56 protein-coding genes and 2 pseudogenes are annotated in these 55,328 nt (G+C 66.5%); 36 read left to right on the top strand and 22 right to left on the bottom strand.

Annotated elements, in window-relative coordinates; translation table 11 throughout:
- The 6 genes from ACIA1L_RS31910 to ACIA1L_RS31885 all read left to right on the top strand — a co-directional run.
- Positions 1-252, top strand: a 252-nt coding sequence (locus ACIA1L_RS31910) for an ATP-binding protein (protein WP_396076773.1), incomplete at its 5' end; no start/stop codon positions are given.
- Between the two features lie 384 nt (positions 253-636).
- Positions 637-1,920, top strand: a complete 1,284-nt coding sequence (locus ACIA1L_RS31905) for a sensor histidine kinase (RefSeq protein ID WP_396076772.1) — start codon at positions 637-639, stop codon at positions 1,918-1,920.
- Complete coding sequence (locus ACIA1L_RS31900) at positions 1,917-2,582, top strand: response regulator (RefSeq protein WP_396076771.1); 666 nt, start codon at positions 1,917-1,919, stop codon at positions 2,580-2,582. The genes ACIA1L_RS31905 and ACIA1L_RS31900 overlap by 4 nt, the downstream gene beginning before the upstream one ends.
- Positions 2,583-2,769: 187 nt before the next feature.
- Positions 2,770-3,615: an alpha/beta fold hydrolase gene (locus ACIA1L_RS31895; protein WP_396076770.1), complete on the top strand. Its 846-nt coding sequence runs from the start codon at positions 2,770-2,772 to the stop codon at positions 3,613-3,615.
- 222 nt (positions 3,616-3,837) lie between these two features.
- Entirely contained in the window at positions 3,838-4,710 is an 873-nt protein-coding gene (locus tag ACIA1L_RS31890) for an alpha/beta fold hydrolase (protein ID WP_396076769.1), read from the top strand.
- A 126-nt stretch (positions 4,711-4,836) separates the two neighbouring features.
- On the top strand, positions 4,837-7,905 hold the full coding sequence (locus ACIA1L_RS31885) for a fibronectin type III domain-containing protein (protein ID WP_396076768.1): 3,069 nt from the start codon (positions 4,837-4,839) through the stop codon (positions 7,903-7,905).
- Positions 7,906-7,968: 63 nt separating this feature from the next.
- Here ACIA1L_RS31885 and ACIA1L_RS31880 read toward each other — a convergent pair whose 3' ends face one another.
- Positions 7,969-8,547, bottom strand: a complete 579-nt coding sequence (locus ACIA1L_RS31880) for a TetR/AcrR family transcriptional regulator (RefSeq protein WP_396076767.1) — start codon at positions 8,545-8,547, stop codon at positions 7,969-7,971.
- A gap of 97 nt (positions 8,548-8,644) precedes the next feature.
- Between ACIA1L_RS31880 and ACIA1L_RS31875 the strand changes: the two genes are divergently transcribed.
- Both ACIA1L_RS31875 and ACIA1L_RS31870 read left to right on the top strand, forming a co-directional pair.
- Positions 8,645-9,556: an alpha/beta hydrolase family protein gene (locus ACIA1L_RS31875; RefSeq protein WP_396076766.1), complete on the top strand. Its 912-nt coding sequence runs from the start codon at positions 8,645-8,647 to the stop codon at positions 9,554-9,556.
- Positions 9,557-9,867: 311 nt separating this feature from the next.
- A complete protein-coding gene (locus tag ACIA1L_RS31870) occupies positions 9,868-10,266 on the top strand; it encodes a hypothetical protein (RefSeq protein ID WP_396076765.1) in 399 nt (132 codons plus the stop codon).
- 687 nt (positions 10,267-10,953) lie between these two features.
- Here the strand turns inward: ACIA1L_RS31870 and ACIA1L_RS31865 are convergent.
- Positions 10,954-11,895, bottom strand: a complete 942-nt coding sequence (locus ACIA1L_RS31865) for a hypothetical protein (RefSeq protein ID WP_396076764.1) — start codon at positions 11,893-11,895, stop codon at positions 10,954-10,956.
- Positions 11,896-12,191: 296 nt separating this feature from the next.
- On the opposite strand from ACIA1L_RS31865, the gene ACIA1L_RS31860 reads away from it, so the two are divergent.
- From ACIA1L_RS31860 to ACIA1L_RS31840, 5 genes are all read left to right on the top strand, one after another.
- On the top strand, positions 12,192-13,079 hold the full coding sequence (locus ACIA1L_RS31860) for a hypothetical protein (RefSeq protein WP_396076763.1): 888 nt from the start codon (positions 12,192-12,194) through the stop codon (positions 13,077-13,079).
- A gap of 95 nt (positions 13,080-13,174) precedes the next feature.
- Positions 13,175-13,387, top strand: a complete 213-nt coding sequence (locus ACIA1L_RS31855) for a hypothetical protein (RefSeq protein ID WP_396076762.1) — start codon at positions 13,175-13,177, stop codon at positions 13,385-13,387.
- Between the two features lie 62 nt (positions 13,388-13,449).
- Complete coding sequence (locus tag ACIA1L_RS31850; protein ID WP_396076761.1) at positions 13,450-13,593, top strand: hypothetical protein; 144 nt, start codon at positions 13,450-13,452, stop codon at positions 13,591-13,593.
- Positions 13,594-13,595: 2 nt separating this feature from the next.
- Complete coding sequence (locus tag ACIA1L_RS31845; protein WP_396076760.1) at positions 13,596-13,916, top strand: hypothetical protein; 321 nt, start codon at positions 13,596-13,598, stop codon at positions 13,914-13,916.
- A gap of 111 nt (positions 13,917-14,027) precedes the next feature.
- Positions 14,028-14,207 carry a YegP family protein gene (locus ACIA1L_RS31840; RefSeq protein WP_396076759.1) on the top strand — a complete coding sequence of 60 codons (180 nt, stop codon included), beginning with the start codon at positions 14,028-14,030 and terminating at the stop codon, positions 14,205-14,207.
- 281 nt (positions 14,208-14,488) lie between these two features.
- Here ACIA1L_RS31840 and ACIA1L_RS31835 read toward each other — a convergent pair whose 3' ends face one another.
- Positions 14,489-14,830 carry an Lsr2 family protein gene (locus ACIA1L_RS31835; protein WP_396076758.1) on the bottom strand — a complete coding sequence of 114 codons (342 nt, stop codon included), beginning with the start codon at positions 14,828-14,830 and terminating at the stop codon, positions 14,489-14,491.
- Between the two features lie 667 nt (positions 14,831-15,497).
- A complete protein-coding gene (locus tag ACIA1L_RS31830) occupies positions 15,498-15,833 on the bottom strand; it encodes an STAS domain-containing protein (protein ID WP_396076756.1) in 336 nt (111 codons plus the stop codon).
- A 380-nt stretch (positions 15,834-16,213) separates the two neighbouring features.
- On the opposite strand from ACIA1L_RS31830, the gene ACIA1L_RS31825 reads away from it, so the two are divergent.
- The 3 genes and pseudogenes from ACIA1L_RS31825 (at position 16,214) to ACIA1L_RS31815 (ending at position 17,364) form a co-directional block, all read left to right on the top strand.
- Positions 16,214-16,702 carry an ATP-binding protein gene (locus ACIA1L_RS31825; protein ID WP_396076754.1) on the top strand — a complete coding sequence of 163 codons (489 nt, stop codon included), beginning with the start codon at positions 16,214-16,216 and terminating at the stop codon, positions 16,700-16,702.
- 246 nt (positions 16,703-16,948) lie between these two features.
- Positions 16,949-17,056 (top strand): annotated as a pseudogene (locus ACIA1L_RS31820) (CBS domain-containing protein); the annotation flags it as partial.
- 161 nt (positions 17,057-17,217) lie between these two features.
- Positions 17,218-17,364, top strand: a complete 147-nt coding sequence (locus ACIA1L_RS31815; RefSeq protein WP_396076753.1) for a CBS domain-containing protein — start codon at positions 17,218-17,220, stop codon at positions 17,362-17,364.
- 2,190 nt (positions 17,365-19,554) lie between these two features.
- Here the strand turns inward: ACIA1L_RS31815 and ACIA1L_RS31810 are convergent.
- Complete coding sequence (locus ACIA1L_RS31810) at positions 19,555-19,764, bottom strand: response regulator (protein ID WP_396076752.1); 210 nt, start codon at positions 19,762-19,764, stop codon at positions 19,555-19,557.
- A 1,504-nt stretch (positions 19,765-21,268) separates the two neighbouring features.
- Here ACIA1L_RS31810 and ACIA1L_RS31805 point away from each other — a divergent pair.
- Positions 21,269-22,696 carry a methyl-accepting chemotaxis protein gene (locus ACIA1L_RS31805; protein WP_396076751.1) on the top strand — a complete coding sequence of 476 codons (1,428 nt, stop codon included), beginning with the start codon at positions 21,269-21,271 and terminating at the stop codon, positions 22,694-22,696.
- 446 nt (positions 22,697-23,142) lie between these two features.
- On the opposite strand, the gene ACIA1L_RS31800 is transcribed toward ACIA1L_RS31805, so the two are convergent.
- On the bottom strand, positions 23,143-23,451 hold the full coding sequence (locus tag ACIA1L_RS31800) for a hypothetical protein (RefSeq protein WP_396076749.1): 309 nt from the start codon (positions 23,449-23,451) through the stop codon (positions 23,143-23,145).
- 455 nt (positions 23,452-23,906) lie between these two features.
- On the bottom strand, positions 23,907-24,665 hold the full coding sequence (locus ACIA1L_RS31795; protein ID WP_396076775.1) for a hypothetical protein: 759 nt from the start codon (positions 24,663-24,665) through the stop codon (positions 23,907-23,909).
- A 528-nt stretch (positions 24,666-25,193) separates the two neighbouring features.
- On the opposite strand from ACIA1L_RS31795, the gene ACIA1L_RS31790 reads away from it, so the two are divergent.
- Complete coding sequence (locus ACIA1L_RS31790) at positions 25,194-25,550, top strand: hypothetical protein (protein ID WP_396076748.1); 357 nt, start codon at positions 25,194-25,196, stop codon at positions 25,548-25,550.
- A 569-nt stretch (positions 25,551-26,119) separates the two neighbouring features.
- Here ACIA1L_RS31790 and ACIA1L_RS31785 read toward each other — a convergent pair.
- Positions 26,120-27,763, bottom strand: coding sequence for an ATP-binding protein (locus ACIA1L_RS31785; protein ID WP_396076747.1), 1,644 nt, complete (start codon positions 27,761-27,763; stop codon positions 26,120-26,122).
- A gap of 384 nt (positions 27,764-28,147) precedes the next feature.
- Here ACIA1L_RS31785 and ACIA1L_RS31780 point away from each other — a divergent pair, with 384 nt between their 5' ends.
- The 3 genes from ACIA1L_RS31780 to ACIA1L_RS31770 all read left to right on the top strand — a co-directional run bounded on the left by ACIA1L_RS31780 (position 28,148) and on the right by ACIA1L_RS31770 (position 31,498).
- Complete coding sequence (locus ACIA1L_RS31780) at positions 28,148-28,504, top strand: STAS domain-containing protein (protein ID WP_396076746.1); 357 nt, start codon at positions 28,148-28,150, stop codon at positions 28,502-28,504.
- A 488-nt stretch (positions 28,505-28,992) separates the two neighbouring features.
- Positions 28,993-30,762, top strand: a complete 1,770-nt coding sequence (locus tag ACIA1L_RS31775) for a GAF domain-containing SpoIIE family protein phosphatase (RefSeq protein ID WP_396076745.1) — start codon at positions 28,993-28,995, stop codon at positions 30,760-30,762.
- Between the two features lie 283 nt (positions 30,763-31,045).
- Positions 31,046-31,498: a MarR family winged helix-turn-helix transcriptional regulator gene (locus ACIA1L_RS31770; protein ID WP_396076744.1), complete on the top strand. Its 453-nt coding sequence runs from the start codon at positions 31,046-31,048 to the stop codon at positions 31,496-31,498.
- 457 nt (positions 31,499-31,955) lie between these two features.
- Here the strand turns inward: ACIA1L_RS31770 and ACIA1L_RS31765 are convergent, their stop codons facing one another.
- Positions 31,956-32,219, bottom strand: a complete 264-nt coding sequence (locus tag ACIA1L_RS31765) for a GlsB/YeaQ/YmgE family stress response membrane protein (RefSeq protein WP_396076743.1) — start codon at positions 32,217-32,219, stop codon at positions 31,956-31,958.
- A 614-nt stretch (positions 32,220-32,833) separates the two neighbouring features.
- Between ACIA1L_RS31765 and ACIA1L_RS31760 the strand changes: the two genes are divergently transcribed.
- Entirely contained in the window at positions 32,834-33,226 is a 393-nt protein-coding gene (locus ACIA1L_RS31760) for a response regulator (protein WP_396076742.1), read from the top strand.
- Positions 33,227-33,611: 385 nt separating this feature from the next.
- Here the strand turns inward: ACIA1L_RS31760 and ACIA1L_RS31755 are convergent, their stop codons facing one another.
- Positions 33,612-34,472 (bottom strand): isocitrate lyase/phosphoenolpyruvate mutase family protein, encoded by an 861-nt coding sequence (locus ACIA1L_RS31755; RefSeq protein WP_396076741.1) that lies wholly within the window; start codon positions 34,470-34,472, stop codon positions 33,612-33,614.
- Between the two features lie 326 nt (positions 34,473-34,798).
- Between ACIA1L_RS31755 and ACIA1L_RS31750 the strand changes: the two genes are divergently transcribed.
- Together ACIA1L_RS31750 and aqpZ are read left to right on the top strand one after the other, a co-directional pair.
- A complete protein-coding gene (locus ACIA1L_RS31750) occupies positions 34,799-36,367 on the top strand; it encodes an ATP-binding protein (protein ID WP_396076740.1) in 1,569 nt (522 codons plus the stop codon).
- Positions 36,368-37,079: 712 nt separating this feature from the next.
- The gene (aqpZ, locus tag ACIA1L_RS31745; protein WP_396076739.1) at positions 37,080-37,940 is read left to right on the top strand and encodes an aquaporin Z; all 861 of its coding nucleotides are present in this window, start codon (positions 37,080-37,082) and stop codon (positions 37,938-37,940) included.
- Between the two features lie 221 nt (positions 37,941-38,161).
- Here aqpZ and ACIA1L_RS31740 read toward each other — a convergent pair whose 3' ends face one another.
- From ACIA1L_RS31740 to ACIA1L_RS31715, 6 genes are all read right to left on the bottom strand, one after another.
- Positions 38,162-38,623 carry an SRPBCC family protein gene (locus ACIA1L_RS31740; RefSeq protein WP_396076738.1) on the bottom strand — a complete coding sequence of 154 codons (462 nt, stop codon included), beginning with the start codon at positions 38,621-38,623 and terminating at the stop codon, positions 38,162-38,164.
- Between the two features lie 185 nt (positions 38,624-38,808).
- Positions 38,809-38,988: an antitoxin gene (locus tag ACIA1L_RS31735; protein WP_396076737.1), complete on the bottom strand. Its 180-nt coding sequence runs from the start codon at positions 38,986-38,988 to the stop codon at positions 38,809-38,811.
- Positions 38,989-39,050: 62 nt separating this feature from the next.
- The gene (locus tag ACIA1L_RS31730; RefSeq protein ID WP_396076736.1) at positions 39,051-40,115 is read right to left on the bottom strand and encodes a YihY/virulence factor BrkB family protein; all 1,065 of its coding nucleotides are present in this window, start codon (positions 40,113-40,115) and stop codon (positions 39,051-39,053) included.
- Between the two features lie 103 nt (positions 40,116-40,218).
- On the bottom strand, positions 40,219-40,833 hold the full coding sequence (locus ACIA1L_RS31725; protein ID WP_396076735.1) for a DUF3618 domain-containing protein: 615 nt from the start codon (positions 40,831-40,833) through the stop codon (positions 40,219-40,221).
- Positions 40,809-41,225 (bottom strand): phage holin family protein, encoded by a 417-nt coding sequence (locus tag ACIA1L_RS31720; RefSeq protein WP_396076734.1) that lies wholly within the window; start codon positions 41,223-41,225, stop codon positions 40,809-40,811. The genes ACIA1L_RS31725 and ACIA1L_RS31720 overlap by 25 nt, the downstream gene beginning before the upstream one ends.
- Positions 41,222-41,959: a hypothetical protein gene (locus ACIA1L_RS31715; protein WP_396076733.1), complete on the bottom strand. Its 738-nt coding sequence runs from the start codon at positions 41,957-41,959 to the stop codon at positions 41,222-41,224. The genes ACIA1L_RS31720 and ACIA1L_RS31715 overlap by 4 nt, the downstream gene beginning before the upstream one ends.
- 310 nt (positions 41,960-42,269) lie before the next feature.
- Between ACIA1L_RS31715 and ACIA1L_RS31710 the strand changes: the two genes are divergently transcribed.
- The 8 genes from ACIA1L_RS31710 to ACIA1L_RS31675 all read left to right on the top strand — a co-directional run bounded on the left by ACIA1L_RS31710 (position 42,270) and on the right by ACIA1L_RS31675 (position 46,514).
- A complete protein-coding gene (locus tag ACIA1L_RS31710) occupies positions 42,270-43,037 on the top strand; it encodes a TetR/AcrR family transcriptional regulator (RefSeq protein ID WP_396076732.1) in 768 nt (255 codons plus the stop codon).
- A 187-nt stretch (positions 43,038-43,224) separates the two neighbouring features.
- Positions 43,225-43,620 (top strand): PRC-barrel domain-containing protein, encoded by a 396-nt coding sequence (locus ACIA1L_RS31705; protein WP_396076730.1) that lies wholly within the window; start codon positions 43,225-43,227, stop codon positions 43,618-43,620.
- A 13-nt stretch (positions 43,621-43,633) separates the two neighbouring features.
- Positions 43,634-43,999, top strand: coding sequence for a YsnF/AvaK domain-containing protein (locus ACIA1L_RS31700; RefSeq protein WP_396076729.1), 366 nt, complete (start codon positions 43,634-43,636; stop codon positions 43,997-43,999).
- A gap of 94 nt (positions 44,000-44,093) precedes the next feature.
- Positions 44,094-44,591 (top strand): YsnF/AvaK domain-containing protein, encoded by a 498-nt coding sequence (locus tag ACIA1L_RS31695; RefSeq protein WP_396076728.1) that lies wholly within the window; start codon positions 44,094-44,096, stop codon positions 44,589-44,591.
- Between the two features lie 158 nt (positions 44,592-44,749).
- Positions 44,750-45,142 carry a DUF3618 domain-containing protein gene (locus ACIA1L_RS31690; RefSeq protein WP_396076727.1) on the top strand — a complete coding sequence of 131 codons (393 nt, stop codon included), beginning with the start codon at positions 44,750-44,752 and terminating at the stop codon, positions 45,140-45,142.
- Positions 45,143-45,477: 335 nt separating this feature from the next.
- Positions 45,478-45,888: a phage holin family protein gene (locus ACIA1L_RS31685; protein WP_396076725.1), complete on the top strand. Its 411-nt coding sequence runs from the start codon at positions 45,478-45,480 to the stop codon at positions 45,886-45,888.
- Positions 45,888-46,232, top strand: coding sequence for a DUF3618 domain-containing protein (locus tag ACIA1L_RS31680; RefSeq protein WP_396076724.1), 345 nt, complete (start codon positions 45,888-45,890; stop codon positions 46,230-46,232). The genes ACIA1L_RS31685 and ACIA1L_RS31680 overlap by 1 nt, the downstream gene beginning before the upstream one ends.
- A gap of 9 nt (positions 46,233-46,241) precedes the next feature.
- Entirely contained in the window at positions 46,242-46,514 is a 273-nt protein-coding gene (locus ACIA1L_RS31675; protein WP_396076723.1) for a DUF4235 domain-containing protein, read from the top strand.
- Positions 46,515-47,198: 684 nt separating this feature from the next.
- Here the strand turns inward: ACIA1L_RS31675 and ACIA1L_RS31670 are convergent.
- A pseudogene (locus ACIA1L_RS31670) lies at positions 47,199-48,402 on the bottom strand (IS110 family transposase).
- Between the two features lie 356 nt (positions 48,403-48,758).
- Between ACIA1L_RS31670 and ACIA1L_RS31665 the strand changes: the two are divergent.
- Positions 48,759-49,787 carry an IS110 family transposase gene (locus tag ACIA1L_RS31665; RefSeq protein ID WP_396076722.1) on the top strand — a complete coding sequence of 343 codons (1,029 nt, stop codon included), beginning with the start codon at positions 48,759-48,761 and terminating at the stop codon, positions 49,785-49,787.
- A 163-nt stretch (positions 49,788-49,950) separates the two neighbouring features.
- On the opposite strand, the gene ACIA1L_RS31660 is transcribed toward ACIA1L_RS31665, so the two are convergent.
- Complete coding sequence (locus tag ACIA1L_RS31660; protein ID WP_396076721.1) at positions 49,951-50,280, bottom strand: STAS domain-containing protein; 330 nt, start codon at positions 50,278-50,280, stop codon at positions 49,951-49,953.
- A 305-nt stretch (positions 50,281-50,585) separates the two neighbouring features.
- On the opposite strand from ACIA1L_RS31660, the gene ACIA1L_RS31655 reads away from it, so the two are divergent.
- The gene (locus tag ACIA1L_RS31655) at positions 50,586-50,789 is read left to right on the top strand and encodes a cold-shock protein (protein WP_396076720.1); all 204 of its coding nucleotides are present in this window, start codon (positions 50,586-50,588) and stop codon (positions 50,787-50,789) included.
- Positions 50,790-51,155: 366 nt separating this feature from the next.
- A complete protein-coding gene (locus tag ACIA1L_RS31650; RefSeq protein ID WP_396076719.1) occupies positions 51,156-51,590 on the top strand; it encodes an ATP-binding protein in 435 nt (144 codons plus the stop codon).
- Between the two features lie 503 nt (positions 51,591-52,093).
- Here ACIA1L_RS31650 and ACIA1L_RS31645 read toward each other — a convergent pair.
- The 3 genes from ACIA1L_RS31645 to ACIA1L_RS31635 all read right to left on the bottom strand — a co-directional run bounded on the left by ACIA1L_RS31645 (position 52,094) and on the right by ACIA1L_RS31635 (position 54,102).
- Entirely contained in the window at positions 52,094-52,597 is a 504-nt protein-coding gene (locus ACIA1L_RS31645) for a hypothetical protein (RefSeq protein ID WP_396076717.1), read from the bottom strand.
- A gap of 567 nt (positions 52,598-53,164) precedes the next feature.
- Positions 53,165-53,494, bottom strand: a complete 330-nt coding sequence (locus ACIA1L_RS31640; RefSeq protein WP_396076774.1) for an STAS domain-containing protein — start codon at positions 53,492-53,494, stop codon at positions 53,165-53,167.
- A gap of 272 nt (positions 53,495-53,766) precedes the next feature.
- A complete protein-coding gene (locus tag ACIA1L_RS31635) occupies positions 53,767-54,102 on the bottom strand; it encodes an STAS domain-containing protein (protein WP_396076716.1) in 336 nt (111 codons plus the stop codon).
- A gap of 365 nt (positions 54,103-54,467) precedes the next feature.
- On the opposite strand from ACIA1L_RS31635, the gene ACIA1L_RS31630 reads away from it, so the two are divergent.
- A complete protein-coding gene (locus ACIA1L_RS31630; protein ID WP_396076715.1) occupies positions 54,468-54,962 on the top strand; it encodes an ATP-binding protein in 495 nt (164 codons plus the stop codon).
- Positions 54,963-55,070: 108 nt separating this feature from the next.
- Here ACIA1L_RS31630 and ACIA1L_RS31625 read toward each other — a convergent pair.
- Positions 55,071-55,328 (bottom strand): STAS domain-containing protein (locus ACIA1L_RS31625; RefSeq protein WP_396076714.1); only part of this gene is annotated, 258 nt, incomplete at its 5' end.

The raw sequence follows: 55,328 nt of genomic DNA, 5'->3' as shown, positions 1-55,328 counted from the left end.
GCCACCGAACTGGCGACCAACGCCATCCGGCACGGCCTGGCACCCACAGAGATTCGCCTATCGAAAACCGGTGACCTCTTCCTCCTCGACGTCACAGACCACGCCCCCGACACCATCCCGATCCCCACCACCGCGCAGCAGACCGACATCGGCGGTCGCGGCCTCACCCTCACCCGCTCATTTTCCGCAGACATGGGCTGGTACATCACCCCACCCACCAAACACATATGGGCCACCTTCACGCGCCAATAAGGCCGCAACCAGCTTCGAACTCCATCAAGTCAAACACCGATCTTGAAGGTCAATCAGAGCCATTCCGCCGGGGAGCGGGTCGCCCTGGGAATAAATCCGCGTCGCTCAGCTCAGCTCAGGTTGTCATGCCTGCGACGCCGCGCCGAGATTGAACCGCACCCGTGCATGGGCACGTAGCAGGTTCGCCGTGGCGGCTACCGCCCGGTGTGCAAGTTCGGCCATATTCCCTGCTCAGTCTTGGTGGGTCGCCGGGGACTCGAACCCCGAACCTAAGGATTAAAAGATTCGGCTGCAGCGGGGTAACCGAAGCCGTGCATCCCCACGAAGGGCTCGCAAAGACTGCCTCAAGTTGGGGATGGGCCATCGTTTGCGCCGCACTGTAGATTGCCACCCGACATCAGGGCGAGGGTTAGCGGGCCGGTGGCGCGGAGATGTCGGGCTTCAGCCGAACACGGGCTTTCCCGACTCTGCATGGAGGGCATCGGCCGGCACCTCGGCGCCATCCCGGGAGTGCTGACAGTGCGAATGACAAGGGCGTTGACGTCCGGTATGTGGACGCCTCCGTGGAGGATTGCGAAGCCGCCGATCGCCGATGTGCTGCTGGCCAGCGGGCTGTCCGTCCTGACCCTTGCCACCGTGGTCGGCAACAGCGATGGTCACGTGCGGCTCGGGGTGAGTGTGGCGGCCGTGCTGACCGTCGCGCCTCTGGCGTGCCGGCAGCAGTTTCCGTTGTCGACGATGAGCGTCATCGTCGCGAGTTTGTCGGTCTACGGCCTGTTCGGCTTCGGCGACTACCCGAATGGGGGTGTCGGGATGCTCATCGCGATGTTCACCGTGGCCACCTTGCGGACGCGGGAAGTTGCCGCCGTCATGTTCGTGACGACGCTGATCCCGGTGGTCGTCGCCTCGTCGTCGACACCCGGACTGCTGTGGTCGCAGTCCGCCCAGGCGATTCTCGTGGTTCTGGGTGCGTGGATGCTCGGTAACAGCACCCGCCGGTGGGGCCAGCGCGAGCAGCGTATCGGGGCGCGCGCCGAACGTGCGGTAGCCGACGAGCGGGTGCGTATCGCCCGTGAACTGCACGATGTCGTCGCGCATCACATGACCGTGATCTCCCTGCAGGCCGGCGTGGCCGAGTACGTGCTGGACGACGACACCCGGACCGCCAAGGCTGCAATCAGCACAGTCGCCGACGCAAGCCGCGATGCGCTGGCCGAGATGCGCCGCCTGCTCGACGTGCTGCGCCTCAACCAGCCCGGTGATCCCACCTACCGGCCCCAACCTGGTCTGCACGAGGTGGAATCACTGATCCGGCGGATGCGGGCGGCCGGGCTGACCGTGACCTTCGAGGTGAGCGGCCCCGTCAGCGGCCTCGCGCCCGGCGCCGACCTATGCGTCTATCGGGTAGTGCAGGAATCACTCACCAACGTACTCAAGCACGCGGGAAAGGCCTCGGTGACTGTCGACATCGTCTTCGGCGAACACGCGGTGACGGTCAAGATCTCTGACGACGGCCGCCCCGAGCACCGGGCAGCGACCGCGACGTCACACGGCATCCGCGGCATGCGGGAACGCGCCGAACTGTACGGCGGAGTGCTGACCGCCGGCCCGACGCCACAAGGAGGCTTCACCGTGCTGCTGCGCCTGCCCCTGAACGAGCTGCGATGACGAGCCGCGTACTGATCGTCGACGATCAGCCCTTGATCCGGGGCGGTCTTACCGCGTTGTGCCGGGCAGCCCCCGGTCTCGAGGTAGCCGGTGAAGCCGCCGACGGCGCCGAAGCGGTCCGTCTGTCGGAGAGCACCGTGCCGGACGTCATCCTCATGGACATCCGGATGCCCGAGCTGGACGGCATCCAAGCGACCCGCCAGATCCTTGCAGCGGGCCGAGAACCGGCACCCCGGATCTTGATCCTCACCACCTTCGACCTCGACGAGTACGTGTACACCGCGATCGGGGAAGGCGCTTCCGGCTTCCTCCTCAAGGACACCCCACCCGAACGGATCGTCGCCGCCATCCACACCGTCGCCGCGGGAGAGATGCTGATCTCCGCCCGGATCACGCACCGGCTGGTGGAGACCTTCTCCCGGCATCACCGCACCACCCTGGCGCGACACCGCCGGCTCGACGTGTTGACGCCGCGGGAGACCGAGGTGCTGCGGCTGGTCGGCAACGGGCTGAGTAATCAGCAGATCGCCGAACGGCTGGTGCTCAGCGAGGCCACGGTCAAGACGCACGTCAAGCGTCTGATGGCGAAACTGGATCTGTCCAGTCGTGCGCAAGCCGTTGTGGTGGCGTACGAAAGCGGCTTGATCGTGGCGAACACCTGACCCACAGGTCCGGTCTACCCCCAGGGGGGTAGAGCGGATACCGCTGCGGGATGAAGACGATCATCCGTATCGAGACGTAGCGTTTCCTGAGGAGATGCCAGGTGCGGCTGAATGGCGCTCGGGGTTTGTCGTTCGCCTGCCCGCCAACTCCGTTGTCGAATGTCTCTAGAGCGGAAGGGTCATCATCGTGGGACACGTCTCTGTTGACCGCCAGAATTCCACCGACGTCGTCCTGCATTACGAGGACCAGGGCTCCGGGGACCCGGTCGTGCTCATCCACGGCTACCCCCTCGACGGTGACAGCTGGGAGAAGCAGCGGCGGGCTCTGCTCGACGCCGGATTCCGGGTCGTCACCTACGACCGGCGGGGCTTCGGCCAATCGTCGAAGGTCGCGGGCGGCTACGACTACGATACGTTCGCCTCCGACCTCGACGAACTACTGGATCACCTCGACCTGCGCGACGTCGTGCTGGTCGGCTTCTCGATGGGCACCGGTGAACTCGCCCGCTATGTGCGCCGATACGGCGCGGACCGCGTGGCCAAGCTGGCGTTTCTCGCTTCCTTGGAACCCTTCCTGTTGCGCGCCGACGACAACCCGGAAGGCGTACCGCAGGACGTTTTCGACGGCATCACCGCACAGGCGACAGACGATCGTTACGCCTGGTTCTCGACGTTCTTCCGCGACTTCTACAACCTCGACGAGACGCTCGGCAAGCGCATCTCGGAGGAAGCCGTGCAGGCGAACTGGAACACGGCGACGCGCAGCGCCCCGGCCGCGGCGTACGCGGTCGTGCCGGCCTGGCTCGAGGACTTCCGCGACGACGTCGAAGCGGTCCGGGCAGCCGGCCTGCCCACGCTGATTCTGCACGGCAGCGGCGACCGGATCCTGCCGATCGACGTCACCGGACGGCGCTTCGCCGCGCTCGTTCCGGACGCCAGGTACGTCGAGATCGACGGCGCACCGCACGGCCTGCTCTGGACCCACGCCGAAGAGGTCAACGCGGCTCTGCTCACCTTCCTCACCGAACCCTGATTGTCCGTGGGCAACGCCGCGGGGTGCCGACAGAACAAGCGCGCCGACCGTGCGGAGGTCATCCGCCGCCGGGTCCGCCCGTGTTCTCCCACTGCCGTCCACTCCAGATCCCACCATCCTCGCGGGCACCGGTACCGGCACCGGTGCTCGCCATGCTCCGCTGCGCCTCTGACCGGGGCAACGGCAGACCGCTCAGCTTTCATCACAGCACGGAGACCTCGCATGCCCGATACGCACCATCGATACGCCGTCGTCGACGGCCGGCGCCTGTTCTACCGAGAAGCCGGAGACCCCGGCCGGCCGACACTGGTACTGCTGCACGGCTATCCGACCAGCTCACACATGTTCCGTGACCTGATTCCGCTGCTTGCCGCTGACTACCACGTGATCGCACCGGACCACCTCGGTTTCGGACTGTCCGACGCCCCACCCGCCGGCGAATTCACCTACACCTTCGACGCACTCACCGACTTGACCGAGAGACTGCTCGCCCAGCTCAACGTCGACCGCTACGCGATCTACGTGCAGGATTACGGCGCCCCGATCGGCTGGCGGCTGGCCTTACGACGTCCCGACGCGATCACCGCGATCATCACCCAGAACGGCAACGCCTACGACGCCGGGTTCGTCCCCGAATTCTGGCAACCGATCTGGGACCTGCACGCGGACCGCAACCCCCACACCGAGGCAGGGGTACGCGCGGCTCTCACCCTGGACGCGATCCGGTGGCAATACGTCACCGGAGCACCCGACGAAACCCTGATCGACCCCACCGTCTGGTGGCATGACTACCAGCTCGTGTCGCGGCCGGGCAACGACGCCGTGCAGCTCCAGCTGTTCGCGGATTACGCCACCAACCCACCGCTCTACCCCCGCGTCCACGACTACTTCCGGGCAACACAGGTGCCACTCCTGGCGGTCTGGGGTCGCGGCGACCGCATCTTCGCGCCAGCAGGCGCCCAGGCCTTCACCGTGGACCTGCATTACGCGCAGGTCCACCTTGTCGATGGCGGCCATTTCCTTCTGGAAACCGCACTCGTCGACGTCGCCGACCTCATGTTGCGTTTCCTGGGCCAGCACCTGCCCTCGAGTTGACCGTCGCGATCAGCTCCTCGTCACCAAGAATTTCCGTCGAATCCAGAGGGCAATGTGCGTGCATCACGATCTTCCGTTCTCCTCACACTCCCGCCAGAGACCTCCCGTAGCGCGCAGAGTTCCCCGGTGACTGCCCGCAGCACAGACCGCTTCCGAAAGCCCGCAGCCGGCATGCTCAGCCTTTGTCTGACGATCGCGCTGGGGTTCACCGTGTCCACGCCTTCTCCGGCGTCGGCGTCGGAGCCGACTGATCGGGTGACTGCTTCCTGGAACATGCAGGGCCAGCGCGACGGGACTGGCGGTATTCCCGAGTCGCGCTGGGAAACCGGCATTCAGCAGCTGCTCGACGAAGGTGTCCAGGTGGCGTCTTTGCAGGAGGCCGGCAGCGCACCGCCACCTAACTCTCACTGGTCAGACCGGGTTTTCCCGACCCCCGGCGTCACGGAACATATATGGAGTATCAGGACCAATTCCCGCCCGAGAATCGTGAACATCTACTGGGCCGACACAGGACAGCAGCGCAACGGCTTGGCGATCATCTCGGAGGAGACCGCCCGCAACGCGGTGCAGCTCACCGTCGGCGGCAGGTTCAACTCCCGGCCCATGATGGGCGTGCAATTCGGGCAGGACTGGTACTTCAACGCCCATGCGCGCGCTAACGGCGAAAACAGCGCCAACGACGCCGCCGACATCATCGAAACGGCGCGACAGTTCATCGCAGCCAACGACCCTGGCGCGAACTGGATGGTCCTTGCCGACTTCAACCAGAATCCCGGACGCATGCCAGCGAACCTGCAGAACCACATCGTCGCCGCCGACGCACCCACCCACCAAGGCGGCGCAGAACTCGATTTCAGCTACACCAACACCGGTGACAACAACACCGTGCTGGCGCGACGTCGAGGACTCAACTCGGATCACTTCTACGTGCGGTATGCCCTGAACCCCGACTGCCGACCCGCAGCCCGCCGCGCCGCCGCCGGCTGCTACACCCAGCCGGTTCCCGGCGAGGAGTACCGCTTCTTTTCGTACGAGTTGTCCACCGGTGTGCTGGCGAACGAATACGCCTCCCACGGTGCGGTGCCGGGTCCGCCGTCGCTGCAGAAGGCAGAGCGCAAGGAGACCGAGGTCGTCAGGGTGCTCTTCAGCACCGCACCCGGCCGGTACATCATCGCCATGGACGACGACTGGTGTGTCACCCGGTACCGGCCAGGAGCAAGCAAGAACGTGACCGAAACGCCCTGCCGGCCGGACATCGACACCGCCCAGTGGGAATTCGCCGACGGCCAGATCAAGATTCCCGGCAGCAACGAAAGCCTTCGGCCCGCCGAACGGCAAATCGGCGCCGGTCTGATCACTAGCCCCGACCCCTATCTGTGGCACTTCGAGCGGTGGGTCGACAACGGATCCTCACACCCCGACACCGGTACCCCCGGAAACCAAGCCCTGAAGGTAATGGTCGTCGGCGACTCGATGTCCCAGGGATACGAAGGCGACTACACCTGGCGGTACCGCCTGTCGCAGTGGTTCCGCGCCAACAACATCACCGTCGACTTCGTCGGCCCGCACCATGGCACCCGACCCCCCGACGCCCCCGCACCGCCCGAGCCACCGGCGCTGACGACCTCACCAGACACCGGCGCTCCCTCGGCCGCGAACCCGCCCACCGCGGGAGCGTATGCCCCCGGGATCACCTTCGACAGCGACCACTTCGCCGTGTGGGGCAGACAGGCCGCGCAGGTCAAGACACAGATCCGACAGGCGGTGTCCACCTATCAACCCGACCTGCTCCTGGTCGGGCTGGGCTTCAACGACATGGGATGGTTCGTCAGCGGGGCACAAGGCACCCTGGACAGCATCAAGACACTCGTCGACGAGGCACGCGCCGCCAAGCCCGACGTCGACCTCGCGCTGGCGAACGTTCCCCAGCGCACCAGAATCGACAATCGGCAAGACCTCATCGACAACACCAACTCGTACAACGACATGCTCGTCCGAGCGATTCCGTCCTGGAGCACTACTGCTTCCCGGATCGAACTCGTCGACTGGCGCAAGGCCTACGACTGCGGACCCGATGCCTGCCCGGGCGGCTACGACGGCCTGCACCCGAACGCTCTGGGCGAACATCAGATCGCCGGCGCCTTCGGGAAAACGCTCCACGAGAAGTGGAGGCTGGGTGCGCAGGCACCTTCCGTCCCCAACTCGGTTCCCGGACGGCCCACCCCGGTGCCCGCCAACGTCAAGGCCGCCTCCAGCCCGCTCGGTGTCACCGTCACCTGGGACGCGGTCTTCGGCGCCTACGGCTACGACATACGCTCCCGCGTCTCCGGCGGAAGCTGGAACGAGTGGCGCGTCGGCGCCAACCGCTACGACACCACGTGGACCGTGGACGGGCTGACCTGGGAATACCAGGTCCGCACCAACAACGGCGAAGGAGTACGTTCGGCCTGGTCACCGCTGGTCAGCGCGATCTCCCGGCCCGAAACCGCTCTCGGACCGACCGACATCGTCACCCGCGCCACAGCAACCGGCGTCGACATCTCCTGGAAACCCGCCACCGGCCCGCACACCCAGACGATCGACCGGTATCAGGCAATGGTCTACGACAAGGACACGCCAGGGGCCTTCCTCAACAGCGTCGGAGTCCGCGGCCTGTCCACCCACATCGACGGCTTGATACCCGGCCACCACTACATCGTCGCAGTCGCCACCTGGAACGGCGTCGGCGGCGGCCTGCCCCGGGTGGCCCGCCCGGTCCTCATCGGCGCCGGCACCCCCGGCACACCCGCCAACCTCGCCGTGGTCAGCACCGACCCCACCACCGTGCAGATGAGCTGGACCGGAGCGAGCCAGGCAGCGGGTTACCACGTGTGGGTTCGTAACGTCAACGGCGGCAGCAGCGACAACCCCGCGCCGACCTCCTCAGAGATCATTGTGGACGGGACCACCCACAGCATCGCGTTCCTCTATCCCGGCACCTGGAACTACGAATTCTGCGTCAGCGCGGTCAACGGCGTCGCCGAATCCGAGAAGTCCCCCTGCGTGACTCCGCAACGACCATCCGGCGCTAAGGCGATGAGCGGTGCTCTCGGCAGCGCCCCAAAGCCACCGAAGGCCACCACCGCAATGGGTGACCCGTCGGCCATTGCCGAACTCGCGAAAGCCCGCACGCTGAGAGAAGCCAGCATGAGCTGAACAAGTACCAGAACGTTTGTGGCCGCGGCGGTGCGAAGGTTGCCGCGGCCACAAACAGCTGCCTCAAGACCGAGGCGTGGCGCTGCGGCAGCCGGCCAGCAGGCGGGTGACCATTCGCTTGGCGTCGTCCCTGTCGTAGTCCTGCCCCAGGATGCACAGGTTGCCGATGGCTCGCAGCAGCGTGTACGGGGTGAGCTGCCGGTCGATCTCCCCGGCCTGCTGGCTCGCCGTCAGCAGCGTCGCGCAGGCGGGGACGAGTTCGTCCTGGATCAACGCGTGCAGGCTGGTCAGGCTCGGGTCGGCCGAGCCCAGGGCGACGCTCAGGCCATGCTTGGTGACCAGGAAGTCCACAAAGGCCGCGACCCACCGGTCCAGGGCGTCGACGGCCGGAATCCGCTGCTCCCGCAGGTGCGCGGCCAGAGCGGTGCAGTCGTCGACCTGGTGGCGGTAGACGGCGGTGACCAGGTCTGCCCGGGTCGGGAAATGCCGGTAGACCGTGCCGACTCCGACAGCCGCGCGGCCGGCGATGTCACGGACGGGGGCCTGCACGCCCTGCTCGACGAAGGCCGCGGCGGCCGCGGACAGGATCGCTTCGCGGCTGCGGCGGGCGCCTTCCTGGCGTACGCCGAGTGTGTCGGACAACCCATCCTCCTTGTTCGCGGAACACTGTTCCGCTAACTTTGACGGAACAGTGTTCCGTCAAAGTTAGCAAACACCCGACCCTCTCGTGGAGACCCTCATGCCTGCTGACCAGATCGCTCGACAGATCGTCTCGGTCAAGCCGCTCACCGTGCCCACCACCGACCGCCGCGTTCCGCTGCAGGTCAAGGTCACCGCGCCGGCCAACGGCGACCGACTGCCCGTCATCGTCTTCTCCCACGGCAACGCCTGGTCCATGGACGGCTATGCGCCCCTGGTGGAGCGGTGGGCGGCCGCCGGGTTCGTCGTCGTGCAGCCCACCCATCTCGACTCCCGCCGGCACCGCATCGGTTTCGACGACCCCCGCTTCGCCGGCATCTGGCGCGTCCGCATCGCCGACCTGCACGCGATCCTGGACTGCCTGGGCGACATCCTTGACCAGGTCAGCGGACTGCCCGTCCGCGTGGACCAGCACAGCGTCGCGGTCGTCGGACATTCCTGGGGCGCGCAAACCGCCGGCGCTCTGCTCGGCGCCCGCGTCCTCGACGCCGCCGGCACCCCGGGTGAGAGCTTCGCCCACCCCGCGGTCAAGGCCGGCGCGCTCATCGCCGCCACCGGCACCGGCGACAGCCTGACCCCCTTCGCGGTGGAACACCTTCCGTTCATGCGCCCGGACTACACCAGCATGACCACTCCCGCATTAGTGATTGCCGGCGGCAAGGACCAGTCGGCCATGTCCACCCGCGGACCCGACTGGTTCACCGACGCCTTTCACCTCAGCCCCGCCCCGAAAAGGCTGCTCGGCATCGCCGACGGCGAGCACACCCTGGGCGGACTCGCCGGGGAAGCCGTCAAGGAGACCACCGACGAGGACCCCGCCCGCGTCGCCCTCGTCGCGGGCGCCGCCTCGGCCTACCTGCTCGACACCCTGGGGCTGGACACAGCGCCCTGGAATGCATTGACGAAGCAGGCGGCAGACTGCGCTACCACCCTCACCGTCGACACCAAATGATCGTGGCAGCGTCGTTGATCCGTACGCGCTGAGCGGTGATCAACGACGCTGCGCGCAGCCACGGTTTGCGACGTCTCGCCATGTCCATTGAGACCTCGGCGGCAACCACTCGATTCTTCTCTGCAGGAGCGGCAGCACCGGGCTCGCCCGACCGGCGAGTTCGCGGACAAGATCGAGGAGCTGGTTGCCCGCTCCGATGGCCGGGTCCGCGCGCAAGTGGTGCATCTTGTACCGCAGTATCCTCGTCCCGCTTTCGGGTTGACGTCGTCTCCTGATGGAAGGCGAATCGACGTGTGGCTTACGGTTGCGCAGTGGTCGTCGGGTTGGCGGCAAGCTGCAACAATGGCTCAATGATTGCGATGATGCTGGCTGTCGATATGATTGCTTTGTGTGCTGGCACGCTAATGGCACTGTTCATGTGGTTGATCCGCAAGCCAGTTCAGGCTTTTCAGCACACTCTGCGCTCAGCATCAAACAACGACATCATGCAAATGATTGTCACGCCGTTGGCCGCACTATTTGGCGCAGTAACCGCATGTATTCGGGTGAACCTCTTGATCGATGATCACCCACGCCCTTCTCAAGTATTCTTGTACATTGCGCTCGCTGTTGGCATGCTTGTGGTATACGGGAGGGAGGTATTGAAACCCTCCGCCGACCTCACGGTGCCTGGCTCGCCGCCAGGGTATGGCAGAGCCTTTACGAGCTAACAAGGCGCGACTGGCGCACGGTGTCGGCTCGCGAACGTAGCCTCGCTCGGAGGCGACTCGAACGATTGGACCGGGTTTGGGGCCGCCTGGACCAGCAATCTAAGCATCTCGGTTTTCGTCAATGGTTTGGGAAGCGCCATAGGGCGGATCGGTTGTTCTTTCTCGGAAATCTTATTCTCGGACTCGTCTCCATCCCTTACGTTATCCTGATCGCAGTTCTCCAGGGTAATGAAAATCTGCTGAACTTAATTTTGATCGTCGGGGTGCTCAACTTTGCAGGGCCGTTGATGCTGCTGTTCTGGCACCACATTCATCTTTACGAGTTGCGGTTCGCCGGGACGCCATACGGACATCGGTGCAGTCCGCCAGGAGGAGATTGGAACGCTGCGAAGAAGTCGAAGCCCAGACAAAACGTTTCTCGCCACCTGCAGGGCGTGTGCAGCCAGCTCCTTCGAGGGAAGGGCGAAGTGTCCGAAACGCGACCGCTGCCTTACTGGTGGCAGTCGCTGACCGGATCGCCAGGCCTCCAGGGAGCCAATGCGGGCCAGAGGGCGCCCAGACGCAGTCAAACCCTTCCCGGTCGGGCTGAGGCCGGCTCTGTACCGCCTACCTGGCATGTTAGACCCGTCCGAAAGCCGACGAACGAATGCAGGAAACGGCGTCATCCAGAGCGCCTTCTAGGTCCGGCTACCAAGTGATGTCGATGCCGCGCTGGGGCTGTGCTTGTTCGCGCATGGGCGGGTCGCACACCATTTGCCGCCCGGGAACGGTCTCGGCGATGAGCGGCGGCGGGGTTGCGGGGCTGGTGGGTTCGGGTATCGGCGCTGCATGCAAGTGGCCGCGCTGGATGAGTTCGGTGTGCAGGGCGGTGGCATACATGGGTGCGGTGATGAGGGTGTCGGCGTCGCCGTGGTGGGGGCCGAGCCAGTCGGCGCCGAGCCGCTGGGCGACGGCGTCGGTGATGGTGTCGCGTCGGCTGTCGGGCAGGGCGAGGTACAGGTCGGCGGCCAACCGGGCAGTGGTCGAATCCAGGCCGGGAGTGTGCGGGTGGCGGGCGGCCAGGACCGCGTTCGCGGCGGTGAGGTAGGCGCGGTGTCCGGCGTGCTCGGCGGGGATATAGGCGCCGAGTGGGCGTGCCGGGTCGTCGATGGTGATCTGGTGCTGGTCGCGGAAGGCGGCGACGACCGCGACGTGCTGCCGCCACGCGGTGTACTGCTTCGCGTCGGTGACGGGCGCGGTGCCGAGGCCGGCCAGCCACGCCGGGCGTTCGGCGAACGCGGTGGTGGTGAGGTCGAGCTGGCGTTGCTGGACGAGCGTCTCGGTGGTGTCGAGGTGGCGGGCGTAGTCGGCGGGCACGGCGGTCGGGTTCGCGGGTAGCCACGGCAGGACTCCCGCTGCCGCGACGGGTTGCAGGTAGCGGTGCAGGTGGGCGCGTACGGTGGCGATGTCGCTGCGTGCGGGGAGCGCGGCGAGCAGGGTTTCGGCGGGGCGGCCTGCGTTTTCGGCGGCTTTCAACGTCCACGCCAAAGCCCGCCACGCGTCGTGGCTGCCCCCGTCGGCGGGTGCGGGACACACGGCCGCGACGGACCAGGGAACCACCCGCTCGTGACGCAAGCCCCACTGGCGCATGTCGGTCGGCCACCCGGAGCCGCGACGTCCGTCGAGTGCCCTGCGCGGTCCCGCTCGTGGGGGCGGTCCGCGCGCAAACCGCCGCGCCCCGGGTGCGAGGCGGCGGGCAGGATCGACGACAAGCCGCTCGCCGTCGCCCTACGGCCGTGGCGGCGATGCCCGCTCAACCATCCCATGCGGTGATCCCCGGCCTCGATGCTGTCGGCTCGCTGGCCACTCGCCGAATGGGCAGGTCGAATGGACGTCCGCCGGTCTTACGCCGACGAGCGCGCATGAAAGAGCCGTATTGTCGAGGCGTGTCACCTTTCAGCTTTGGCCGCAAACGGCGGCTCATCTCGCCTTATCCCGCGGCTACTGCGGAGTCTGCGAAGCGGTTGCGGCGCCGGGTGCAGGACTGCGTCGGTGCTGAGGACGCGACCGCAGTCTTGGAGCCCGCCGCATTGGCGGAAGCCAGCGCAGTGTTGGACGACCAACTCGGCACCGGCCGGCAGCTACCCGGCACTGTTGACCCGTACGTGCTGAACACAGTGGCGGTGCTGCACCGGATCCGGGCGGGTGCGCTGGGCAGCCCGGTGGAGGAGCGGCACGCGGTCGGCGCGTTGCAGATCCTCGTGCACGTCATCGAACCAGAGCTGGTTCCGCCGATAGTCCGCGACGAAGTCGCCGAAGCGGTCAGCGACGGCGCGGAGCTTGACTTCCCGACCGCGGTGTTGCGCGCGGTGCAGGGCCACGCCTCCGCGGTCCGCGCCGAGTGGAAACGTCAACACGACCCGCGCCTGGCCGACACCTACGTGCGGGCGTTCGCGCGCATCATCGAGAAAGCCGGTCCCGATCGGCCGAACCTGTCGACTCGGCTGCTCGACTACGCCGCCGCCCTCGGCGCCCGCTTCGACAGCCGACGACCGGCCGCGGATCCCGCAGACCTCCGTGAGGCGTTGCGGCTGACCGGCGCAGCCCTCGCCGTGTCCGGCGGCGACCGGCCCATCGTGCGACGCGCGCATCAGTTGCGCGGCCCGATGATGATCGACTTGGACGAACTCGACCCTCACTGCGACGCGCTGCAATCGGCTGCCGAGTCGTTCCACACCCTCGCCGATCTGTGCGACCCGGGAGATCCAGCAGCCGAGGAATACCGGTCGCGTGTCCGTGCCGTCGAGCGGCTGACGAAAATGCGTCACCGATAGCCGAGCGTTCGAGTCAGCGCATCGAAGCTGTCCACCTAGTCTTCGGCGCGCCGGGCCGGGCGCAACGTCGGCACCGGCCAAGACGTTGATCAGAGATGAGTGATCTCCGAATTGACGACCCGCCGGCAGCAGCTGAACAGGTGCACCGCCTGGTCGGCGGCACAGTAGTGGTGCTATGCGCGGTAGCGGCAGCGTGGGCGGCGACGATCGCGGGCCATACGACGTACGGCGACCGTACCTCGATCGGCTGGGACTATTCCCCAATGACCTGGGGCCTACTGCTGGCATTGTCGGCGCGGGCACGGTGATGGCCGGCGGACAGCGATGCGCTCGCCCCGCGGCCGTGGTCGCCGCCATCGTCGGATTTCAGGTGAGCGTGCGGGCGATCGTTATGGCCCGGAGCTGGTTCCACTGGCATCCCACGACCGCCATCGCCCCCGAACAGCTCGCGCAGGTGATCACCTACGGCGCCGTGGTGGCGGTCGCGGCGACGGCCGCCACCATCACCGCCTAGCCGTGGTGTGGCGCGCACCGCGCGGCTGGGCCAGCCTGATCCCGTCACGTCCCGGCCTGGCAGCGCTCGGTGTGGCGGCGGGACTGTTGCTTCCAGTCGTGTGGAGCGCCGCGCACGACAACCGCATCACGGTGTCCGCCGGAATGATCGTCATGTACGCGCTGCCGTGGGGCGCAGGCGTCGCCGCGATGGGCTGGCTGCGGGGCCGCACCGCGCTCGCCGCCGGCACGGCCGTAGCGGCGTGTCTCGTGTTGTACGCGGTCGTCGTGCTCGGCGACAACGTCCTCGCCTATTTGACGCCGGCGCCGCCGGAGAGCGACTGACCGGCGCCGTGTGCGGGGGCTGCGGACCCCGTCAGCCCGGTCGGCGCCCACCGGCTCAGGCGTTTCGATCATGGCCGGAGTGGGGTACGGATCTGCGTGGAGGTGGTCGATATGAAGTTCGTGGTCAAGAAGGCCAGCAACGGCGAGTTCCGGTTCACGCTCGTAGCGTCGAACGGCCAGGTCGTCGCGACGAGCGAAACGTACAAGGCGAAGGCGTCGGCGTTGAGCACCATCGAGTCGATCCAGAAACACGCTGCCGGCGCGACGATCGACGACCAGAGCGACGCCTGACACCCCCGGTCGGGTGACACCGGGCCGCTGACCTTACCAGTCAGCGGCCCGGCCCTACTGGTGGACTTGTTCTACCGTTTGATAACCAAGCACGACGATGCCGGGAGGCTGGTGTCGCGGACTTCTCATCGACGGGCAGACACGCCGCGTCAATTCCCGGGTGCGTCAGTCCTTATTAGGATCCCGCCCGCAGGATGGCGTCGCCTACCAGCGCGGCGATGAGGGCGATTGCCGGGCGGCGAGCCGCCCGGCAATCGCTCCCCACGGCATTGCGGCGGGGGTCAGTGCTTCGCGTTGTACGCCTCGACCACCGAAGACGGAATGCGACCTCGGTCGGAGACCTCGAAGCCGTTCTTGGCGGCCCATTCCCGCATGTCCTGGTTCAGTTCCTTCTGCGCCCTGGCCGGTGCGGGCTTGCGGGATGCGACGCGGGAGGTGCTGTTCAAGCGGCCGACGCGGGTCGCCGCCGCGAGGTACGGGTCCATGACCTTGCGGAGTTTCGCGGTGTTCTTCTCGGACAGGTCGATGGTGTAGTTGACGCCGTCCAGGCTGAACTCGACGGTGTGGTCGGCTTCGCCGCCGTCCAGGTCGTCGGTCAGCAGGGTGACTATCTGCTTAGCCATGATTCCTCTTTCCTGCGATTATCTCGAATATAACGGAATAGTTGAATAGTCGCCGACTATAGCCGCCTGTTGGGACGTTCCTTTCGCCGGTATCGCATGAGACAGACGGCAGTGCGACACGTCCTACACGGGCGCGGAATCGTGTCTGCGGGCCCGCATCTCGGGACGGATACAGTCCTGAGGCACAATCCACGGGGTGTAGCCCGCACCGCAGGGGCATGTCGGTGCGGGCTATTCATCTTCCTGGCTATCGCCGGATTCTGTGGGTCCTTCGCACGGGTGTACGCGGGGAACGAAGGCCCGCATGCCAGCCGCGGGCGATGGTGCCCTGCGCTTCAGACACCGTCAGCCCCGTACTGGTCGCGGCGTCGCGCAGCCGAGGCCATGCGGCAGCAGCTTGCCGATGACCTCATCGCACCATCCACCCAACGATCGATCAAGATAAGCATCGATCACTCTTCGCGGGACAGAACCATTCGGTTCTGTCCCGCCAAGCGTGAAGCGCAGCGCAGACCGCGCTCCAGGCGTTGGAGCGCGCAAGGCCGGCCCGTGCGAACCCCTCCTTGGACCGGCTGGCCCACACCGGGTCCATCACGCTTGGCGGGGCAGCTCCCGATTCTCGCGGACATGATCAGCTGGGCGACTCGCGTCGAAGGGTTGGCGCCGTTCAGACGCTGAGCGCCTCTAGGTCCCAGCCCAGACCGAGGGTGTCCATGACTCGCCGGACAATATCCGCCGGGCGCACGATGCTCAGCGCTGCAGGGCAGCGCTGGTGCACAGACAGCAACTCCCGCACAGCCGCGCAGGAGAAGAACGTGATCCCGGCGAGGTCCACCGAGATCCGTTCCGGATGCTCGGCGCACACCCTGTCGAGGACGGCCGTCAACTCCGGCGCGGAAGCAAGATCGAGATCCCCGGTCACCTCGACTACCGCGGCCCCTGCGTGCTCCCACCGGACCGCCGCCGTCATGCCGGCAACGCTCTGCTCAAACCAGGAATGCATAGCGCCTCACGGTATCGGTAACGCCAGCTGTGCACACCGATCGTCAGGCCAACGGATTACCTTGACCGGTGGCAATTCCTATCCTACCGGACCCTGGGACCACGCTCGTTCCGCGAGTGATCTCCAGTGACTGGTCATGCCGCCCCGCCCACCGTTGCAGTGCCCGATGCGCTCCCCTCGCGAAAGCCGCCCGCTCGAAGGTGAGCAGGTCCGATTGTGGGCGACGAGACCAGCGGCAACCAGACGCGTACCGATGCCGACCGGACTCGCGCAGCTGAGATCCCCGAGCGCGGCACCTCCAGAACAGCCCGCCCCGTACCGTGTTTGGCCCCACGGGTAGGGGTCATAACGTGCAATGTGACGACTTCCAAGGCCCAGCGATGAACGCTGACGGCCCCGCGCCCTGCGACAGGGGTCAGAACGTGTGGTGGGGTCAGTCGTTCACTGCAGACAACCTCGCCGCCCTACGGCAGGCGCTGCGCCACCACGCCGGGCGGGCGGGGCTGGACGACGACTCACTCGATGACCTGTGCATGGCAGCCCACGAACTGATCACCAATGCCCCGCGCCACGGCGGCGGGCACGGCAAGGTCGAACTACGCCGCGACGCCAACACAATCATCTGCCAGGTCATCGACCAAGGACCCGGCTTCACCACGCCCCCCGATGACGTGCAGCGACCGCCCGCGCACGTCGCCGGGGGCCGCGGACTGTGGCTCGCCCGCCAGCTCACCCATCACTTCACCCTCGAACACCGACCTGACGGTGTCACGGCCTGCGTGGCGATGCACCTTCCCGATGCCGGAGGCGAGCGCGCGGCGTCACTACATGCCCACCCGGCTATGCGCGCCAACGGCATGATCCCTTAGCGGCCGGGTCGGGGTGCGAGCTTCGCAGGGATACATAGGGGCGGAGATCGTTCGCTTTCAGACCGCCACCCACTCACCTGGTCAGGACTGCCGCCCTCCCTGCACCCCCGACTACGGCCCCCCAAATTCGAACAGCCGGTGGGCGGGGCGAGGTTTGGCGCGCCGTGAGAAACGCGGCCCCGCAGAGCTTCAACGCCTGCCTGCCGGGTACGCCCCCATCCATTGAGGACAACGAGCTGACCTGGTATGCCGAACGCCCGAGAAGTCATGACTTCCGACGTGACCTGCGTGACGGAGAAGAAATCCCTTGCGGACGCCGCCGAGAAGATGGCCCGCCTCGACGTCGGTTCCCTGCCGATCTGCGGCGCCGGCAACCGGCTTAAGGGCACGCTCATCGACCGCGACATCGTGGCGAAGCCATCGTCCAAGGCCGCAACCCGTCTGAGGTCACTGCCGGCGAGCTCCTCCAGGGCAAGCCGATCACCATCGGCGCCGACGACGATGCCCGAGGAATCTTGCGGACCATGGGCCGGCACCAAGTACGGTGGCTGCCCGTCATCGACGGGCACGACCTGGTGGGCATGGTCGCGCTCGCCGACGTGGCCCGCGCGCTGCCCGACCGGCCGGTCGGCGATCTCGTGGACGCCATCACGAAGTCCTGAACAGCCTCGAAGGGTCCGCTCGCCGGATCCGTTCTGAGCGTTCATCGGCGGAACGGCCACGGATCCGCCACCCCACCGATCGTGTCGATTTTGCCCAGGACATCGTGCCTGCGTCCGACGCCAGGGCTAAAAGATTCAAGTTAGCGGTTCCGCGAGCCACCCGCAGTGTTGGCGGGCGTGGGGCTGGAGGAGGGTGAAATGCCCGCCTGGCCACGACACTGTGGGGACGGCTGGTCTGACCAGGCGGGCAGGACGACGGGCAGACTGGCGAACATCCCAGCCCCGCCGAAGGGTGTGCCGTCATGAAGCTGGGTGGCGTTCACCAAGTGTCAGCAACGTCTGCCCGTCGTCCTGCCCGTCCGGTGGTCAGAATCCATTCTGGCCGGTTTCGGGCTGCCGTGCGCACGATTCGGCCGACCTCAGAAGCCCCGTTCGCCACACCGACCCCGACTACCTCGCGAACCCTTTCCTGCCGTTGGCAGGGCCGACGGTCGTCGAGCCTTGCAGGGGTGGTCGGCGAGATGAGGGAGCGATCTTCGAGCCGTCGAGTACAGGCAAGTACCCGGCCCTGTGGTGGGCCGGGTGCTGAGGCACGGGGGAGCCCCAGCACCCGGCAAGTGCATTCTACTGCTGAGGATTGATGAGCTCGTTCCCGCCTCCAGGTGACAAGCGCCACGCCGCGCTGCGTGCGTTGTGCACCATCTGCTCACCCCAGCGGTGCGTGCCGGCTGGTCAACATGCACCACCGCGTCCGTAGGGTTCTCACCCTCACCGGGCAACTCGTCTTCCCGCCGATTTCCCGCCGATGGTCCAGTGCGTTTCTCTCCAGGGACCTGTGTGATTCCGCAAATGGGTCGTCAGGCCGTGTCGGTAACATCCGCTATCGTCGGATCAGCACCTTTACGCGCGCTAGCCCTCCTGCAACGTCCGGTAGCATCACGGCAATGGAGGAAAGAATTACCTTCTTCGATCAAGATTGCGGGATTGGTCTGTGCATCAGCGCGGGTAGCGGCCGGAGCCCACGGGAGCAACCCCACGGCGACCCTCGGCATTCACACTGCCGTATCGACATTCCCCGAGACGCCCCTTTTTGCGTCCGTGGAGCCTGATCCACGGCCGACATCTGCGAGCTTCTATGTCACCTGGGGAAGCATGATTCGCTTCGCCGACCGGCTCGCTAAACTCGGCGCCGAAGTTGAGTAGGGTCCGTGTCCCTAGGGGACCTTCCCACCACATTGACCGTTCGTATGCGACACGATGGACGCCTGCAGGCAGAAAGCGAGTTCACGCAGGGACACCATGTCAGCGTGACAGTCCGCTGTCGGACTTCATGGGACTGGCATTTCGGGGTGCGTTCCGACCTGCTTCAGCTCGCTGCCCAGGTCCGCGCCGCCGTACACCGCACTCGGCCGGGGAGGTGACGCCGCAGTTCATCGTGATCACGGTATGCCTCCAGGAGTCGAGCAGGGCGTCGATCATCGGGTCGCATCCCTGTGGCGAAGATCGTTAGCTGCGATGCGGACGTCCCTGAAATCAAGGATGGCTTGGTGTGCCCGGCGAACGAGCGTGACCAGTCCACCGTCGGCCAGGAGCAGGACGTCGTCGAAGACAGGTTCGGGAATTGCGAGTTCTTTGGGGCTATAACAGTCGTGTCAGGCCAGGTCCGTGATGTGCAGCAGGTCGAGCGCGGTCTCCACATGGCTGCTCGGGAATGCAGATTTGATCCACTTCCTGCGCTCCTCATGTCGTTGCGCGTTACCCACAGCCATCCTCTTGCCCCACTACCGCCTGGCGCCGTGAGCACGTTATCGGCAGACGCCTTAGCCGGTTCAATTCGCATCGTCGCTTCCGCATCCAGCTACTCACTGCCTGCGGTGATTCCTTCGCCGTAGCGGCCAGCCGTGACGCTGATCGTGCCTTGCTTCGTATGACACCTGCGCCGGGGGACGCGTTGCCGCAGCGCCGTGACGGGAGGCGTAGCGCCGTAATGCGGGGCCCTCATGATGTCGGTGGTCGGGGTGTGGAGTGCGCAGGGGTGGCGTCAGCCGCGAGTTCGTTGACGGTGGCGATCAGTACCGCCATCTGCACCGGCTTGGAAAGGATGATCGTGACCGGAAGATCGGAGGTCGGCTGCGCATCGGGGTGCAGGGCCGCGGTGAACGCGATTACCGGAAGGTCGATCAGGTGCTCCTAGGCACGGATCTCGCGAATAACCTCGAAGCCGGAGAGCACGGGTAGCGCGAGGTCGAGCACCACCACGTCAGGGCGGCATTCGTCGAGGCTGCGCAATGCTGCCGCGCCTTCTGCCGCAGAGAACACCTCATGCCCTGCTCGGCTGAGTCTCAGCGTGAGGAGTTCACGAAGATCGTCGTCGTCTTCTACAACCAAGATTGCCGCCATCAGGCAGCGTCCGGCGAGCGCCTTGGTGCGCGCATCGATGCCGAAACGTGCAACCTTGATCGGTCTGGTCTACGCACCTCTGCTCCCTGATCCACCCGGCGAGCGATGTTGTCGTTAGTCACCCGAGCCGATTGTCACAGAGACACTAGCCGGAGTCGGCAAGGATGACACACCGATGCCCGTCCAGGTCAGGCAGAAGATTATTAGCGGGGCGCCGCCGGTCTGCAACCTACCGTGTCCGGGCACTGGTTCCGATTTCCAGGTCTCGCAAAGAGAGGACGGCGAAGCCGCAACACAGTCAAAGGGACTGGTCCTGGCTGTAGCGGTGTCCGGCCCGGACCACTTTGCCAGTCAGTCGATGAGTTCATGGGCTGGAAGGACTTTGGCATCATTCCGGTGGCCTGCTAATTCGCGGGTCGGGAGTCGCCCGGTACCAATATGACACTGACGAAATCACAGCAAGGTCAGCCGTCGACGTGTCCCTGTCAGCTCGAGGCACGGGTCCACCCGGACATGATCGGCATGTCGCTTTCACTGACCACTGCTAACGGATGGTGGGCCGACGAGTCGTCACCCCGTCGGGTATGCCATCGAGGAGGCAGTGATCGCCCGAGTGGCGGTGCAGGTCATCTGAATGGCCCGCTCGGCGGCATGTTCGGTTACCGGTCCGGTTCAGGCAGACGTCAGCACTCTCGGTTTTGCGCTGACTCGGTCCGCGACCCTGGGGTGTAAAGACTCGATGCATCGTGGCGAGCTTGCCAGATCGGGAAGTCTTGGCCGACCCCTGGCCGATATTTGGGACAAGCTATGCCGGAGTGGTGGAATATTCACAGTGCGGTGAGGCGGTGTCATGCGCCAGGCGGTCGATGTGTCTGACCATTCATCTTCACTCAGGTGAGCGTGACTTCTACCTCGCCAGGTCCGTACCGGCGCCTCGCAGAAAAACTGCTGCCATGTGTGACGGCTCCCGGGCTCGACATGTGCTTGCGAAGGGTGGCGATGGTGTTTCGGCTGGCCAGCGCGATCGTGGGGCGGTTGGGTTACGCTTACAAAATTCTGCTGGTGACGCTGGTGCTGCTCCTGCCGCTAGGTTTCGTGACCTGGGGTTACGTTGATATCCAGAGCGGGCAGGTCGCGTTCAGCGCCAAGGAGCGTGACGGCGTCGCGTACCTGCGGCCGGTATGGACGCTCACCGTGCGGACGGTGCAGGCACGACAGACCGCGGTGGCGGGACAGCAACCGCAAGCCGCGGCCCTCACTGAGGCGATCAACGCCGTGAAAGCGGTCGACTCCCGCTACGGTGCGGATCTGGGCGTGTCACAGGCCTGGGCCACCGCCGAATCCGCCGTCACCCGGGCCATGAGCGCCGGAGGGGGACAGCAGGCATTCGACACGTACGGACAAGCGTCGGCCGCCCTGCTGATCCTCATCGTCGCGATCTCGGATGCCTCGAACCTCACCCTCGACCCGGATCTCGACTCCTACTATCTGATAGGACGCGCTGGTGTTCCGGCTGCCCGTGTTGCTGGACCTGAACGGCCAGGCGATCGACGAGACCCGGCTGGCCGCGACGGGCCCGCCAGCCGCCGCCGAGACCGCCCGGCTGCATCTGGCCCGGTCAGCGGGTGCCATGGCCAGTACGCAGACCGCGGTCGCCGCCGGGCTGTCCACCGCCTTCGCGAAGACCGGCCGCGACGAGCTGCAGAGGGCGCAGACCCAGGTCCAGGCCGAAGAACAGGCCGTGGGCGAGGTCATTACCCGCCTTGATGAGGCGGTCGCGTCCGGAGATCTGACGGCTGTCACCGCCGAGAACAGTGAGCGCGCCGCGGCGAGCCTGATCCAGCTGGCAGAGACCCTGGTGCCGCAGCTGGACGCGCTGCTCGACACCCGGATCGAGGCTTTCCAGGCCAAAGCCCACGTGGTCGAGGCGGCAGCGCTGATCGTCGTGCTGCTGGTCGGCTACCTGCTGATCGGGTTCTACCGGTCCGCCACCGTGCCGCTGCGGCGCATCGTCGACGCGCTGCGCGCACTCGCCGAGGGCGATCTCACCCGCCGGGTCCCGGTGGACACCCGTGACGAGGTCGGACAGATGGGAGCGGCGCTCAACGACGCGCTCGCCCGCCTGCGGGAAGCGATGCACGCTCTGCGCGGCGACGCCGACGGCCTGGCCGGCGCCTCCACCCGGCTGTCCACCGTCAGCGGCGAGATGCACATCAGTGCGGAGTCGACCGCTGCGCGCGCCGGCCAGGTCAACCTGACCGCCGACGACGTGTCCACACACGTGGAAGCCGTCGCGGCCGGCGCCGAGCAGATGTTCGCCTCCATCCAAGAGATCTCCAGCAGCGCCGGCCAGGCCGCGGGCATGGCGACCGGCGCCGTCGACGCGGTCACAACCATGCAGGAGACCGTCGGGCGGCTCGGTACCCGGTCGACCCAGATCGGCGACGTCGTCAAGGTGATCACCGGGATCGCGGCGCAGACCAACCTGCTCGCCCTCAACGCCACCATCGAGGCGGTCCGGGCCGGCGACGCCGGCAGGGGTTTTGCCGTGGTGGCCGGCGAGGTGAAAAATCTGGCGCAGGAAACCAGCCTGGCCACCCAGAACATCATCGCCCGCATCGACGCGATCCAGACCGATGCCTCGGCTACCGTACGCGCCATCGACGACATCGAAACGACCATCGCCCAGATCACCGACCTGCAGGCCACCATCGCGTCCGCGGTCGAGGAGCAGACCGCGACCACCCGCGAGATGAGCCACGGCATCAGCAGGGTCGCGGAGGGCACACGTGGCATCGCCGCGGGCGTCGGTCACCTTACCGACGAGGCCCGACAGACCACCACGGGTGCCGTGTCCACCGCGCACGCCGCCGGTGAACTTTCCTCCACCGCCGAACGCCTCCGGACGATCACAGCCCAGTTCACCACCTGACAAGCGGGACGTCTGCGTGCACGACGACCAGCAGCCCCAAATCTCCTTCCGAACGAGACACCGGGCGGCGTCCGGGTGCCGCCGTTCCCGCGGCCTATCACGTTGATCAAGATGCTATGAGCGGTCGTCACCTCGAGGACGTCGACTTCCACCAACCACTCGGGGTCGATGAAGCGCGAAACCTCGACGAAGGTCCACGCTGGCCGGCACGGACCTTGAGCGACGTTGTCTTGTACGGCTTGGATTAGGTGATCGAGGTGGTATCACCGGTCGGCTGGGCCTCCTTGATCGGCTGGCTTGCGGTGAGAGCCGAAGGCCAGGACGGTACGGGGACCGTGGGCCGGAAGCTCGGCCTATCCCTATCGGCTTCGCACTGTGTCGGTCGGGCATCGTTGCCCTTCGGTAATGGTCCCGCGATATCGGGACTGGCGCCTGTCGGGGCCTTTTCAGGGAATGCGCCATCCGCGGGCCCAGCCGGGGAATTTGGTGGCGAAGAGGGTGAGGTCGAGGGCAAAGGTGTGCGCCGCGGGGGCGTACATAGCCGTGTAGTCAGGGTCCGGGGAGAACAGGGTCCAATGGCGGCCGCATGCGTCGGTGACGAACAACAAACCCCAGGCGCCCGGCTCCTCACCGGCCATCTCAACCAGCCGGCCGGTGCGGCGAAGGTGGGTGTGGCTGATCCGGCCGTGCCCGGCGACGGTCAGCGGAAACCGGGGCGAGCCGTGGGGCCAGAGCCAGCGGGTACAGCGTGCCATGGTCTCAGCTCGCCATCCGCTCGCGGACCATGAGGACGTGCCGTAGGCGCATATGCCGATGAAAAACACCCGCCACGCCACTGCGAGGCAGGAGTCTCTTAACGCTTTGGCGGAGAGCTCCTCGGGCACCAGTGGCGCCGCTGGCGCTGGGAGAGACGCTGATCATGCCGAGGCGCCAGCAGTGCGGTCCTTTGCCGGGTGAGTAGACACCCGGATGCGCGAGTCGGGTTTCGTCATCGCTAGGCCTCCTGCCATCGACGGTGCACTGGGACGGGCGTGGGTGCACGGTTGGTGCATCCACGATGAGGGCCGTTGCAGGCTGTTGGGTTCAGGCGTTGCAGGCCGTCACGGCGCGTGGAACCGATGCGGGGGTAAAGCCGGCCCGGCTCTGCCCCCGCCGAGAAAAGCCCTCTATGTGACGGCTGGGAGGGTCGTGCTGCGCCGTAGGGCGCGGGTCAGTATTCGCGGTGCAGGGGCTGGGTGGAGTATGTCGCCGGACTCGCCGTTTCGGCGGTGTGCCCAGCGGTATACCCGGCGGGTTGCGCCGGGATGGCCTGGGTTTCGGACTCCGCGCGGCGCAGCCACTGCTCGGTGCGGGCCTGCATCGGCTTGATCATGCCGCCGCCGACTCCGACGATGATCACGCCGGCGATGGTGGCCAGCACCGCTACTAGGACGGGGGTGGTGACGGTGGTGGCGACGCCGATCTGGTTGAGGGCGGCGATGATACCCAGGCCCAGGATGAACACGCTGGCGATATTGGCGAGCGTCCTGCCGTAGGACAGGCCACCCAGGCTGGCGCCAATAAGGTCCTTGGCGCCCTTGGCGATAGCGGAGGCGACGACCACGATGATGATCGCGACGAACGCGCGGGGCAGCCAGGAGATCACGCCGGTGATGAGTGCGGAGATCGGGTTGGGGCCGAAGATGCCGAACGCCAGCTGCAGAGTGAACAGCATGATCGCGTAGTAGGCGATCTTGGCGACGATGTCACTGGCGTCGTACTGCGACCGGGCCAGCGCGGCTCGCACGCCGCCGCGTTCCACGACGCGGTCAAAGCCCACGCGCTCCAGGACCTTGTCGACGACCTTGCGCACGGCTTTGGCGATCAGCCAGCCGATCAGCAGGATCGCCACGAACGCGAGCGCCTTCGGCACGAACAGCAAGACATTGCGCAGCATGTCGCCGAACGCATCGGTAATTTCACGGCCCATCGAGGTACTCCATCCGAAAAGGGGGTCGCAGCGGGGTGCCCGTCCGCGATACCCGCCGGTTTTGCCGGCCACACGCTGAATAACACTCACATTACATGTAGGGCGAATGTCGCGGTGCGGCCCGTGGTTGAGCGAAACCGATTCGATGAGAATGCGTGTTGAATATCCGGCAGCGTGAGGAATGTAATTGTCGGTATGCATGACTAGTTTGGTTTAATGATCTTGGGGCATCCTCGCGTCATGCCAGAGAATCCTCGTAATTCGGGTTCGCGCCCTGCCGCCGTGCCGGCCTCCGGCGCGGGCGCTTCCCTGCCCAAGTGGTTCCTGCCGTTGGTTTTGCTGATCATCGCTGGCATCATCCTTGTGATGTTGCTGTCGCGGTGCGGAAACGATGACAAGCCGGCGGGTAGCGCTCCCGCGTCTGTTGCTTCCTCTACTTCCTCGCCAACGTCGGCGGTGAGCCCACCTGGGGCATCTGCCGGGTCCGGTTCGCCCGATGCCGCGAATGCGTCAGAGGTGTCAGGGACGGTGACCGCTGACGCCGTGAACCTGCTCGGTGCCGCCAACGTGCAGAACCTGTCCGCCAAGGGCGGTAAAGAGGCGCTTGGCCGCCAGGTGCGGGTGCAGTCCGTTCCCGCGGATGAGGGCTTCTGGGTTGGCACAGGCGAGCAGGACCGGCTGTGGGTGCAGCTCACCGACACCGGCGGCGAGTCCGTCTACAGGGTCAAGCCAGGCGACACCATCGACTTCACCGGCACCGTCACCAAGGCGGCGCAAGGATTCGCTGCCAAGGTCGGCGTGACCATCGCCGAGGGCGCTGACCAGCTCACGGAACAAGGCTTCTATCTGTCCGTACCCGCCCAGAACGTGAAACTGTCACCCTGAATCACCCCTCGGCGCCACCCGAGGGTGCAGCGCCATCGATGAAAATCCGGAAATCGGCCCGCTGAATCAGCCGGGTCGCTTTCCGCATCATCAAAATCGGGACCGGCCCGGCAGTCCGGGTCGCCGGGCGCGTCCGCCGGCACACCCCACCGTCCTAGTCCGGTTGATGTCCAAGGCGGGCCGGGCCCGCCGCTGACCGTTACTTCTTGGCGGATTCGCGCTCGCATTTCGGCATGAGGCTTATGCCGCGGGAGACGGAGTCTTTATTGTTCGCGGGTCCGCCGAGGGAACTATCGATACCGTTCGCGCCGACCCCGACCTCCCGCTCGCCTTAGGCCTTGAGGCATTTGATCACTTCCTCCGCGGCGGTCCGCTACCGGACTGACGGCCCGCCGCTGCGTCCGGACACATAATGCGGCGTCCTCGAACAATTCGACCTCGTCAGGCCGTCTCGCACCTTGGTGTCATCGGTAGACGCCGTCACCGTCGTAAGCCTTGATTGCCTCATCATGGCGACGGGGCATGATGACGGATCGCTACCGCCCCCGACTGGGGGACTGTGGTTGCGGTTAGCAAGGGCAGGTGGGTGCCTTGGCGGGCAGGTGGATGACGAAGGTGGTGCCAGGGCCGTCGGTGTCGGCCACGGTGATGGTGCCGTGGTGGCGTTCGATGATGGTGCGGATGATGACCAGGCCCAGGCCGGTGCCGGGGATGCGCCGGTCGAGGGCGGTGGACGCACGGTAGAAGCGGCGGAACAGCCGGGACCGTTCGTCGGGGGGTATACCGATGCCGGTGTCGGCGACGGTCCAGCTGATCTCGTCGCCTTCGGCGGTCGCGGCGACGGTAATCCGGCCTTCTGCCGGGGTGTATTTGACGGCGTTGGACAGCAAATTGTCGGCGACTTGGCGCAGCCGGTCGGGGTCGGCGTCCAGGGTCAGATGGTCGGGGAGGTCGGCAGCGATCGTGAGGCTTTTGTCGTCCGCGCTCCGGCGCAGGGCGGCGATGGCGTCGCGGATGATGCCGCACAGGTCGGTGGCAGCGGGTTGGATGGCCAAGTGCCCGGATTCAAGGCGGGCGAGGTCCAGCAGGTCTTCGGCCATGACCGACAGGCGTTGGGCGCTGCGGGAGATCGTGGCCAGGTATTCGCGTTGGTCGTCCGGTGTCAGGGTGTCGAGTTCTTCCTCGAACAGCGACGTGGTGCTGGTGATCACCGCTAGTGGGTTGCGTAGTTCGTGGGTGACCAGGGCGAGGAATTCGTCTTTGGTCCGGGCCAGTTCCACGGTGAGCTCCTCGGCGCGGCGCCGTTCCAGGTATTGGCCGACCTGGGCGGCGACGCCGGCGAGCAGGGCGATGAGGACGTCTTCGGGGTCTTCGGCGCGGTCGCCGTAGACGCACAGCGCGCCGAGGGTGTGCCCGCCGCTGCAGACGGGCACGCCGACGGCGACGTGCAGGCCGATGCGGGCTGCGGCGCGGCTGCGCACGCTGCGAGTGTCGGCGGCCAGATCCGGGATCCACTGGGGCTGCGCTTGGGCGTAGACCCGTCCGGGAAGCCAGGTGCCGGGTTCGACTTCGTCGACGGCGAATCGGCCCAGCCGGTACCCGCGTGCGGCGTGGCGGGCGGTGCAGGACAGCACCTGTCGTGTCTCGTCGGCCAGCCACAACTCGGTGACCGGCCAGTGCATCTTCATGCCCAGGGCTTGCACGAGCCGCGCGGCGGCGTCGGTGCTGGAGGCGGCTTCGGCCAGGCCGCGGGAGACGGCGGCTTCGACGTCGGTGAAGCGGCTGGCCCGATAACGGGTGGTGATGTCGTGAGCGAAGGCGTGCAAGATCCGGCCGGCGGGTTCGTCGGTCGCGGTCAGCGTCATCTCGATCGGGAACTCGTGGCCGTCCGGGTGCGCGGCGAACAGTTGCAGCCGTGGCCCGAGGATCCGGGCGAACTCACCGGCTGCCAGGCGGACCAGCCCGGCCCGAAACGCGGACTGATACCGCTGCGGAATGATCAGCTCGTCGACGGGCTGCCCGCACGCTTGTTCCCGGGTGTGGCCGAACGTGGTCTCCGCTGCCGGATTCCAACCCACCACCCGCCCAGACGTATCGACCGATATGTACGCCTGCGACGCGGCGGCGAGCACGGCTTGCGGCTCGTGCAGCACACCGTCGTGGCAGCTCACCGTCTGCGGCTTGGCGTGCGTTGTACCTGCTGAAATTGTCATGGTGTCCCCGGAACCGTCTCGTGAAGCTCTCGACGGCGAGGCCCGGGGGTCTGAGGCGACGCTGCTGGTGCCCCGCAGCTTAGCCCTGGATCTCACGGTCGGCCCGAGGGATGGACACAATGATCTGGGAGTCCGGTAGCTGCCCGTTCCGGGCGTCCTGGACGGTATCGGCCGCGCCCGGGGTGCTCTGTCCGTCGTGTGTCTGCGGGTTGACGCTGTGCGGCACGGCGAGCAGAGTCGGTACCGAGATTTCCCAGGCAACCCCTGCTTCAAGGAGATCATTGTGGCGAGGACGTGCTGTGGCACCGGCAACCGGACGCCGGCGGACACCACCAGCAATGCTGATGACGGGGGGTTCCGACATCGAGGTGAAGGCAGACGGCGGTGAAATCGCCTCAGCCGTGGGCCTGCCGGTCTGCGCAGCTACCGCAGGCCGTCGCGGTTACCACTGCTGTCGGCGACACGATCACTGTCTGGGTGGCCGGGCAACTCGACGGGGCCACCCGCGGCGTCATCTTCGACGCCCTGCACGATGCCCTCGACGAGCATGCGGTGTCACAGGTGGTCATCGACCTCACCGGGGTTGACTTCTGCGACAGTGCCGGCTGCCGCGCCCTTGCCTGCGCCTATCGCCTCGCCACCGCCTCCGGGGTGGTCTGCCGCATCCGCAACCCGCGGCCCCATGTCAAAGCGGTCCTGCTGATCGCACAGCCGTCGACCGCGCTGGCCTGCGACGCTTGAAGTGCCGGTTGGGGCGTGGTCGAGAATTCTGTCGTCTGAATGGACTCCGCTATGGCGAGGCAGAGGCGCTTATGCTCGTCGGGAATCATGCGTTGGAAGGCGTCGCGGGTGCCGTGCCTTAGGGGCAGGGCGGGATCGCCGTTGCGGAATGGGCACCGGAAGATCTCCACCCCGTCGTTGTCCTCCCGCATGGATCGTGACTGCCCGACATGGTGCCAGGTAAACCGGCGCAGCGCGCGACCCGGCGTGACGGTAGCGCCCCGCAATCGTGAACCCGCGCATATCGCCGCCGCCCCGGACGGGCTAAAGTGTTTGCCGTAGAGCAACTAATAGCTGGTGTGTGAGGATCCGAGGGTGCAGTTTCACGTTGACCGGCGAAGGTGGGAGCCGGGCCACCGCCCCGCAAGGGTGTTGGTGTCACAGCCCCGGCAGGCGTACTCGTGACCTCAGAGGCCACATGTCCCTCTCCGGGTGATGGCGGTTCCTCGTTGGGTGATGCTGGTCGTCTGTCGGCGCTGAGTGATACCGGGCTGAGCGCTTCGGCCGATCAGGCGCTGGATCGTTTCGCGGCGATGGTCCGTACGGTGCTGCGGGTGCCGGTGGCGCTGGTCAGCCTGGTGCAGGCCGACCGGCAGATCTTCCCCGGCGCGGTGGGGCTTCCCGATCCCTGGCAGCAGCAGCGGCAGACCCCGCTGTCACATTCGTTCTGCCAGCAGGTCGTCGTCAACGCCGAGCCGCTGGTAATCACTGATGCCCGCGCCGACGCGCGTGTCGCCGGGAATCTTGCCATCACGGACCTGCACGTCGTCGGCTACGCCGGCATGCCGTTGACCGACGCCGACGGACAGGTTCTGGGATCGTTGTGCGCGATCGACAGTGCACCGCGGCACTGGACCGATACCGAACTCGCGCTGCTGGCAGACCTGGCAACGGCCTGCTCGGACATCCTGCGGCTTCGGATCGCGACTCGAGACGCCCGCGAGCAAGCGGCCACGACCGTCGCTGAAAGCCGCAAGACGCGTGCTGCGTTCGACCGCAGCCAGCTACTCCTGCGTGCCGCCGTGGCCTTGGCCGACACAGACACCCTCGCCGACGTCGTCGACGCGGTCCGGGAATTAGTGGCCACGAGCCTGGACCCGGCCTACGTCGGCGTGTCCCTGCTCGGGACACACGACGACATCAGTCTGGAATCCGGCCAGTCGCTGCCGGTTCAGGTCGCCACGCGCTGGGACCGCTACCCCCGTAGCGCTCTGACGCCCTCCGCGCTGGCCGTACGCACCTCGGCACCGGTGCTGCTGTCGGACCTGCACGCGGTGACCGCCGGAGCGCCCGACGCCGTCTCGACATTTACCGAGATGGGCTGGCAGTCGTCAGCGAGTATTCCGCTGCCCGGCCCGGACGGCCCGTTCGGCGCACTGACTTTGGTCTGGAAGCAACCCTACCTGCCGGACCCCTCGGAAGAGGCCGTCCTGGTCGCGCTGGCGGGCTATGTGGCACAAGCGTTGCAACGCGCGGACCGCCTTGATGCCCGTGACCGTGTCGCGTCGCTGTTGCAGCAGGCCATGCTCACCGAACTGCCTGATGTCACACCGCTGCAGGTGTCAGCGCGGTATGCACCTGCGGCTCACGACGAGCAGGTCGGCGGCGACTGGTACGACGTCGTGCGCCTCGACGACAACCTTCTGGCGCTGGTCGTGGGTGACGTCACCGGCCACGACATGCGCGCCGCGGCCCGCATGGGCCGCCTGCGCAGCATGCTGCGCGCCTACCTCGTCGACCGCCACGAACCCCCGTCCGCGTTGCTCCGGCGTTTGGACCACGCCAACTTCGTCCTCGGTGACCCCACACTCACCACCGCCGTTCTCGGATTCGTGCAACGCCAACCCGGCGGTGGATACCAGCTGCACTGGTCGAACGCCGGTCACCCGTCCCCGCTGCTGCTGCACGCCGACGGCACGGTCATCGCCCTCGCGGGGCGAGACGTGCTCCTCGGAGCGGTACGCCGCGTCTCGCGTACCAACCACACTCACGATCTGCCACCCGGCTCCACCCTGCTGCTCTACACCGACGGTCTCGTCGAAACCCGCACCGACGACCTCGACCAGCGCAAACAACACCTCCGCGACACCCTCACCTCCCTCGCCGACATTGCACTGCCGAACCTGCTCGACGAAGTTCTGCACCGGCTCGCCGGCAACGGCCACGAAGACGACATCGCCCTGCTCGCGCTCCACGTTCCGGCCTCGGCCGGCACGTAACCCTGAAATCAGTTCGCCGCCGATAGCGAACCACCATCAGCCCCCCGCCGGAAACTGCGGGTGATTCAGCCGGCTTAACGACTATCGGAAACCATCAGTCGATAGCCGCGACCAGCCCATCGATATGAACCCGCCCGCCCGGCGGGAAGGTCCACGGTGGGCGGCCGGCCCCTGCCTCGCCCCGGCATGGTCGGACGCCGATGAATTCTGACGTGGGCCGGATGACGGCGAACTTGGGCGTTGACGGGCGGTGAGATGGCCGTACAGGTAGCCTGTCGGCACCTTGGTCGATCACCATGGGTCTGACGGCCCACTCCACGCCGCGGCAGTCGATGACGCCGCGCCAGCTCTGCTGGCCGTGTGGGACGCGGCCCGCGAGCGAGTCGCTTCCCGATTGTCCTGGCCACAACTGAACACCCTGCTGGCGATAGAGCGCCAAGAGGGCGTGAACCTACGGGGGCTGGCCGACGAACTCGACGCGATGCTCTCCTCCGTCAGCCGACTTTGTGATCGACTGGAGGCTTCCGGAATGATCGAACGGGCACCCGGCCAGGCCGACCGCCGCGAAATCGCACTGTTCCTGACGCCGTCGTCACGGCGACTGCTGAACGATCTCCGCCGGACCCGCCGCGAACTCCTGACCGAAACAATGAACCGGATGGACTCATCGAGCCTTACTGCTCTCATCCGCGGTCTCACCGATTTCAAGACCGCCGCGGCACAAATTCGTCCATAACAGTAGAGCTGACGGTTCCGCCCACCCACCGGGCAGCTACCGGGGACCAACCCTCGCGAAAATTCGCTACGAAGTTTGCATCCGCCGAGCTCTCTGGTCGCTTCGCGTTGTCTCGTCGTGGGTGAGACCCACCTGCAAGGTGCAACAAGGCGACAGCATCGACTTCACCGCCACCGACCCCCCGTTACCGCAAGCTTCACTGCGAAGGTCGGCCTCACCCGGCAGGAGAGGGCGCCGGCCAAATGACCGAGCAGGGCTTCTACCGATCCGTTGCTCCTTCGACGGTCAACCTTTCCCGCTGACCGACTCACATCCTTCGCTTAACGCACCCCACGGTTGGCAACAGCATCGACCCGGGTCACATCAACGATGACGCGGGTCATAGCCGGTGGAGATAGGGGTGAGGGGCAAAGCGGTTCGTTCCGCTCTGCCCCTCACTTGCCGCCGTTTTGGGGTGTTACCGGCGTGTGCGCTTGGCCCACAGGGGAGTGACGACGGCGATCAGGCCGGCAGCGGCTGCGATCTGGACGATGTGGCGGATCCAGTCGATACCGCCGGTGTCCCGGACGCCCAGGGCGGTGGCGATGGCGTTGCCGATGAGGGCGCCGATCACACCCAGCAGGATGGTCAGCCAGATGGGGATGTTCTGCCTGCCGGGCAGGATCGCTCGTGCGATCAGGCCGATGATCAGTCCGGCGATGATGGCCCAGAGGAACGACATGATGTGCCCTTCGGTGAGGTGTCCGGTGTGCTGCGGATGTCCGCGCACGTGCCGGGCGAGCCACGTGCCCGCCAGGGGGAGCCCCCTTCAGCATGGTTTTGCTGAAGGGGTAGCGGTGAGCACGATCAACGGCGGCAGTGTTTCCTCATCGCGTGGTCGGCAAACACGCGCCGAGGTCGTTCGACGCAGCGTGGGACGCTGGCCTCGGCGGCGTGCCGCATGGGCGGGACCATCAAACCTCATCGCAGTGCCAACGGTGCCGCGCCGGGAGTAAGGAGGTTTGGCGGTGGGCCGGCTGTTCTACGCGGCGTCGATCTCTCGCGGGCGCGGCACGAGCGATGCCCATGCCGCTGAGATTGCACTGCTGCCCGCTTCCGGCGTACACAAGCACTTCTTCGTAACTGTCGGGTGAGGAAGGCGCCAGTATTGATCAGTGTTACGGATGTGCCTGCTTGCGCCACCGTTTCCTACCAAGGCTGTAAATGTGTAGGCCGCGGGCTAGCGGGTCTGCTCGAGGAGTTGTGTTCACGGCAGTCGACGATGGGTACCACAGGTGGACCGACGGTAGGAGAGCTGAGATGATGCCAAGGTCTAGCCGGATTCTCGCCATTCTGGTGGTCGACGACGACGACGCGGACGTGCTGATGATCGAGGAAGCGCTGGAGGAAGCAGCGCCCTCGACCCGGCTGACCCGTGCTGCTGATGGCCAGGCCGCGTTGGATCTGCTGGGCGCGACCTCCGCCGCCGATCTGCCGGATTTGATCTTGCTGGACCTGAACATGCCGCGGATGGGTGGCCTGGAAACGCTCACTCGATTGAAGACCCATGATCGGTGGAAATCGATCCCGGTGGTAGTGCTGACGACCTCGGATGCCGGCCCGGACATTGATGCCAGCTATCGGCAGCACGCCAGCGCTTTCGTGACCAAACCGATTGATCTAGAAGCGTTCGAGGCCACGATCCGACGCATCCGCGGATTTTACGGAGACGTGGCCCGCCTGCCGTGACGGCTACTCGCTTCAGCCGCGGTGGATGGAAATCTCGCTAGGAATGTTTCTGCACCTCTTTACGAAACCGCTCAGACCTGCGCCAATACAGCCTTCCCTCATTAACTGATGCCCCTGAGGGCTGCGAAACCGAAACGGCGTCCGGCATCACCCGCGCGGACGCGCCGACGCGTTCGCGGCTGCACGATGTCATGCTGCAGATTGCGCTCATGTCCGCCACCTGCGGGGAGGCCGAGCGACCAAAACGACCTCGTGACGCAGGCCAGGCGGGTCAACTTTGGCGCTTTCGCGAAAGCGTGCTGCGGATTGTGTCAGGGCTACGCGACCGGAAAGCGGAGGATTTGAGGGGTGCAATCTCGTCAGGAGTGTGCCCCGGATGGTCGATCTAGCTCCCATTTCCGGCGGCGGCATCCCTCATGGCATTGAGGTCCGCGTAACTGACTGCATTGTCGAGCGCACGGTAGGTGCCTGACGTCAGTAGTTCGCGGGTGGCTTGCTCGACGAGGCCGTATGCCGCTTGGGCGAGCGCCGTGCCGACGCTGACCCGGCGGACTTCGGCCGTCGCCAGTTCGCCGATGGTGGGGCCTGTCGGTCCTGCCATCGCGTTGACAGGTAGGGGTGACGCCGCGGTGAGCGCGCTGAGTGTGGCGAGATCTGATAGGCCCGGCACGAACAGGCAGTCAGCGCCGGCCTCGGCATATGCCCTCGCGCGGATCAGGACTTCGTCGAAGCGGCGCGCGGGTGCGATGGCGTTCAGCAGATAGACATCTGTCCGAGCGTTGATCATGAGTTGTGGCAGTCCCGCGGCAGTCGCCGCATGCTGGGCAGCTTGCAGCCGGCGTGTTTGTTCGCCCGGAGGCCGCAATGTTCCAAGCCCGGCATGCGAGTCTTCGATGTTGATCCCTACCGCGCCGGCTTCGATAGTGGCCCGGACGGTGGCCGCGACGTCTTCGGGCGTGCTCCCGTATCCGCCTTCTGTGTCTGCGGTGACCGGCACGTCAACGGCCGCGCAGATGCGGTGTACTGCTGCCATCATTTGCTGACGGGTCAGGGTTTCTCCGTCCGGCACGCCCAGTGACCAGGCCATCCCGCCGCTGGTAGTGGCGACAGCCGCAGCGCCGGCGCGGGCGATCAGAGACGCGCTTGCCTCATCCCAGGCGTTCGGCAGCACCAACAGAGGCTGTTCATGCAAGGCGCGAAACACACGTGCACTTCCGATGTTCGATGCGTCAATGACGGCGTCCATCCTCGACTGGGGAGATTGCCGACGACGCTGTGATCGGGAACTAAGCCCTCACCGGCACCTGCAAGCCCGATAAGCGTTGAAGCTCGGCCGGTCACTGTGTCGTCGATCTGCAAAAGCTTCCCCGGCGGCGAAGGGGCTGGCTGGCGGTTCTCGGTCCTCACCGTGCCGCAGGTACTAGCGGCATACCCGCGTCCCCAGATCGAGATCGCCGGGAGGCTTACGGACGGCGTCCTCACTACTACATCCTCAAAGCGCGCTGGTCGTTCTGGCCGAGTGGCGTGCGGTCAGAGCGTAGGGTGGTTTATACGTGACGTGAGGGGGCTGTGGTGGGTAGGCAGACCTTGCAGGCCGTGCTGGACTGTCTGGACACGGCGGTGCTCGGCTGCGACACGGCAGGTAGGCCGGTGTTATTCAACCAGGCCGCTCGAGAACTTTTCGGCCCTCTGCTTGACGGCGTCCCCATCGAATTGTGGCTGCGGGAGCTGCAGGTCACCGACCTGCACGGTCGGCCGCTGCGCACGGATGATCTGTCTCTGTTGCGGGCTCGTGACGGTGAACGTGTCCGCGGTACCGAGGTGATCCTCACCGTTGCCGGCGGCACGCCTCGCTCCTTCCGAGTACATGGAGATCCCGTCGACGACGATGGCACGGTGGCGGCCGTCGTCGCTCTGCACGAGACCACCGACCAACGGCGTACGGAGCGGTTCAAGGACTGCGAGTTGCAACTGTCCGAGCTGTTGTCCAACCCTGAACCCGCCGACACTGTCACCGCGAACGCGGTCGATCTCATCGGCGCCATGCTGGACTGGGCGGCCGTCGAGTTCTGGACCCTCGACCCCGTAGGGCAGGTGCTGCGCCGCGGTTCCTGCTGGGCGAGACAGGGCCACCGGCTGCCCTGCGAGCTACCTGATCAACTCGTGGAAGGTCAGGGTTTGCCTGGTAGGGCGTGGCGCAGTTGCGCACCCGAATGGTCGAAGGACCTGCAGGCCGACGCCGACGGTGCCCGGCAGGCCAGCGACTGGGGATCGCTACGAGGCGCATTGGCCGTGCCGATTCCCAGCGGCGCGGCGACCCTCGGCGTGCTCGTCTGCTTCAGCGACCATCACGAAGTGCCCGACGACACCCGTACCGCCGTGATGACCGGCATCGCCGCGCACCTCGGCGAATTCCTGGAACGCCGCCGCGCTGAGCAGCTCACCGCCGAACTGGACCGCACCCGCGATGAGTACATCGCCCTGGTAGGCCATGAACTACGCACCCCGCTGACCAGCGTCCAGGCTTACACCGAGATGATGCGCTCCGCACCGGACCTGACACCAGGCGAACGTGAACAGATGCTCGACGTGATGCAGCGCAACACCGACCGCCTGCACACCCTGATCGCCAAACTTCTCGACGTCGCCGGCACCCGTTCCGGCCAGATCGCCCTACACACCGACGCCGTCGATCTGGCCGCGCTCGCCCAGCACGCCGCTGATCATGCCGGTGCCGCCGCCTCCGGCATCACCGTGGCTGTCAACAGCCCCTCCGAGGCCGTCATCATCGGCGACCAGCACCGGCTACGCGCCGTCCTCGACGAACTGTTATCTAACGCAGTGACCTGGGCGCCCGCGCACAGCACCGTCGGGGTGAGCATCAACGCCGACGCGCACACCACCGTCCTGGCCGTGACCAACACCGGCCCCCGCATACCCGCCGATGAGCGAGAGCACATCTTCGACCTGTTCAGCCGCACCGACCACGCCCGGGAACACGGCATCCCCGGCGCCGGTCTCGGACTCACCTTCGCCCGCGCCGTCGTCGAACGCCACGGCGGCACTCTCGTCGTCAGCGAGCCCGACGAAGCCGCCACCACCTTCACCATCCGACTCCCCACCCGCCACCCCGCCGCCTGAGACTCGTGCGGCAACCTCCGCCCCAGCTGAGCGGGCGGCATTGTCGCCGCGGTCAAACGGCCGAAAGCGACGCGACAGTCGCCGGGTTCCCGCGACGCGTAGCGCGACCACCAACCGTCGAGGAATCAGCAGGTAGCGGGGTACCCCCGCTACCTGTCACCCGACCCGACAGGTTCGTCTAGCTCGGGCTTGCCGGACGGCCGGGCAAGCTGACCGGCACCGACCACACATGCGTGAGTGCCCCGGGACGCGTCAGTGAACGCACAAAGAAGTGCGTCACGCCCCAAGGTTACCGTTGTGCAGCAGCCGTTCAGCGAGCTCCTGCGGGCGCCGAGCGTCGCGAAAGCGTTCGTATCGTTGCTGAACAGCCTGTTGATTTTATGGTCCGACACCACGGGTCGCCACGGGCCCGATCCGGCGACATAGATGTCGGGATGCGGTTGAACGGACCCAGGGCGGTGCCGGCGCCCAGCACCGTGATGGATGCGGATGACGCTTCCCAGGGTTCGCCGCTGTCGGGCTCCCAGCGCAGGCGCCCCTTGGCTAAAGACAACCTTCCGTACAGTGGCGCATCGAGTTGCCCTTCGCCCGGACGGGCCGGCCGGGAAGTCGCAGGGGCCGGGACGAACCGTCACGACCGTGGCGGGTCATGAACCCCTTGTTCTGTCGCTCAGAAGAGCTAACGCGGGGGAACCGTCCTGTGCAGTGAGGTATGCGTTGTGATCATGATCAGGAGGGGAGGTGCGGTTACGCGGTCTCCCGTGTGCTCGGAGGAAGCCGGATCATGCCCAACGTTTGGCAGCGCATCACCGCGGAGATTGCTGGCACCTTCGGCCTGGTTTTGTTCGGCTGCGGGACTGCGGTCCTGACCGCGGACCACCTCAGTGCTGACGGTCGGCAACTCGGCGTCGGGTTTCTCGGTGTAGCTATGGCGTTTGGCGTCACCGTCATGGTTCTGGTGTATGCGCTTGGTCCCGTCTCGGGAGGTCATTTCAACCCTGCGGTGACCCTCGGGCTCACTCTCGCGGGCCGCTTCCCTCTGCGTCACTTGTCCGTATACGTCGCCGCTCAGGTGGCAGGGGCCGTCGGAGCGGCTGGGGTGCTGTATGTGATCGCTTCCGGAACGGCTGGCTTCGACGCGGTCGGTTCCGGCTTCGCCAGCAACGGTTATGGCGAGCGTTCACCCGGCGGCTATACGATGGGCGCGGCGTTTCTCACCGAAACCATCATGACCATGATCTTCGTGCTGGTGGTTCTCGCGGTAACCGGCCGCGGCGACGCCCCGGCCATCGGCGCACCGGCGATCGGGCTCTGCCTGATGATCATTCACCTGGTCAGCATCCCGGTCACGAACACCTCCGTGAACCCGGCACGTTCCCTCGGCCCCGCACTGTTCGCCGGCACCCCAGCGATGGGCCAGCTCTGGCTGTTCCTACTCGCACCCGCGTTGGGTGCCGCCATCGCCGGCGCCGCTTATCCCCTGCTGTCGCATCATCGGCGCCCTGCACGCTCAGCAGCCCGCGATCAACAGATGGTCCCGTCGCCGGCTTTGTCCGCCGCAACCGCTGAGTAGCAGCGTGGAGCCGCGGTCAGTCAGACGGCGTTGTCGCCGCTCATGTTAGAAGACGTGCAACCCGTGCCGGTCGTGTGACAGCGGACTCTCGCGGTGAGGCACAAGCTTTGTTTTCGGCCGCGGGAACGTCAGCCGCGACATGCAAAAGGGGCTCTGACCTGTACAGGTCAGAGCCCCTTTCCAGAATGCCTCGTGCCGGTGGCCGGCGCGGCGACGGTGGCTTACGGCGTGGGTCGTGGGACCGCGCCGCGCCACGCGCCGGTCTCGTAGCCTTCGTTCTCGATGAACTCCTTGAACCGGTGCAGGTCGCCCTTCACCCGGCGGTCCAGCACGCCGAGCTTGTCGCCGACAGTCTCGAGCACACCGTCGGGGTCGAAATCCATCTGGACCGTGACGCGGGTGAGATTTTCGTCCAGCCGGTGGAAGGTGACTACCCCGGACTGGTCACTACCACTGGTCGACGTCCACGCCACCCGCTCATCGGGCAGCTGCTCGGTGATCTGCGCGTCGAACTCCCGCTCCACACCGCCGATCTTGGTCTTCCAGTGTGTCATCCTGTCGGAGGTCTGCCGGATCTCCAGCACGCCTTCCATGAAGTGCGGGAATTCTTCGAACTGCGTCCACTGGTTGTAGACGGTGCGGATCGGCACCGCGACGTCCACGGACTCGGTGACGTTGCTCATCGCTGACTCCCTGCTGACAGTGGGCTCTGGATGGACTTACCGTGCCCCGCAACCGCTTCACGCAATCCCGACGCATCCATGACTTTGAACACCCTTGCCGCACGCGGTGGCAACCCTGCCGACTCACCATCAACGACAGCGACCGCTCGCCGAAGTTCTCGGCGAGCGGTCGCATGGCGTGACGCTTACTGCTGGGTGTCGCCGTTGCCGGTGCGTTCCTGGGCGGCGTCGACGCCCTTGTCGATCTGGTCGGAGTATTTGTCGCCGGTGCGCTGGTCGATCTGTTCGCCGGCTTTCTGGATGCCTTGGTCGACCTGTTCGTCGTGCTGGTCGGCGAACTCTTTGGCCTTGTCCATGAATCCCATGTCGCGTACTCCTTCGTTCGCAGTTGTCCTTGACCGGCCCAGGGGCGGGCAGGCCACTGTCGTCAGTTGGTGCTGAGGCCTTGCTCGCTGCCCTTCTTGAGCTTGCGGTCGTCGCGGAGTTCGAGGAAGGGTTCGTCGGTGGGGTCGTGGCCGGCGGCGATAGCGCGGCCGCGTTCGAGTTCGGCGTCGAGTTCGGCGCCGAGCAGGATGGCGATGTTGGTGATCCACATCCAGACAAGGAAGGCGATGACACCTGCGAGGGTGCCGTAGGTCTTGTTGTAGCTGGCGAAGTTCGCGAGGTAGAACGCGAATGCCGCGGACGCGAGGACCCAGAGGATCACGGCGAACAGCCCGCCGGGGCTGACCCAGCGGAACCCACCGGTTTTGGCGTTGGGTGAGGCCCAGTACAGGATGGCGAACATCAGGCTGACCAGCACGAGCAGGACCGGCCACTTGGCGATGTTCCAGGTTGTGACGGCTGCGGCGCCTAGGCCGATCTTGTCACCGACTACTTCGGCGAGTTCGCCGGTGAAGATGACGATGGCGGCGGAGGCGACCAGCATGACGCCGACGACGGCGGTGACCCCGACCCGGATCGGCAGGGTCTTCCAGATCGGCCGGCCTTCGGGAACGTCATAGATGGCGTTGGAGGCGCGCATGAACGCCGCGATGTAGCCGGACGCGGACCAGAACGCGGCGACGACACCGAGAACAGCGGCGAACCCGGCGGTGCCGGGGTCCTGGACCTGGGTGAGGACGGTGCCGACCAGTTCCTGCAACTGCTGGTTCGGGGCGAGTTCCTGGACCGCGTCCTGGACGTTCTGCTTGCTGTTGCTGCTCAGCATGCCGAGCAGCGACACCAGGACCAGCACGCCGGGGAAGATCGACAGGACGCCGTAGTAGGTGAGGGCGGCGGCCCAGTCGGAGACGTTGTCCTGCGAGAACTGCTGGAATGTGCGCTTCAGCGCCGCGAACAGCCCTTTGCCCTTGAGCTGGGTGGGGCTGTCCGGCCCGGCGTCGGGTCCGGGTGCGTCCAGGTTGACTGGCTTGTCCTCGCCGGTTTTCGAGGTGGCGGCGGTGTCGAGGTCGTAACCGGCGCCGCGGTCGGGTTTACGGTGCGTGCTCATGACGGGGTCCTCCGGGCGCGGTGACGATGCCTGCGAATCGGTGGGATGGCGACCGACCTTGTGCCGGCCCCGCAGAGGGGGGGCCGGCACATGTGCGGGTCGTTCAGGAGGTGTGCTGCGCGGCCTGCTTGGTCTGGTCCTTGACGTCCTGCGCCGAGGACTGCGCCTGGTCTTTCGTGGTCTGCGCGGCGTCCTGCGCGGTCTGCTTGACCTCGCTGACGGCGTGCTGCACGGTGCCGGACAGGTCGTCCTTCATCTCGGCGGCCATGTCCTTGACCGCGTCGGTGAACTCGCCGGTGTTGTCCTTGAGCTGCTGCCCGGCCCGGCGTTCCACGTCGGTGACCGGAATCAGGGTGGCGGCGAGCATCCCGACGCCGAACGCGATGATCCCCGCGGCCAGGGGGTTGCCCTGGGTTTGCGCGGCGACGGCCTGTGGGGCGTTGCGGACGGCGTCGGCGGCGTCGTGTGCCTTTTCGCTCGCGACGTCGCCGAACTGCGATGCCTTGTCCTGCACGGTGCTGACCGCCGACGACGTGGTGTCGGCCGCTGCGTGTCGGGCGTGGTCGGTGCTGCCCATGACCTTCTCCTTCATCGCAGTCCAGCGCCGCTGCGCGACCCGGGCCGGGCTGGTCTTCTCGGCCAGCAGGTCGACGTCGCGGGTCAGCGCGGCGCGGGTGTTTTCGATGTCGCGCTTCAGCCGGTCGGGTTCTTGAGCCATTGCGCGTCCTCCTTGAGCGTGGTGACGGTGCGGTGCGGCACCGGGTCGATGGTCTTGAGCTTCTTGCGGCCGGATACGAACAGCACCGCGCCGATCACGGCCCAGACGATGGCGACGATGAGTGCGGCCCAGCCGGCGTCGATGACATTGGCGAGGCCGAACACGGCGGCGAAGCTGAGCAGCACTACGGCGAGGTAGCCGGCGAATCCGGCGACGCCGAGCATCCCGGCGGCCTTGCCGGCCTTGGCCGCTTCCTGCTTCATCTCGGCCTTGGCCAGCTCGACTTCCTGGCGGAACAGCTGCGACAGGTCGTTGCTGATGTTGCCGATCAGGTCCCCGATGGACGTCTCGGCGACCTGATCGGACCGGTCGTTCTGGTACGGGGCGGTCACGGGCGGGGCCCCGCGTTCTGGTAGCCGTACGGGTCGTTGACCACAGCGGGCGTGCCGGTGCCGGTGGCCGCGTACTCGGTGCCGTGCTCGCTGGGGTGACCCGTCGTGGTCGAGGCAGGGGCGGGCGTGCCGGTGCCGGTGCTCAGCGGTGCGGCGACGGGAGCCGAAGTCGGGGGTGGCGTGACCGACGGCTGCGGCCGTGGGGAGGGAGCAGATCCGGTCCCGGCGTCGGGGTCAGCCTTGGCGACACCCTTACCGAGGCGGCCGACAACGAACCCGGCGGCCAGCGCGGTAGCCAAGAACGCTCCCGGACGGCGCCGGGCGAAGTCCTGCACCTCCCGCAACACTCCCTCCGGGCCGTTGCGGTCGAGGTAATCGGCGAGCTGCCGGCCCCCGTCGGCCACCCGCGACACGACAGCCGCGGCGGGGGAGTCCTGCCGGTCGCCGCGCATCTCGTCGAGGTGGTCGGCGGTCTGCCGGATCTGACCGACCAGCTTGTCGTTCTGCGTGCGGGCCTGCTCGGTAACCTTGTCACGCACGTCAGCCGCCACAGACTTGGCCTGAGCCTTGGCCTCCGCGCCGACGCGCTGGGCCTGCTCCACCGCCGTGTCCTTCACCTCGACGGCGGCCTGGGTCGCGGCTTCCTTGCTCTGCCCGGCCACCTGCGCGGCCTTCGAGGGTTCGTCCGAAGTGGTTGATCCCGGCGCGTATGCGCCGGTCGGGAACTCACTCACTATGCCTCCTACGGGAACAGGGGTCGAGCGCGGTTTTCCCCACCCCCGCGTTTACTTAACCCTTTTCCGAAGAACTTGCTTGCCATGCGGCAAAGAAGTCACGCCCCGGCGAGATCATTTATCGGGGCGGCAGGATGCATCCGTCCTGTTTATGTTCTAAACCCACTGCCGGGGCTCCCGCTCGCGCCGCACCACGTCCGCCTGCGACAGGCGCTGCCCGCCTCCTGCTGTTTGATCCTCCCGATCACCGGACGGGCATCTATGGCAGGCTTGCCCGATAGTGACCGTTCGCCCGGCTGGAGGAGGCGCGATGTCCGATCCTGACACTCCGCAGGCCCGCGGCAGCGCCGCGGCGCCGAACACTTCCGGTGAGGCGGGCAGCGCGCGGCGCGGCGGGCTGGACCAGCGGCGCATCCTGGACGCCGCGGTGCGATACATCGACGCACACGGCCTGCGGATGCTGACCATGCAACGCCTCGGCGCCTACCTCGGCGTTGACGGTATGGCCCTCTACCGGCATATACCCGGCCGGGAGGCTCTGCTCGACGGGGTGGTCGACACCGTCGTCGACGAACTGTTCGGCGACCCCGACGTCCACCTCGAAGCACACGCCGGGTGGGTCGACTACCTGCAACGCCTCGCCCACGGCCTGCGCCGCATCGCCCTCGCCCACCCCGAAGTGTTCCCGCTCGTGGCGACCCGCCCACCGGCCGCACCCTGGGTGCGGCCGCCGCTGCGCAGCCTGCGCTGGATCGAGTCACTGCTGGAAGTGATGACCCAGTCCGGGTTCTCCGACGAGAACGCCGCCGCCGTCTACCGGGCGTTCAGCAGCTTCCTGCTCGGCCACCTGCTGCTCGAGGTCTCCGCCCACGGCGTCGAGACCGGCCCCGTCGAGGAACCCGATGTGTCCCCGATCGAAGACTTGAGCAGCTACCCGATCCTGGAACGCCTGGAGCCGCACCTGTCGATCGACGTCGCCGCCCAAGACTTCGAAGAGGCCCTGGAAGTGCTCCTTGATCGGGTCGCGCTGCTATTGCCCCGCCGTCGTCGACCGCCACGGCTGACCACGCAGGAGTGACGTCCTCCACCCGCAGAGTGACCTGAATTCCGCGGTCGGGAGATCACCCGGGCCGATTCTGTTTATGTCCTAAACCGTGGGGCACCTTCCGCAGCAGCACAGATACCAGCGCATTGCCGTCCCCGCAGCAATGCGCTCGTATCCGAACGTCTTACGGCTGCGAATCCCCCATCGGAAGGACCCTGCCATGATTACTCGCGAGAACATCGACCGCATCGACGGCCTCGACGTGTACGGCGTCGACGGCTCCAAGATCGGCTCGGCGGGACAGGTGTACCTCGACGCGCAGACCGGCGACCCCGAGTGGGTGACCGTCAAGACCGGACTGTTCGGCATGAAGGAAACCTTCGTCCCGTTGCAGCGAGCCACCCTCGAGCAGGACCGGGTCACCCTGGCCGTCGACGAGGACACCATCAAGGACGCCCCCAAGATCGATCCCGACGGTGCGTTGAGCCACGAGGAAGAGAACGAGCTCTACAACCTACTACGCGACGTACACCACCGGCCAGCACGCCGCCGACTCGGCGTACGGCGACCACGCCACCGGTACTCACGGAACCAGCGAGACCACCTCGAGGCGTGACAGCGGCGACGCGATGACGCGTTCGGAGGAGCGCCTGGTCACGGACACCCGGACCGAGCATGCCGGGACGGCGCGGCTGCGCAAGTACGTGGTCACCGAGCAGCAGCAGGTCACCGTGCCGGTCAGCCGCGAGGAAGTACGGGTGGAGCGCGAGCCGATCACCGACGCCAACCGCGACGCCGCGCTGGCCGGGCCGGAGATCAGCGAGGCCGAGCACGAGGTAACCCTGCGCGCGGAACGCCCGGTGTTGGACACCGAGACAGTTCCGGTCGAGCGCGTCTGCCTGAGCAAGGAGACCGTACGCGACGAGGAAACCGTCCACGGTGAGGTCCGCAAGGAGCAGATCGAGTTCGACGGACCCGACGACCGCCGCCGCTGAGCCGCATCTGACGCTGAGGCACCTCGTCGGACACGAGGTGCCTCAGCGCGGAACATCGTGCAGAACTGGCGCCCACTACCGCTCAGGAGCGATCATGGACACCGAACGCACCCAGCCCCTGCCGCCACCGATACCCGCGGCCAGTGACGAATGGGGGGATCGGGGCGAGGGCTCGCCGGACGATGCGATGACCCGTTCGGAGGAGCGGCTGGTCGCCGGCACCCAGGTCTACGAGACCGGACGGGCGCGACTACGCAAGTATGTGGTCACCGAAGAAGTACAGATCACCGTCCAGGTACGCCGCGAAGAACTGCGCATCGAGCGCGAACCCATCCCGGAGCACCAGCGCGGCACCGTCGAGGACCCCGACGTCTTCGGCCTGCCCGGCGAGTTCGACGGCCCGGACGGCGGCGCCATCTTCGAGGTCACTTTGCACGAGGAACGACCGGTGGTGACCACCGAGATCGTCCCGGTCGAACGGGTCCGGCTCACCAAACTCGTCCAACACGACCAGCACGTCATCACCGGACAGGTCCGCAAGGAACGCATCAACGCCGACCTTCCCCGCCAGCATCCGGAAACGTTGGAGTAGTCCCCGGGCGGACGCTGCACAGTCGGACCCGAAGGCGTGAGTGAACGGCAGGTCACGTTAACGCCGATCACCGACGGGGCATGCCGTGCGCTACCCCCGTCAGCAGAGTGCACATGCCAGCCGCCGACATCGGCGTGCCAGCGAAGAGGAGGAACACCATGGCCATCGACCCCGCCGCCGACCGGATGACGAGCTCGCACACCGTGCCCGGAGCGCCCGAAGACATCCGCGCCGACATCGAGAACACCCGCGCGGACCTCGCCGACACCGTCACCGCCCTCACCGGCAAGGTCAACCCCCGCACCCGCCTGCGCGGCGCCCTGTCGAACATGAAGACCAAAGCCGCGGCCGGCACATCCCGAGTCCAGCAGGCCACACCGCAGCAGGTACGCCGGGCCCGGCAAGCCGTCCAGAGCCGCCCGGTACCGGTGGCCGCCGCAACCGCCCTGACCGCAGCAGGGACAGTGGCTGCGGTCCTCATCAGCCGCCGCCGAGCCGCGAAAGCCCGCGCGGCCCGCAACCGCTGGCTTCCCGGCTTTCTGCACCGCTGAAATACGTCCGAGCTGCTCGTGCCTGCACTCACGAGGGTGTTCTTGAGCCTCGATGACGCGGGTGTCAACGTTTCAAACCTCGCGCCGCTGCACGACGACGGTCCGATATCGAGGATAGGACGCCCGACACCGGGGTAGGACGCGAACGGCTGCAACCGCTGCTGGTCGAAGCACCGAAGTGTCTGCCGGTCAGCGCTGGAAAATGTCGCCTTCGCCCATGGGAATCCCGGACTCAGCCGCCACCAACGATGACACCGCGGACTGAGCTGGGGCCCATCACGTTCCGGATCGCCGGGCCAGCAGTGCCCTTCAATATCGCAAGGAGCTTAAGCATCATGTCGGAACGACCGACTGACGGGGCGTCCACGTCCGACCTGGTCAGCCAAGCCGCCGCCCAGATCTCGACGCTGGTACGTGACGAGTTGCAGCTGGCCAAGCTGGAACTGGCCGAGAAGGGTAAGCGGGCCGGGATCGGCGGCGGCCTGTTCGGCGGGGCCGCCGTCCTCGGCCTCTACGGGCTCGGCCTATTCCTCGCGCTAGCAGTGGTGCTGCTGGACCTGATCTGGCCGCTGTGGCTGGCCCTGCTCGTCGTGTTAGCGGTGGTGATCGTTGCCGCCGCCGCCGCGGCATTGGTCGGTAAGCAGAAGTTGAAGGCCGCTGTACCGCCCGTACCGACCGATGCCGTCGCCAGCACGCAGGCCGACGTGCGCGCGGTCAAGAATGCCGTACAGCAAGGACACTCCTGATGACCAGGACATCCCCACAGCGGCGCCTACGCGCCGACATCGCCCAGACCCGCGCCGAGTTGGGCGTCACAGTGCAACAACTCGCCGCCCTGACTGACGTGACGACCCGCGCCACGCGCGCCGTCGCGGACACGGCCGGCCGGGAGCGGCATAAGCTGGTCGCGGTGAAGGACCCAGCGGTGCACGCCGCCGCTGGCACCATCGCGGATAAGGCGCCGTTTGCCAGAAGGCGGCTCGCAGCCTCGGAGGCGCCAGCCCCGATCCGCCGGCTACTGCCGCTGATTGCTCTCGCGGCGGTAGCCGCCGCGACGACTACCGTCACCCTCGCCGTGCTCAACCCGTAGGAGACGTTTATGAGCAATACCGCCTTGAAGATCGCGTACAAGCCGGTCGGGCTGCTTCTTGGCGCCGGCGCTGGACTCGTCTCCGGACTGATCTTCAAACAGGTCTGGAAGGTCGCCGGTCACGACGACGACGCACCGAACGCCACCGACCAGGACCGCGGCTGGCCGGAAGTCCTGCTCGCCGCGACACTCCAGGGCGCGATCTTCGCCGTGGTGAAAGCGGCGGTCGACCGGGCTGGCGCTGTCGGCGTGCAGAAGGCGACCGGCCGATGGCCGGACTGACAGACCCGCGATCAATGAAACGAAGACTGAAAGGAACGTGAAGGTGTTCAAGTTCGCCACCGGGCTAGCCGTAGGTTATGTCCTGGGTAGCCGTGCCGGCCGTGACAAGTACGAACAGATCGTCGCTGCCGCGCGTCAAGCGCAGACCCATCCCGCCGCGACACGGATCCAGCAGAAGGCCAAAGCTTTGCTCGGCGTTTCGGAGAACACGCCTGGGACCAGTGCCGTCCCCACCCCCGCAGCGGCGATCACCGCGCCGTCGACCGCGACCGCTGCACCCAGCGTCCGGTCGCCGCGGCCCCAGCCCAAAGGGCCTGAGAGCGCTCGCACCACTAAGCAGAGGGTTACCGGTCAGCAATAGATGCGGTTCAACGCGCCTGATGCTTATAGACGACAGTGGGGTTCGCCCGGGTTGTCAGCACGCGCCCACGGCGGCATCAGCGGCGGCGGAAATGCGACTCACTCAGTCGTAGAGGCCCCCTCACGATCATGCGGTGCCGGGGAGAGCTTCGATTCCCGGTTTGAGTACTTCGCTCGCGGATACAGTGAGCGGTAGGTGCCGACTGGGTTCGTGCGGTATGAGTCCCCGAGTTCAGTCGCTGCGTACGGAGGCCCCTTCTCCCCGCGAAGGGGCCTCCGTACGGCGTCAGCTAGCACGAGTGGGGGGTGTCCCTATGGGTTTCGTCAAGCGGCGAGGGCGTGTTCGGTCGGTCGGGTTTGGTAGGGCTTTCGGTCGCGGAGCATGGCGAACAGGACGTCGGTGCGGCGGCGGGCGAGGCAGATGAGGGCGGCGTTGTGGCGTTTCCCGGTGGCGCGTTTGCGGTCGTAGTAGGCCCGTGAGGGTGGGTGCGCGAGAGACGCGAACGCGGCGAGGAAGAACGCGCGTTTCAGCTGCTTGTTGCCGCCGCGTGGTGGGTGCTCGCCGCGGATCGACGTTCCCGATCGGCGGGTGACCGGTGCGAGTCCGGCGTATGCGGCGAGGTGGCCTGGGGTGGCGAACGTGCTGCCGTCGCCGACTTCGAGCAGGATGCGGGCGGCGGTCCTGACTCCGATGCCGGGCATCGAGGTCAGGACCTCGGCAAGAGGGTGTGCATCAAGCATCCCCTCGACCTCGGCAGCCACTTGATCGCGTTGCCGCAGCACGTCGCGCAGGCTGTCGGCCAGCCGGGGAAGGATCGTCTCCGCCGCGGCGGTCCCGGGGACGGTGACGGTCTGCTCGTCCAGGGCGGTCATGACCTGCTCGATCAGGCGTTCACCCATGCGCGGAGCGTGCTTGCCTGCGATCGATACCAGCTTGCGGCGGCCGGCCTTGCGCAGCCCGGACGGGCCGCCGCAGCGTGTCAGCAGCTCGAGGACGGCCTTGTGCTGGACCTTCGGCCCGAGGACACGTTCGAGGGCGGGATGGATCTGGGTGAGCAGCCCGCGAATGCGGTTGGCGACGCGGGTGGCTTCACCGGCGAGGTCGTCGTCGTAACCGACCAGGACTTCCAGCTCGGCGAGGGTGTCGTCGCCGGTATCGACGCGGCGCAGGGTGTGCGGCAGGGTCCGGGCAGCGTCCGCGATGACATAGGCGTCGCGGGCGTCAGTCTTAGCGTTGCCGGGGTGCAGGTCAGCGATCCGGCGCATCGCCAAACCGGGCAGGTAGGCGACCTGATGCCCGCAGGCGCGGGCGACCGCCACCGGCAACGCGCCGATCGACGCGGGTTGGTCGACCACAACCAGCTACCGTGCCGTGGCGGACGAGCTTGTCGAACACCTGCCGCAGCTTGGCCTCGGTGTTGACCAGCGCGGCGTCGTGCAGCCGCTTGCCATCCGGTGCCAACGCGACGGCGTGATGCCCTTGCTTACCGACGTCGAGGCCGAGGAACACCTGGTAATCGCCGTGCACATCGCCTCCCCGCGACGCCACCTGTCCACTCGATCGCCAGTCCGGCGTCGACTGTCGGCAGCCACGTTACGAGGAGACCTACCCCGACATGCCAGGCGGTCGTGTCCCTGACTTGTTGAATCTTGGTGAGCGCGAAGGGTCTGCAGCCCTTAGCGTTCAGGGCGTCGGCTGGCGCGGGTCCGCGTGTCCCTTGCCGCCCGAGACCGGGTTGGCTCCCTGATAGCGTGCCAAGCTGGCCGGCGCCCGGCCGTGCGTGTGGCTCGACAGAGGCATGCGATCCGTTCTTCAAGTCAGGGTGCCCACCACGGTGATCGTCCCCTTCGTCGGCCCGTGGAAAGCGTCCCTCACCTGTGATCGTGATCGGTATCGACCCCCACAAGTCCTCCCTGACCGCCGTCGCGGTCGACTCCACCGGCCAGCAACTCGCTGTCAGACGACTTGTCGTCAACGCCGGAACCCTCACCCAGCTCACCAAATGGGCCAGCCGATGGCCGCAGCACCGCTTCGCCGTCGAAGGAGCCAAAGGACTTGGCCGCGGCATCGCCCAGCAACTGGCCGTGACCGGGGCCGCCGTGGTCGACGTCCCAGCATCTCTCGCGGCCCGTGCCCGCCTCCTGGCCACCGGCGGCGGCAGCAAGACCGACACCGCCGACGCCGCCAGCGTCGCCAGAGTCGCCCTGCATCACCAGCGCCTGCAACCGGTCACCGCCGAGGATCAAAGCACGATCCTACGGCTGCTCAGCGAACACCGCGACGACCTGACCCACGAACGCACCAGCGTGATCAACCGCCTCCATGCCCTCCTGCGCGACCTCATCCCCGGCGGCGCCGCGATCCGCATGACCGCTGACAAAGCCGCCGCCCTCCTGCGAACGGTGCGACCCGCAACAGCCACCGACGCCTGCCGTCGCGACCTCGCTCGACAACTCCTGGCTACCCTGCGACGTCTGGACACCCAGCTCAAGAGCAACGAGACCGAACTCGGACAAGCACTCACCGCAGCCGGGAGCACGCTGACCGAGATGCCCGGCGTCGGCCCGGTCATGGCCGCAAAGATCCTCGGCCACGTCGGTGACATCGATCGGTTCCCGAACGCCGACCACTTCGCCAGCTATACCGGCACCGCACCGATCGAAGCCTCCAGCGGCCCGAAGCAACGCCACCGACTGAACACCCGCGGCAACCGCCAGCTCAACATGGCTTTGCACATCATCGCCATGGTCCAAGCCCACCGCCCCGGCCTCGGAGGCACCTACTACCAGCGCAAACTCACCGAAGGAAAGTCCCCGGCCGAAGCCCGCCGAGCACTCAAACGCCGCCTCGCCAACATCATCTACCGGCACATCAACCGAGACCATCAACGAACCACCCACGCCGCTACTTGACAGACAGAGGCGCTATCAGCGGTCCGTCGACGCCACCCGACCCGGCGACAACACCCCCCGGATCATCCACGCGACAGGGGCGGTAAGTCATACCGGACCAGGCAACCGAGCAGTCCCCGGCTGGGGACCTGAAAAAGGTAACGGGCAAGTCCATCCCTACCGTTCAGCCCAGGGGGCGGGGCACCAGCGAGATCGGGAGCTGAGGTACCTCTACCCTGCCCGGGGAGTCGCACAGTACGGCCTGGACTCCGTACTCGCGTAGTTGCGCGGTCAGGAATGCGCAGGCGTTGATCAGTATGACCGGGGTGCCGGACTGGGCGCCGACGTGGTGGCTGGCGAGCAGGGCGGCGATGCCCGCACCGTCTAGGACGCTGACGTCGTCGACATCGAGAAGGATGCGGCGTGGCTTCCACCGTGTCATGGCGGCGCGCACGGCCCCGGCAATCTGGTCTGGGTTCTGGTAGGCCACGACCCCGGCCACGGTGATGATCACGCAGTCATCAGGTGCTAACTCGGCGTGGAGATGGTGAGACACCCGTCGACCTTGACACAAGATCACGATCCGGTCCATACGAGGGAATCGGTAGTCACTCTTGCGTCCTTGCGGCCACCTCTGACTTTGCGAGGGAAACGGTTCGGGCGGCCGAGGTGGACGACGCAAGATTTTGGACGATCCAGGAACCAGCGGCTGGAGGTTGCCAACTGGGAAGCGTCGGTTACTGCCGTACGGGATGGGTAGAAGATCGTCGCGGGAGTGCGGTCCGCGCAGTGCGGCCTACCGGCCCGCGAGGAGTGGAAATGACAACAGGCATTGTGAAGTGGTTCAACGCCGACAAGGGTTTCGGCTTCATCACCCCAGACGACGGCGGCGCCGACGTCTTCGCGCATTTCTCGGCGATCGCGTCGAGCGGCTACCGCAGCCTCGACGAGAACCAGAAGGTGGAGTTCGACATCACCCAGGGTCAGAAGGGTCCGCAGGCGTCGAACATTCGACCACTTTGACCCCCGTCCAACCGTGAACGGCGGCCCGTCTGGTTCAGCGGGCCGCCGTTCATTCTGGGTCTTCCACACTTGTCATTGTGGCGGCGCGCTAACGGCCAGCCCCGACTGAGGAGTAGTGGCGGGCTATAGCCCACCCCGGATCGCCGGTCTTTCGACTCCCAAGCTTTTCGGCGGTATGTGGAGCTGACGAGAAGTAAGAACGCGGTGCTGGAACGGGTCAAACGCGGACGCTGGGCACCCGACTTCGGGTGGTGGTCTGAGCCCAAGCTAGGCGAGGTCGCGCTTCTACCTCACCGGGGGCTTGCCGGTGGCGACCGCTAATGCGTAGCCGTGCATGAACGTCGAGCGGGTGGGCATCTTCGCCGTGTGGACCTGTCCCGTACTTCTCTACCGCCGCGAGCCACCGAGCTGCGGGTATGGGTGCTACGCGCTGGCACCGAACTGAAGGATCTTCGCACTGCGATCAGGCAGGAATTGGCCGCGCAGTCTCCCGTCCCGGCCTGGTCGACGCTGGAGGTCGTCGACAACATGGTGCTGGTCGCCACTGAGCTGGCCACCAACGCGATCAAACACGGCCTGCCACCGACCACGGTGCGACTGCTGCATACCGCCAATCTTTTCGTCCTTGACGTGGCCGACGACGACCTCAGCACGATGCCGGAACTCGCCACCGGCCGCCCGGCGGATGCCGGCGGTCACGGTCTGAAACTGGCCGGAGCATTCGCGACCGAGATCGGCTGGTACCTGGCCCAACGCACGAAGCACATCTGGGCGACCTTCCCACGGAACACACCCAGCTGACGGGCGGCTCCCGGTTCTGCGGGTCGCGACATCGGACAACGACTCTGCTTTCGCGGGCTGTCTCGTACCTGAGCTTCCCTCGCTTTGATGGGCCGTGGTCGGCTACGAGTCGCTGATGGCCGTGGAGTACGGACTGCAACATCTCAACCCCGGTAAGACACGTGCTCGGCTGTTCGACCTGAGCACCGATACCCACGTCGGCGTGCGGCTGCGGCCGAAAGTGCCATCCGAGCTGCAAGCCGACGAGCTAACCGACGCCGCCTACGCCGGTGCTACCCGTCATGACCGGGCCCGCGTCGTATGCACGAGGGCCTGCGTAGGCCAGCTCGCCGTTGGCGACGATCGCTGCGAACAGGTCATGACTAGCACTCCGACCCAGGCTAGTCGGGCCTGGCTGGATGGCGCAGAGTGCGGTGGCGGCAAACACCGCGGTGCTTCTACCCCCGCGAGCTGCGGAGTTGGGTGTATTTACCTCAGCTGGCCCGGCAGTCGGCATCGCCGATTCAGTAGATGCCGAGGTTTTTGGTCTGCAACCTGGCGGGCACCTCAACATCGAGTAGCAGAGACCAGTTCCGCCTGGCGTCCTGGGCGCGCACTCGGATGGAGGCTGTCGACGCTGCGGGGTCCTTCACGCGCTCGACCATCCAGCGCACGGTGTCGCCGACCTTCATACCGCCCGGCGCGACCGTTCGCCCGGGTGGGCCTTCTATCTCGGTGTAGACCTGCGCCCACGCTGTCGTGATCGGGAACCGCGCGCCCTTGTCAACCCCGTCAATGCCCTGTCGGAACATGAGGCCCCCGGCGAGCAGGTCGACATCGACGCGGTCGCGGATGTCGATGGGGCCTTCCAATCGCAGCGCCAGGCGATGCCAGCCGCCCATGTCTTCGAACTCTGCGGTGAACGCCGGCCGGTCCTGGTGCAAGCCGCTGCGGTATTCCGCCGCTTTCGCACGCCGCACCGCCACCCACGACAAACTCACCGCGATGGCGGAGATGACCAGCGCCATCCAGCTCGGCACGTTTCCCCACTCCACGATCTCCGCCTCTCGACCATCGCCGATCTCTGCCGAAAGACCAACGATCTGAGCGTGTCAGGGGCAGTGCGCGCTAGTCGAAACTCAAACAAGAGCACGGGGGAGCCTCTCCGGCGGCACGCAATTCTCCGCCGGCGTCTGGGCCGTCACTGCTTGTCGCAAGAAGCGGGCTGAACCCGCCCGGACGGCGAGGGCTCCCCGGGATGCGCGGCCCGACCTTCCTTACGCGACGCGTGGAAGCTCGGACCGCTCCCGGCGATACAGCGGGCCGTGTCCGTTCGCACGTCGTTGCGCAGCGGCGTTGATGAGAACACCACTGCGTGAACGATCATGAAGGACACCGCGCATACCCCTACGGACAACCTCCACAGTCACTGCGGCGACCACCCTTTGCCGCATCCCCTCCCGATCCCCAAGGATAGAGATACAAGGCTGCCACCCTCATCGTTGACCCCTCTCGTGCGGCGGTGTTCAATCGCAGGGGCGGAGGCACCGTGAGGTTCTCCTTCTCGCGTCGGCGAGGCAGGCAGTGGCGGGTCGTCAGTCCGGCGGGAGATCGCCGCGCAGGAACTCCAGCACACCGGCCATTGTGAGGATCTTCTCGACCTGCCCTCCTGCACCATCAACCGTGTACTCGACATCGGTTGCCTGGGCGGCGTGGTAACCGGTGATCAGCGCACCGATGATGGTCGAGTCGAGGAACGTAACCTCGCTCAGGTCGATGTGCAGCAGATCGACTCCGTCCTGCTGAGTAAGCTCGGTCATCAGGGCGCGCAGGTCGTCGGCCTGAGCGAGGTCGAGTTCACCTCGCAAGGCGATGATGCGTGTGCGGCCTTCATGCCGGACGGCATACCACTGATCAGCCTGAATGATCGTCTCCCTCCCGCGCGGCCGTTACCGCCTAACTGTGTCCAGATGCCCGCCAACCGCGCAAGCCGGGACACCGTGAGTGAGCCGCCGTCACTAATTCTCCTGGGCGCGATTTCGCCTTCCCCAGTGCTCGGTCCAACTCACCCAGCCCCATGGCCTCAACCGGTACGGCGTCTCGCGTGGACCCAGGCAGGACCCGCTGATGTGCAAGAAAAGTGAAGGCGCGAGACAGCGGGTCAGCTGGTCGACGCGCACCGAAAGGTTGGCGCCGTTCAGAGGCTGAGCGCCTGCAGGTCCCAGCCCAGACCGAGGGTGTCCATGACTCGCCGGACCCTACCCGCCGGGCGCACGATGGTCAGCGCCGCCGGGCAGCGCCGGTGCACGGACAGCAGTTCCCGCACCGCCGCGCAGGAGAAGAACGTGATCCCGGCGAGGTCCACCGAGATCCGTTCCGGATGCTCGGCGCACACCCGGTCGAGGACGGCAGTCAGCTCCGGCGCGGAAGCAAGATCGAGGTCCCCGGTCACCTCGACCACCGCAGCCCCTGCCTGCTCCCACCGGACCGCCGCCGTCATGCCGGCAACGTTCTGCTCAAACCAGGAATGCATAGCGCCTCACGTTATCGGTAACGCCAGCTGCGCACACCGATCGTCAGGCCAACGGATTACCTTTGACCAGCGGCATATTCCTATCCGAACAGACCCTGGGACCACGGTCGTTCCGCGACGGATCTCCAGCGACTTGGCAGGTTCAGGTTTGGACGGCGCGACCGGCGGCAACCAGACGCGAACTGATGCCGACCGGACTCGCGCGGCTGAGATCCCCGAGCCTGGTTGCCGCGCTCGAAGGCTCCTTCTCGCCCCGGCGGAAGGTGCCTTCGAGCCGTCAACCTCCAGAACAGACTGGCTCCCGTCTGTGTTTGGCCCAGCGAGTAGGGGTCATACGTGCAATGTGACGACTTCCAAGACCGGCGATGAACGCTGACGGCCCCGCGCCCGGCGACCGGGGCCAGGACGTGCGGTGGAATCAGTCGTTCACGGCAGACGACCTCGCCGCCCTACGGCAGGCGCTGCGCCACCACGCCGGGCGGGCGGGGCTGAACGACGACGCACTCGATGACCTGTGCATGGCAGCCCACGAACTGATCACCAACGCGCTGCGCCACGGCGGCGGGTACGGCGAGGTCGAACTACGCCGCGACGCCGACACCATCGTCTGCCAGGTCATCGACCAAGGACCCGGCTTCACCGCATCCCCCGATGACCTGCAGCGACCGCCCGCGCACGTCGCCGGGGGCCGCGGGCTGTGGCTCGCCCGCCAGCTCACCCACCACCTCACACTCGAACACCGATCTAACGGCGTCACGGCCTCCGTCGCGATGCACCTGACCAATAGTCACAGCGCGCCCGCAGCCTCTGCCACATGCCCTCCCCACTGCACGCGCCGAGAGCCTCGCAGAGATATCTAGCGCAGATATCGATCAATCGGGACCGTCACGCAAGTAACGGGGTCAACGACCGCCGCCGGACCGGCCCCGCGGTCGGGGAGGGTGCAGCTCTGACGCCGTTGCCGCGAGTCAGGTCGCTGAGGTGCGGGGATCGGTGGTGAACAGGGTGAGCATGCCCAGGGCGGCGAAGATGTCGTGCACGAGGCCGCGAGCGTTGGTCAGGCGCAGCGTGGTCCCTGCCTGATGAGCGGCCTTGTAGCCATCGATGATCGCGCCGATGGCGGTGGCATCGATGAAGTCGACCTTGTCCAGGTCGATGAGGATGCGGGTGGCTTCTCTGGCGTCGACGAGGTTGATCAGCACGTGCCGCAGCGTGCTGCTGGCGGT

This window comes from Actinoplanes sp. NPDC051859, assembly GCF_044452725.1.
Taxonomy (GTDB): domain Bacteria; phylum Actinomycetota; class Actinomycetes; order Mycobacteriales; family Micromonosporaceae; genus Actinoplanes.
Note: the sequence above shows the minus strand (reverse complement) of the source record. Positions and strands in the feature narration are given on the sequence as shown.

Excerpts from the sequence above, each read along its gene's own strand:
- ACIA1L_RS31890 (WP_396076769.1), top strand. The coding sequence starts at position 3,838 with ATGCCCGATACGCACCATCGATACGCCGTCGTCGACGGCCGGCGCCTG.
- ACIA1L_RS31635 (WP_396076716.1), bottom strand. The coding sequence starts at position 54,102 with ATGCATTCCTGGTTTGAGCAGAACGTTGCCGGCATGACGGCGGCGGTC.
- ACIA1L_RS31735 (WP_396076737.1), bottom strand. The coding sequence starts at position 38,988 with ATGGGATTCATGGACAAGGCCAAAGAGTTCGCCGACCAGCACGACGAA.
- ACIA1L_RS31825 (WP_396076754.1), top strand. The coding sequence starts at position 16,214 with ATGAACGCTGACGGCCCCGCGCCCTGCGACAGGGGTCAGAACGTGTGG.
- ACIA1L_RS31830 (WP_396076756.1), bottom strand. The coding sequence starts at position 15,833 with ATGCATTCCTGGTTTGAGCAGAGCGTTGCCGGCATGACGGCGGCGGTC.
- ACIA1L_RS31685 (WP_396076725.1), top strand. The coding sequence starts at position 45,478 with ATGTCGGAACGACCGACTGACGGGGCGTCCACGTCCGACCTGGTCAGC.
- ACIA1L_RS31875 (WP_396076766.1), top strand. The coding sequence starts at position 8,645 with ATGCCTGCTGACCAGATCGCTCGACAGATCGTCTCGGTCAAGCCGCTC.
- ACIA1L_RS31725 (WP_396076735.1), bottom strand. The coding sequence starts at position 40,833 with ATGGCTCAAGAACCCGACCGGCTGAAGCGCGACATCGAAAACACCCGC.
- ACIA1L_RS31630 (WP_396076715.1), top strand. The coding sequence starts at position 54,468 with ATGAACGCTGACGGCCCCGCGCCCGGCGACCGGGGCCAGGACGTGCGG.
- ACIA1L_RS31645 (WP_396076717.1), bottom strand. The coding sequence starts at position 52,597 with ATGGCGCTGGTCATCTCCGCCATCGCGGTGAGTTTGTCGTGGGTGGCG.
- ACIA1L_RS31785 (WP_396076747.1), bottom strand. The coding sequence starts at position 27,763 with ATGACAATTTCAGCAGGTACAACGCACGCCAAGCCGCAGACGGTGAGC.
- ACIA1L_RS31710 (WP_396076732.1), top strand. The coding sequence starts at position 42,270 with ATGTCCGATCCTGACACTCCGCAGGCCCGCGGCAGCGCCGCGGCGCCG.
- ACIA1L_RS31900 (WP_396076771.1), top strand. The coding sequence starts at position 1,917 with ATGACGAGCCGCGTACTGATCGTCGACGATCAGCCCTTGATCCGGGGC.
- ACIA1L_RS31730 (WP_396076736.1), bottom strand. The coding sequence starts at position 40,115 with ATGAGCACGCACCGTAAACCCGACCGCGGCGCCGGTTACGACCTCGAC.
- ACIA1L_RS31835 (WP_396076758.1), bottom strand. The coding sequence starts at position 14,830 with ATGGCTAAGCAGATAGTCACCCTGCTGACCGACGACCTGGACGGCGGC.
- ACIA1L_RS31695 (WP_396076728.1), top strand. The coding sequence starts at position 44,094 with ATGGACACCGAACGCACCCAGCCCCTGCCGCCACCGATACCCGCGGCC.
- ACIA1L_RS31680 (WP_396076724.1), top strand. The coding sequence starts at position 45,888 with ATGACCAGGACATCCCCACAGCGGCGCCTACGCGCCGACATCGCCCAG.
- ACIA1L_RS31705 (WP_396076730.1), top strand. The coding sequence starts at position 43,225 with ATGATTACTCGCGAGAACATCGACCGCATCGACGGCCTCGACGTGTAC.
- aqpZ (WP_396076739.1), top strand. The coding sequence starts at position 37,080 with ATGCGTTGTGATCATGATCAGGAGGGGAGGTGCGGTTACGCGGTCTCC.
- ACIA1L_RS31690 (WP_396076727.1), top strand. The coding sequence starts at position 44,750 with ATGGCCATCGACCCCGCCGCCGACCGGATGACGAGCTCGCACACCGTG.
- ACIA1L_RS31810 (WP_396076752.1), bottom strand. The coding sequence starts at position 19,764 with ATGGCGGCAATCTTGGTTGTAGAAGACGACGACGATCTTCGTGAACTC.
- ACIA1L_RS31655 (WP_396076720.1), top strand. The coding sequence starts at position 50,586 with ATGACAACAGGCATTGTGAAGTGGTTCAACGCCGACAAGGGTTTCGGC.
- ACIA1L_RS31795 (WP_396076775.1), bottom strand. The coding sequence starts at position 24,665 with ATGGGCCGTGAAATTACCGATGCGTTCGGCGACATGCTGCGCAATGTC.
- ACIA1L_RS31740 (WP_396076738.1), bottom strand. The coding sequence starts at position 38,623 with ATGAGCAACGTCACCGAGTCCGTGGACGTCGCGGTGCCGATCCGCACC.
- ACIA1L_RS31865 (WP_396076764.1), bottom strand. The coding sequence starts at position 11,895 with ATGCGCCAGTGGGGCTTGCGTCACGAGCGGGTGGTTCCCTGGTCCGTC.
- ACIA1L_RS31675 (WP_396076723.1), top strand. The coding sequence starts at position 46,242 with ATGAGCAATACCGCCTTGAAGATCGCGTACAAGCCGGTCGGGCTGCTT.
- ACIA1L_RS31800 (WP_396076749.1), bottom strand. The coding sequence starts at position 23,451 with ATGGCACGCTGTACCCGCTGGCTCTGGCCCCACGGCTCGCCCCGGTTT.
- ACIA1L_RS31755 (WP_396076741.1), bottom strand. The coding sequence starts at position 34,472 with ATGGACGCCGTCATTGACGCATCGAACATCGGAAGTGCACGTGTGTTT.
- ACIA1L_RS31840 (WP_396076759.1), top strand. The coding sequence starts at position 14,028 with ATGAAGTTCGTGGTCAAGAAGGCCAGCAACGGCGAGTTCCGGTTCACG.
- ACIA1L_RS31700 (WP_396076729.1), top strand. The coding sequence starts at position 43,634 with ATGACGCGTTCGGAGGAGCGCCTGGTCACGGACACCCGGACCGAGCAT.
- ACIA1L_RS31855 (WP_396076762.1), top strand. The coding sequence starts at position 13,175 with ATGAGTGATCTCCGAATTGACGACCCGCCGGCAGCAGCTGAACAGGTG.
- ACIA1L_RS31765 (WP_396076743.1), bottom strand. The coding sequence starts at position 32,219 with ATGTCGTTCCTCTGGGCCATCATCGCCGGACTGATCATCGGCCTGATC.